Raw genomic sequence first — 56,846 nt, 5'->3', positions numbered from 1 at the left:
AGGCTGCCGAGTACCTGGTGCAGGAGCTGGCCGCCGAGCGCATCGAGTTCACCTTCAGCAAGTACGCCAAGCAGTTGCAGGAAGGGCTCAAGTTGCGCCTGCAGGGCGCGCGCATGTGGGACGACTACCAGCAGGCCCTGGGCCGGCTGGCCGAGCGTCCGGCGGCGCAGTGGGCGCTGGCGGCCAACTGGCTGCAGGGCCTGTGCACGGCCGGCGAGTTCGCCGAGCTGGCGGCCTATGTGCCCGAAGCCGTGGCCCTGTCGCTGTTGAGCGATGACCTGGCCAAGCGCATCACCGAGGTGGACCTGCGCTTCGCCGTCGACAACCTGATGGGCGAGCACCCGCGCATCCAGGAGCGTCGCCTGTCCTTGGCCGTGGATGATTTCTTTGCCCGCCTGCGCGCTCACCGCCAGCAGTTCCTGCCGGGCCTGCAGCGCTACCAGGCGCTGCGCCAGGGCATCATCGGCCGCGAGCGCGAGGCCTTGCGCCTCAGTGAGTTCAAGCCGCGGCCACTGAGCTCGTTTGTGCGTAACAAGCTGATCAACGACGTCTACCTGGGCGTGATCGGCGACAACCTGGCCAAGCAGATGGGCACCGTGGGCGAAAACAAGCGCACCGACCTGATGGGCTTGCTGATGCTGATTTCGCCGCCGGGCTACGGCAAAACCACCCTGATGGAATACGTGGCGCATCGTCTGGGCCTGATCTTCATGAAGATCAACGGCCCGGCCCTGGGCCATGAGGTGCGTTCCCTGGACCCGGCCCAGGCGCCGGACGCTACCTCGCGCCAGGAACTGGAGAAACTCAACCTGGCCCTGGAAATGGGCAACAACGTGATGCTCTATGTCGACGACATCCAGCACACCCACCCCGAGTTCCTGCAAAAATTCATTTCGCTGTGCGACGGCACCCGGCGTATCGAAGGCGTGTGGAAGGGGCGCACCAAGACCTACGACATGCGCGGCAAGAAGTTCTGCGTGGTGATGTCCGGCAACCCGTACACCGAGTCCGGCGACGTGTTCAAGATCCCCGACATGCTGGCCAACCGGGCCGATATCTATAACCTCGGCGACACCCTGGGCGGCATGCAGGAATCCTTCTCCCTGAGTTACATCGAGAACGGCCTGACCTCCAACCCGGTGTTGGCGCCGTTGGCCACCCGCGACATGGCCGACGTCTATCGCTTTGTCGCCAAGGCCGAAGGCAAGCCGTTCTCCAGCAACGAGCTGAGCTACAGCTACAGCGGCGCCGAGATCAACGAAATCACCACCACCCTGCAGCGCCTGATGCAGGTGCGTGACGTGGTGCTCAAGGTCAACCAGCAGTACATCGCCAGTGCCGCCCAGGCCGACCAGTACCGCACCGAGCCGCCGTTCAAGCTTCAGGGCAGCTACCGCAACATGAACAAAATGGCGGAAAAAATCTCGGCAGTGATGAACGATGCCGAGCTCCTGCAACTCTTGGCCGACCACTACCAGGGCGAGTCCCAGCTATTGACCACTGGCGCCGAGGAAAACCTGCTCAAGCTTGCCGAGTTGCGCGGCAATCAGACGCCGGAGCAGCTGGAGCGCTGGGCGCAGATCAAGCGCGACTTCCAACGCAACCGGTCCATGGGTGGCAGCGACAGCGACGTCGGCAGCCGCGTGGTGGCCCAGCTCAATGATTTGGTGGAAGGCGTGCGTGGCCTGGCCCGTCCGCCGGAACAACAGGGCATGCGCGAAGTGCTGGAAAACCTCTCCGAGCACCTGGAGAACAGCTTCCTGCCGCTGATCAAGGTCATGCACAAGAAGATCGACGTCGACCTGCACAGCCACCAGCGTGTCAGTGACATCGCCACTCGTCTCGACGAACTGAGCCGTATGCTCAGCCATGGCAATGTTCCCACCCTCAAGGACCCCCAACCTTAAGCGCCGGTTTACCGACCCATAGCCAAGGATCACGACATGGATTTTGCCAACCTGGACCAGCAGCTGCGCGACAGCCTGCTGGACCTCAAGCTGAGCAACGACGAGCGAGACGAACTGCGCCAACTGGGCAGCGAACTGAGTGCCGATCAGGTGCGTTACTTGCGTAATCGCTCCTTCGACCTGGTGCGCGAGCTGAGCCTGGCGGACAGCGCCAATGTGCTGCCGGCCCTGAAATGGCTGGAGCAGGTGATCAAGACCCTGGACGTCAGTGCGGCCCCGGTGCGGGACATGGCCAGCGCCCACTTCAGCCCCGGCGAAGACTGTCGGCGCAAGATCCGCGACCTGTGTCGTCAGGCCCGCCTTTCGGTGGACATCTGCGTGTTCACCATTTCCGACGATCAACTGAGCGACGAGATCCGCGCTTGCCACAAGCGCGGGGTGGCGGTACGGGTGATCAGCGACAGTGAAAAGCAGTTCGATATCGGCAGCGATATTGCAGCGCTGCGCGAGGCCGGCGTGCCGGTGCGGATCGACGACACGCCGTTCCATATGCACCACAAGTTCGCCGTGTTCGATGGCCGCACCTTGCTCAACGGCAGCTTCAACTGGACCCGCAGCGCCACCACCGGCAACGAGGAAAACCTGCTGGTGATCGACCACCCGCAACTGGTGGCCAGCTACCTCAAAGAGTTCAACGAACTCTGGAACCGCTACGTGCCCCGTTAAGCCTGGGAGGCGTAACGCGAGCGCCAGGCCAGGCCGCTGGTAAAGCGTTCCATCAGTTGCGCCTGCAGTTCAGTGGCCCGCTCGGGGGAGCGCTTGTGCAGTTCCTCCAGCGCCTGGTGCAGGCGTGACAGGAGTTTTTTCTCACTGAGCAAGGTGCTCAGGTTCAGGGCGTTGATGGCCTGGGCGAAACGCTGATGCTCGATGTGGTGCAGCAGCAGATCTTCTTCCAGTGAATGGCTGCCGGCGTCCTGGGCGTTGAGCCGGTCCTGCAGGGCTTGGGCCTGCTCCACCTCATCGAGGTGCAGGTAGCTTTCGGCGATGTTTTCCAGGTACAGGGTCTTGTCGTCTTCATCGACGTCCGGGGCGTTCTCCAGCAGTTCCAGGGCCTGTTCCAGCAAGGTCCGACCCTGGGCAGTCTGGCCCAGGTTGTGCAACAGCCTGGCGTGCTCGCACAGGTACAGCAGCTGCATTTCGCTCTCTTGTTGCTGGCGCAGGCTGTGCATTTCCTCAAGGCTGGTACGCACCAGCCAGCTGTCCCGGCGGTGGGCCGGCAGGCGGCTTTGCCCCTGCAACTGGGTATGCAGGGCCTGCAAGCGCAAGCCGCTCCAGAACTCGTGGTCATCGCGCAGGCCGTCGATCTGTTGCAGGGCCTTGGCCAGCAAGGCTTCGGTCCACTGCGGCTGCGCCGCGTGGTGCTCGTCACAGAGGTAGAGCATCATCCCCGGGCGCTGGGACGCTTCGCTTTCCCGGGCCAGCAACAAGGCCTCGGCTTCTGCGGTCCGGCCTTGTTCAACGTGATGCTTCAGCAGCCTCAGCAGCAGTCTGTTCTGCTCGCTCGCCGGGGCAACGTCCAGCAGGCGCAGCGCGGCATCGACTTGGTGTCGGGCCAGGGCTGAATCCATCAGCTCGCCGTAGGTCAAGTAGGAGTGGGCATCGCCGATTTGCGCCAGCAGGCTGAACGCCGAGTCCAACTGGCCGGCACTGAACAAGGCGGCCGCCGCCTGCTCTTGCTCTTCTACCGGCAGTTGCGCGGCCCGGGTGAGGATCAGCTCGAACTGCCCTTGGTCGGCGTAGGCATCGAAGAGCCTGCGCAGTGTGCTCAGGCGATGGCTCTCGTCAGAGGCCTGGAACGTCGACCAGGCCTGCTCGACGCTGGCCAGTGCGGCGTCCTGCAGCCCGGCCTGATATTGCAGGCGTGCCAGGATCAGCAGGTTGTCGATGCTCTGGCGCTCCTGGGCCGACGGGTGTTGCGGGTCGCCCAGTTCGCCCAGCAGCGCCACGGCCTGGTCCTGTTCGCCGCGAGCCTGGAGGATTCGCACTTGCAGCAGAGGCCAGGTGGGCAGGGACTCGCCGCAGCGGTCCAGCAGTTCCAGGCAGGCCTGGGTGTCGTCACTGTCGAGCAGCGACTCGATCAGGGTATTGAGGATGTACTCCTGGGCGTGGGGCGGCAGCCCGGCCCTGATTTCCAGGGCCTGGCGCTTGTGCCCGGCGAGGTAGAGTTCGGCCGCCACCAATTGCAGGGCCAGCTCCTGGGCATTGCCGGTCATGCGCTGTGCCAGTTGCAGCGCCAGCAGCGGCTCGGCCTTGCTCAGCATCATCGCCTGATTGATCTGGGCATTGAGGTCGTGAAGCGACACCGGGCTAGGGGCGTTGAGCTTGCGGCGGGTGTACAGAATCAGCGCGATAGCAATCAGCGCAATGACAATGAGGGTGACAACGATGGCCATGGAGGTCCTTTCCTGTGGGTCTGCGGGACTCGCGCGGTGTGCGCCAGCCTGCGTGCGGCGCGGTTATAAAACGGTGGGCGCAGGCTGGCAACCGTCTTTACCCAGGCAATGCGTTTCAACGGATGTCGCCCAGGGGCCGAGCGGGCGGTCAGCGGTCGGGCAGGGCACGGGGTTTCGGGTTAGACTTGCGACCTTTTCGCACAACCAAGAAGCCCACACATGGCCCAGCCGTCCACCACGTATAAATTTGAACTGAACCTGACTGACCTTGACCGTGGCGTTTACGAAAGCGTCAAGCAAACCATCGCCCGTCACCCTTCGGAAACCGAAGAGCGCATGACCGTGCGTTTGCTGGCCTATGCCTTTTGGTACAACGAACAGCTGTCGTTTGGTCGCGGCCTGTCGGACGTGGATGAGCCGGCCCTGTGGGAAAAGAGCCTGGACGATCGCGTGCTGCACTGGATCGAAGTCGGCCAGCCGGATGCCGATCGCCTGACCTGGTGCTCGCGCCGCACCGAACGCACCAGCCTGCTGGCCTACGGTAGCCTGCGTGTGTGGCAGACCCGTGTGCTGGACACGGTGAAGAACCTGAAAAACGTCAACGTCGCCGGCGTGCCCCAGGACGTGCTGGAAACCCTGGCCAAGGACATGCCCCGCGTCATCAAGTGGGACGTGATGATCAGCGAAGGCACGATCTTCGTCACCGACGACCGTGGCCAGCACGAAGTCCAGCTGGAATGGCTTATGGGCGAGCGCGGTTGATACTCGCCGCCAATTGCCCCGATTGATTCCCCGTTACTGAAGAGAAGCCCCACGAGCCCCATGCGTATCGAACCCCGTGAGTTGCCTGCCGTCCTGCCGTTTCTGGGTGATCTGCCACCGCTGTTGACCCGTCTGTATGCCGCCCGTGGCGTGCAGTCCGAGGCGGAGCTGGACAAGAGCCTGGCGCGGTTGATCCCTTATCAGCAGCTCAAGGGCATCGACGCCGCGGTGGACCTGCTGGTGACCGCCCTGGATCAGCGCCAGCGCATCCTCATTGTCGGTGACTTCGACGCCGACGGCGCCACCGCCAGCACCGTGGGCCTGTTGGGCTTGCGCTTGCTGGGGGCGGCCCATGTGGATTACCTGGTGCCCAACCGCTTCGAGTACGGCTACGGCCTGACCCCGGAAATTGTCGCCGTGGCCCTGCAACGCGAGCCGCAGTTGCTGGTCACCGTGGACAACGGCATTTCCAGCGTGGAAGGCGTGGCGGCTGCCAAGGCCGCAGGCCTGAAAGTGCTGGTCACCGACCACCACTTGCCGGGCCATGCGTTGCCGGCGGCGGACGCCATCGTCAACCCCAACCAGCCGGGCTGCGAATTCCCGAGCAAGGCGTTGGCCGGGGTCGGGGTGATCTTCTACGTGCTCATGGCCTTGCGTGCGCGCCTGCGCAGTCTGGGTCGCTATGACAGCCAGCCGCAGCCGAACATCGGCGAATTGCTGGACCTGGTGGCCCTGGGCAGCGTGGCCGACGTGGTGCCCTTGGATGCCAACAACCGCATCCTGGTGCATCAGGGCCTGGAGCGGATTCGCGCTGGGCGTGCGCGCCCCGGGTTGAAGGCGATTCTCGAAGTGGCCAAGCGCGACCCTTCGCGCATCACCTCCACTGACCTGGGGTTTATCCTCGGCCCGCGTTTGAATGCGGCCGGCCGCCTGGACGACATGAGCCTGGGCATCGAATGCCTGCTGACCAGCGACGTGGCGGCGGCGCGGCAAATGGCCGGCCAGCTGGACGAACTGAACCAGGACCGTAAATCCATCGAGCAAGGCATGCAGCGCGAGGCCTTGGCCCAGCTCAAGGACCTGCCCGTGGAGTCGATGCCGTTCGGCCTGTGCCTGTTCGACGCCGACTGGCACCAAGGGGTGATCGGGATTCTCGCCTCGCGCCTGAAAGAGCGTTACCACCGGCCGACCATCGCATTTGCCGATGCCGGCGACGGCATGCTCAAGGGCTCGGCGCGTTCGGTGCCGGGGTTCCATATCCGTGATGCCCTGGATGCAGTAGCGGCCAAGCACCCGGATTTGATCAGCAAGTTTGGCGGCCACGCCATGGCCGCCGGCCTGTCCTTGCCCGAACAGAACTTCCCGGCATTCGCCGAGGCCTTTGACGCCGAAGTCCGGCGCCAACTGCAAGAGGAAGACCTCACCGGGCGCCTGCTGTCGGACGGCACCCTGGCGGTGGAAGAGTTCCACCTGGAACTGGCCCGCGCCCTGCGCCACGCCGGTCCCTGGGGCCAGCATTTCCCTGAACCGATGTTCCACGGCGTGTTCCAGTTGGTGGAGCAGCGCATCGTCGGCGAGCGCCACTTGAAGGTGGTGCTGCGCAGCGAGTGCGGGTCCCTGAAACTCGACGGCATCGCCTTTGGCATCGACCGCGAAGTCTGGCCCAACCCGACCATTCGCTGGGTGGAACTGGCCTACAAACTCGACCTCAACGAATTCCGTGGCCAGGAAACCGTGCAACTGATGATTGCCCATATCGAACCGCGCTAACGTCCGTCGGGCATCCCCACCTGTCACTCTCGTGCCCATGCTCTGCGTGGGCATGCCGCGTCTGGCGCTCGGCGTCATTTGAGGGCGGTTATCACTCCGTCAGTCCAAGAGGCGAGCAAACTTGCCGCTGGAGGCTGACCTTTCGACTAGTCTCTAAACACTGTCTGATTGGCCTTGTGACCTTTTGTCATTCTTCTACCCGCGGGGGCGGGCGTTCTCTTCGCTGTCACTTGTCGACCCTTCAAACAGCACCCTGGAGCCTGACCATTGATCGAGAGGTGCCCCATGAGTCTGTTGCTTGAACCCTATACCCTGCGTCAACTGACCCTGCTCAACCGCATTGCCGTGTCGCCCATGTGCCAATACTCCAGCGTCGATGGCCTGGCCAACGACTGGCACCTGGTGCACTTGGGCAGCCGTGCGGTGGGCGGTGCCGGGTTGATTTTCACCGAAGCCACGGCGGTCACCGCCGACGGACGCATCACCGCCCAGGACCTGGGCCTGTGGAGCGACGAACACATCGAACCCTTGCAACGCATCACCCGTTTTATCAGCGCCCAGGGCGCGGTAGCGGGGATCCAGCTGGCCCACGCCGGGCGCAAGGCCAGCACCCATCGGCCCTGGATCGGCAAGCACGGCAGCGTCAAGCCCGAAGACGGCGGTTGGGTGCCGGTGGGGCCTTCACGGATTGCCTTCGACCCTCAGCACACCCCGCCTACGCCGTTGGATGAAGGGCAGATCGGCGAGATCATCCAGGCCTTTGTCGACGCGGCCAAACGGGCCCTGGTGGCCGGCTTCAAGGTGGTGGAGGTGCACGCCGCCCACGGTTACCTGTTGCACCAGTTCCTGTCGCCCATCAGCAACCAGCGCCAGGACCAGTACGGCGGTTCGTTTGAAAATCGCATCCGCCTGGTGCTGCAAGTGACCGCGGCGGTGCGTGAGGTCTGGCCCGAGGAGTTGCCGCTGTTTGTGCGGGTTTCGGCCACCGATTGGGTGGAAGACGGCTGGAACCCGGATGAAACCGTGGAACTGGCGTTGCGCCTGAAAGATTTGGGGGTGGACCTGATCGATGTGTCCTCCGGCGGCACGGCGGCCAACGCCGAGATTCCGACGGGGCCGGGGTATCAGACACGTTTTGCCGAGCGGGTGCGTAAGGAGGCGGGGATCGCCACCGGCACCGTGGGTCTGATCACTGAGCCGGCCCAGGCGGAGCACATTCTGCGCACCTGCCAGGCAGACATCATCCTTCTGGCCCGGGAGCTGCTGCGTGACCCTTACTGGCCGCTGCATGCCGACGACGACCTGGGCGGGCGCAAAGCCATCTGGCCGGCGCAGTACCAGCGCGCCACCCACCGCGACCAGCCGATTCATGAGTCGGATGTGCGCGATTAGGCCTGTTGGGCATAAAAAAACCGGTCCCAATGGACCGGTTTTTTTGTCGGCGGCTTCAGGGCGCCATCGCTGTCAGCGGATCACGGGTATTTGCGTTTGTCCGGTGCGGGCGGGAAGTACTGGTAGAGCCAGGTTTCGCTCAGGGTACGGTCCTGGGTGCGGATAAACAGGCGCATTTCCACCGGGTCCACGCTGTCGTTGGTCGGGTACCAGTCGAAGAGAATGCGGAAGCCCTTGATGGGGTCCAGAGGCAGCACATGGATGTCCTTGATCTGGCCGTTGGAGGCGCTGATCACGGGTTCGATCCCGGTGCCGGCCGGCAGCCGGTCGAGGCCGCCACCGTTGAAATCCACCGCGAAGCGCCGCGCCCAGACCGGCGGGTAGTGCTCCCCCGGGGCCCAGCCTTCGACAAAGCCGCCCATGCCCGAACGGGTGGCATTGACCCGTGCCAGGGGCGTGCTCACCGGTGGCAGGGCGCTCCAATAGAGCTTGTAGCCGTAGTTCAGCGAGTCGCCGGCGGCCACGGGCTTTTTCGGGGTCCAGAAGGCCACGATGTTGTCCATGGTTTCCCCGGTGGTGGGGATTTCCAGCAGGTCGATGGAGCCTTCGCCCCACGCGGTGGTGGGCTCGACCCACAGGCTTGGGCGTTTGCTGTACCAGTCCACGGTGTCCTGGTAGTTGGCGAACTCGTGGTCGGTCTGCACCAGGCCAAAGCCTTTCGGGTTGGTGTCGGCGAAGGCGTTGAATTGCAGGGTGGCCGGGTTGTTCAGCGGGCGGCAGATCCACTCGCCGTTGCCGCGCCACATGGCCAGGCGGTCGGAGTCGTGGATCTGCGGGTGGATGGTGTCGCACATGCGCCGTTCGTGGTTGCCGCAGCTGAACATGCTGGTCATCGGGGCAATGCCCAGTTGTTCGATGGCGGTGCGGGCGTTGACGTGGGCGTCGATGTCCATCACCACGCGCTCGGCCTGGCAGTCGATATCAAAGCGGTAGGCACCGGTGGCACTCGGCGAGTCGAGCAGGGCGTAGACCACGAAGCGGGTGCTGTTCTTGTCCGGGGTCTCGAACCAGAACTGGGTGAAGTCGGGGAACTCTTCACGCTTCTTGGCGTAGGTGTCGATCGCCAGGCCCCGTGCCGACAGGCCGTATTGGCCGGTGGCGTCCACGGCGCGGAAGTAGCTGGCGCCGAGGAAGGACACCACGTCGTGCTTGTCCAGCTCCGGGGCCTTGAACAGTTTGAAACCGGCAAAGCCCAGGTCGCCCTTGAGCTGGGCCGTGTCGACGCTGGTGTTCTGGTAGTTGAACAGCGGCGGCCGGAAGTGCACTTCCCGGGCCTGGCGGGTCTTGGGGTCGACGCTGTGCATGCGCACCGGCTGCTTGAAGCCCATGCCGACATGGAAGAACTGCACGTCCAACTGGCCGTTGAGTTCGTTCCACAGCGAGTGCTTGGCGTCGTACTGGATGGCGTTGAAATTCTGCGGCGTCATGGTCGCCAGGGTCGGCGGCAGTACCTGCTTGGTGTCGATATAACGGCTGCTGGCCAACTGCTTGGCCTGGGCCTTGAGGCCCTCGAAATCGAAGGTTTTCGCCAGGCCGTCAGCGGCGCCGGCCCAGGCGCGGGCTGCCAGCAGGCCGCTGGCCGAGAGACCGGTGTAGGCCGCGAGGGCCATGGAGGCTTTCAGTAGATTCCTGCGGTGCATGGGTGAACCTTATGGCTGGGATCCCGGAGCCCTTCCTGGCTGCGCACGGGGTCGCGAATTGAGGTTCGGTCATGCCTTCGGCCAAACGCAATGGACTGTTATCAGAGGGCAAAGAGGATAAACGGTTCGCCGACGGCAAAAAATCTCCAGGATGTGTCCATTGGTAAATAAATCCCCGCGCCGGTTCGCCAGCCTCAGAGGCAGTGGGTTCCGGGCGACGGGGTCAGCCCTTGCTTGGCGTAGTAGGCCAGGGTGTGCAGCACCTCGTCGTCGCCTTTGTCGGCGGCCAGTTGGTAGCAGGCCAGGGCCCGAGGCTGGTCTTTCGCGCCCCAGGTGCCGTCGGCGTAGGCGCTGCCGAGCACCGAATACACCTGCCCCGAATCGAAGCGCTTGGCGGCCTGTTGCAAGGTGCTTTCGGCCTTGCCCGGGTCTTTGCAGGGCTCGTCGGACACGTCGTCACCGCCGTGGCAGTAGAAACCCGACAGCAGCATCGCGGCATCGGCATTGACCTCGGCGTAGGTCGAAGTCAGTTGCTCGATCTGCGCCGGGGGCACGGCCGGAGACATGCCCGAATAGCCGAGTACCACTGCCCGTACTGCACCTTCGGCCGAGCCCTGGGCGGCGGCGTCGAGGTCGATGCGTTGGGCCAGCTCGAAGAAATAAGGGGTTAGCAGGTACTGTTCCCGCGCGCCAAAGCCTTCGTACAGCGAGCCCTTGCGTAGCTTGCGTTGCAGCGCGGTTTCGTTGGCCGGCGCGCGCTCATTGAGCATCGACTCCACCGACCACTGTTCGATACGGGCCAGGTTCCAGCAGCTGTTCTGCTTGAACACAAAGGCCTGTAGCACATCCCCCAATTGATCGTGGACCACCAGGGTCTGCTCATCGACCCAGAAGCTTTGCAGGCCGGCCCGGGCCTGTGCCTGGGGATCCAGCAGCGCCAGGGCACCCTCCGGCAGGGCCGACAGTTTTTGCCGCACGGTCACGCTGCGGCCGCGGTCATCGTAGGCCGGGCGCTGCTCGACCAAGGGTGAGGCGCTGAAGGCGGTCTGCAACTCGGGGTTTGTGGCGAAGGCCTGGACAAAGCTTTTCAGGTCTGAGGAGGGGCAAGCGGGCTCGGCGGCCTGGGCCCCGGCACTGAAGGCCAGGCTCAACAGGCTCAGGCGCAGGGCGTGGTGGAATCTGGACATAGGGCTATCCGTGGCGAAAGGGGGCAAAAGGGGTCATTGGCTGTCCGGGTCGCAATACAGCACCGAGCCGCTGGGGTTCTGTCGGTCGGCCATCAAGCGGGGCTGGTGGATGCCGTCACCGTCGAAGCCTGGGCCAAGGCGGGTGCGCACGCTGGCCACATCGTCCTTGAAGTACAGGGCATGCACCGAGAACGGCCCGCGGTAGGGAATCGCCACGGCAAGCACCGTCAGCCCGTGGAAGCGCTCGTCGACGCAGTAGCGTGCCACTTCGTCGACGTCGCAAGGCAGCAGTTGGCGTTCCACGAAGTAGTCGCCGCTGGGTTGTTGATCGACGGGGTTGAGGTACACCTGATCGACACGGCAGGTGGCCAGGTCAGCGAACTGCTGCTCCAGGCTCGTCGCCAGGCTAGGGCCGCACGTGCCCAGCGTGCCCAGCAGGGTCAGGTATTTCAGCGTTGCCGTTACGCGCGTGCCATTAGCCATGGGTCACCTCCTTGGGGCTGAACAACCGGTGCAACCGCTGCGCCAGCCCGATCGCCAGTAATGGCAGGATCCCGGTCAGGCTGCAGTACACCAGGCCGCGAATGGGGTTGTTGGGGAAAAACATCCAGGCACTGGCGAGCACCGGCAGCAGGACCAGGCCCAGCTTGAGCTTGAGGTTGGGCACCAGGGCGGCCACGCCGTTGACCAGGATAAACAGAATAAACAGGTAGTAACTGCCCAGCCCCAGGGCGATGCCGCGGGAGATCGAGCCGAACAGGTGGCGGTAGATCGGCACGCCGAACAGGTGCGCCAGGTAAAACAGCGCCACCGCCAGGCCGTGGGCCAGCAAGGCAGTCAGCACGCGGATCAGTGCGTCGTGGGGGCGGCCGGGGGCTGCACTGGCGGCGTGTTGGCCCGGTGATGTGTCACGGGTCATGGCGCGCTGGCTCGGTTGGACCTGTGGCTCAGTCGCTGGTGCATCCAGCGCGACAGGTAGATCGCCGCCAGGGGCAGCAGGGCGACCTCGGCGGTGTAGACCCAACCGCGAATCGGGTGTTGGGGGAACAGCACGTAAGCCGTCAGCAGCACCAATGGCAGGGTCAGAAACAGTTTGACCTTGAACACCGGGACGATGGCGATCACCAGGTTGACGGCGATAAACAGGCCGAACAGCGTGCGGATCAGCATGCCCATGCCGAATGCCTTGCGGATGGCGCCGAACCACTGCTCGTACAGCGGTACGCCATACAGATCGATCAGCAAGAAGGCCACCGCGGCCAGGCTGTGGGCGAGGATCGCGGTGGCCAGGCGGATCAGCTCGTCGTACTTGTGCGTCATGGCCGGGCGCTCCGCACGGAGCACTGCCCGTCACGGGCGGATAACAGGGGGGAGGGCATGGGCGCGTCCTTGCTGCCTGAGGTGTGTTCAGTGGCCCGGTTCCAGAGGTCGGGCAGGTTCAGGCGGCGGATAGTGCCGTAACCGCGAGGGCGAATCCAGAGCGGGGCGTGCAGGTTTTTCAGCACCGGGGCGGGTGAGCCAGGGGCGCCTGCGCCGGGGCACCTCAAGGGCGCCCCGGCGTCAGGTGCTTGCCGGGGCGCCGAACCTCAGCGGCGGATGGTCCAGGCATCGCCCGCCGGGGCGCTGCCGTGGTCATACGGCTTGGCCAGCCACATGTACAACAGCCCCAGGCCGATGACGATGGCGGTGCTCAGGACCATGGCGTAGTTGCTGTACCAGGCCGCGTCCGGGGTCCGTGGCCAGGCCATGTTGATAATCGCGCCGACGCCATACACCAGCGCTCCCAGGTTCACCGGCCAGCCCCACGCACCGAGGGTGAACTTGCCGCTGGGCTTCCAGCCTTTGGCGCGGGCGTAGAGCGCCGCGAGGACGATCATCTGAAACGCCAGGTAGATGCCGATGGCGGCAAAGCTGACGATGGTCGCCACCGCGTCCTGGAGGAAAAAGCCCAGGGCGATGATCAGGGCCGGCAACACGCCGGAGACGAACAGCGCCGCCACCGGCACCTGGGTGGTGGGGGAGAGGCGCTTGAGCAAGGCGCTGCCGATGACCATTTCGTCCCGGGCGTAGGAGTACAACAGGCGACTGGCGGCCGCTTGCAGGCTGATGACGCACGAGATGAAGGAAATCATCACCACGCCCATCACCAGTTTCGAGCCGAAGCTGCCAAAGGCGTTGTTGAGGATGGTGGTCACCGGGTCCTTGTCGGTGCCGTCGATCACCGCCTGCATGTCCGGTACGGCAAGGATCAGCGCCAGGCAGGCAAACATCGCCGCGATGCCACCGATGTAGATGGTCATGCGCATGGCCACCGGAATCTTCTGGCTGGGGTTGGGGGTTTCTTCGGCCACATCGCCGCAGGCCTCGAAACCGTAGTAGAGAAACATGCCCGCCAGGGACGCGGTGAGAAAGGCTGGCAGGTAGGAGCCGTCTACCCGGATATCGAAGGTGTTGAACAGCACGCCGATGGATTGATGGCGCTCGAAGATCAGCAAGTACACGCCAACGATCACCGCGCCCACCAGTTCGCAGAGGAAGCCGAACATGGCGATGCGTGCCAGGGTCTTGGTGCCGCTGAGGTTGACCAGGGTGGCGAACAGGGTCAGCACCAGGGCGATGACAATGTTGGTGTTGTTGTTCGGCTCAAAACCCAGCATCGCGGCCAGGTAGGGGCCGGCGCCCACCGCCACGGCGGCGATGGTCACGCACAGGGCAATGGAATAGATCCAGCCCACCATCCATGCCCAGCGCTTGCCCACCAGGCGTCGAGCCCAGGGATAGACACCGCCGGAAATCGGGAACTGCGAGACCACCTCGCCGAAGATCAGGCACACCAGCATCTGCCCGCAACCCACCAGCAGGTAGGCCCAGAACATGGGCGGGCCACCGGCGGCCAGGCACAGGCCGAACAGGGTGTAGACCCCGACCACCGGGGACAGGTAAGTGAAGCCCAGGGCGAAGTTTTCCCACAGGCTCATGCTGCGGTTGAAGTTCGAGCTGTAGCCCAGTTGGCGGAGCTGTTCGGCATCGCTGTCGGCGACGCCTGGGGTGAGATCGGGTGCTGCACTCATGGCGGAGTTCTCCGGGAAATCGGCAGATTTCGGATGGCCGACACCGTGGCTGGGCCTTGGCGGCCCAACCCGGATCGGTGGTTATTGTTGTGGTGTTGCCAGCGCCGGTGGACCGGCGAAGGGGTCAGTGCTTGAACATCACATGGCGCACGCTGGTGTAGTCCTCCAGCCCATACATGGACATGTCTTTGCCGTAGCCGGAAAGTTTCTGCCCGCCGTGGGGCATTTCGCTGACCAGCATGAAGTGTGTGTTGACCCAGGTGCAGCCGTATTGCAGGCGCGCGGCCAGGCGATGGGCGCGGCCGACATCGGCAGTCCACACCGAGGAGGCCAGGCCGTAGTCCGAATCGTTGGCCCAGCCCAGTACCTGGGCTTCATCGGTGAACGGGGTGACCGACACCACCGGGCCGAACACTTCGCGGCGCACGATCTCGTCGTCCTGCTGAGCATCGGCCAGCACCGTTGGCTCAAAGAAGAAGCCGTCGCCCGGCACCGCCTTGCCGCCGGTGACCAGGCGGATATGGGGCTGGGCGATGGCCCGTTCGACAAAACCGGCCACGCGGTCGCGGTGCTGGGCGGTGATCAGCGGGCCCAGCTCGGTGGCCGGGTCGTCCTGCAGGCCGTACTGGATGCTGCTGACCGCGGCGCCGAGTTTCTCGACGAAGCGTTCGTAGATGCCGGCTTGGGCATAGATGCGGCAGGCGGCGGTGCAGTCCTGCCCGGCGTTGTAGAAACCGAAGGTGCGGATGCCCTCCACGGCGGCGTCGATGTCGGCGTCGTCGAAAATGATCACCGGCGCCTTGCCCCCCAGTTCCATGTGCATGCGCTTCACGCTGTCGGCGGTGCTGGAAATGATGTGCGAGCCGGTGGCGATGGAGCCGGTCAGGGACACCATGCGCACCTTGGGATGGGTCACCAGCGGCGCGCCGACTGTCGGGCCACGGCCGAACACCAGGTTGAGCACGCCGGCAGGGAAGATCCCGGCGGCCAGTTCGGCCAGGCGCAGGGCGGTCAGCGGGGTTTGCTCCGAAGGCTTGAGCACCACGGTGTTGCCGGCGGCCAGGGCCGGGGCAATTTTCCAGGCGACCATCATCAATGGGTAGTTCCACGGCGCGATAGAGGCGATCACCCCCACCGGGTCGCGGCGGATCATCGAGGTGTGGCCCGGCAGGTATTCGCCCCCGGCCGAACCGCTCATGCAGCGGCTGGCGCCGGCGAAGAAGCGGAACACATCGGCAATCGCCGGGATTTCATCGTTGAGGGCGGCGCTCAGGGGCTTGCCGCAGTTGTCCGATTCCAGCTTGGCCAGCTCGGCGCCGTGGCTTTCGATGGCGTCGGCGAGTTTCAACAGCAGCAGGGCGCGGTCTTTCGGCGGGGTTTGGGACCAGCTGTCGAAAGCGCTGTCGGCGGCGCGTACAGCGGCGTCCACCTGGGCTTCGCTGGCTTCGTTGATTTCCACCAGGACCTGGCCCAGGGACGGGTTGAGCACTGCCTGGGCCGGGCCTTCGCCGGCAACCAGTTGGCCATTGATCAGCAACTTGGTTTGCATGGTCATCTCCTCTCTTGATGCGATCGGTAGGAGCCGGCGTCGAAGACGCATGGCCGGCCAGCCGGCTCCTGGAAGGTTGGGTTATTTGCCGCCGCTGCCGGCGACGCTTTCGCCGCCACGGGTCAGGTAATAGGCGCCGAGGATCGGCAGCATGGTCACCAGCATCACCAGCATGGCCACCACGTTGGTCACCGGTACGTCCCGCGGCCGGCTGAGCTGGTTGAGCAGCCACAGCGGCAGGGTGCGTTCATGGCCGGCGGTGAAGGTGGTGACGATGATTTCGTCGAACGACAAGGCGAACGCCAGCATGCCGCCGGCCAGCAGGGCCGAGCCGAGGTTGGGCAGGACGATGTAGCGGAAGGTCTGCCAGCCGTCGGCGCCCAGGTCCATGGACGCCTCGATCAGACTGTGGGAGGTGCGCCGCAGCCGGGCGATCACGTTGTTGTAGACGATCACCACGCAGAAGGTGGCGTGGCCGACGATGATGGTGAACATCCCAGGCTCGATGCCCAGGGTCTTGAAAGTCGCCAGCAGGGCGATGCCGGTGATGATCCCGGGCAGGGCAATGGGCAGGATCAGCATCAGCGAGATGCCCTGTTTGCCGAAGAACTCCCGGCGGTACAGCGCCGCCGAGGCCAGGGTGCCGAGGACCATGGCGATCAGGGTGGCGATGGCGGCGATCTGCGCCGACAGCTTGATGGCTTCCAGCACGTCGGGCCGGGAGAAGGCCACGCTGATCCACTTCAGGGTGAAACCCTGGGGCGGAAAGCTGAACGCCGCGTCTTCGGTGTTGAAGGCGTAGAGGAAGATGATGAGGATCGGGAAGTGCAGGAACACCAACCCGCCCCAGGCCGCGACCCGCAGGCCGAGGGAGGCTTTGTCGCCATGCTGTGTCGAGTTAGAGCGCATCGAAGGCCCCCAGGCGTTTGACGATGGACAGGTAAATGGCGATCAGCACGATGGGCACCAGGGTGAAGGCGGCGGCCATGGGCATGTTGCCGATCGCCCCTTGCTGGGCGTAGACCATGCTGCCGATGAAGTAGCCGGGCGGGCCCACCAGTTGCGGGACGATGAAGTCCCCCAGGGTCAGGGAGAAGGTGAAGATCGAGCCGGCGGCGATCCCCGGGATCGACAGCGGCAGGATCACTTGCATAAAGGTCTGGCGCGGCGTGGCCCCCAGGTCCGCCGAGGCCTGGAGCAGGGACGGCGGCAGGCGTTCCAGGGCCGCCTGGATCGGCAGGATCATGAACGGCAGCCAGATGTAGACGAACACCAGGAAGCGCCCCAGGTGCGAGGTCGACAAGGTGCTGCCACCCACCCCGGGAATGCCCAGGATCAGTTGCAGCAGCGGTTCCAGCCCCAGGTGCTGGACGAACCACTGGGCCACGCCGCCCTTGGCCAGCAGCAGGGTCCAGGCATAGGCCTTGACGATGTAGCTGGCCCACATTGGCATCATCACCGCGATGTAGAAAAACGCCTTGGTCTTGCCGCTGGTGTAGCGCGCCATGTAGTAGGCGATGGGGAAGGCCAGCACCGCGCTGGCGATGGACACCGCCACGGCCATGCCCAGGGTGCGCAGGATGATGTCGAAGTTGGCCGGTTGGAACAGCGCGGCGAAGTTGCCCAGGGTCAGGTCCGGGGTGACCGCCATGGTGAAGTCGTCGAAGGTGTAGAAGCCTTGCCACAGCAGGGCCAGCAAGGAGCCCAGGTAGATCGCGCCAAACCAGATCAGCGGCGGCACCAGCAACAGCGCCAGGTACAGGTTGGGGCGGCGGTACAGCAGGTTGGCGAAGCGCCGCAGCGTTGAGCTGTCGGCCTTGCCTTGAGTCAGGGGCAGGCTGTTCATGTCAGGCCCCGCTCGCCAGGGTGTCGCTCAGCGGCGTCATGGCTTCCCGGGCCCAGCGCACGTTCAGGCGCTCGCCGATCGGGTGCTGGGCGCCGTTGTCCTGCCACTGGTTATTGGCCTGGCTGAGGTTCAGGGTCTGGCCGTTGTCCAGCTTCAGCTCGTAGCGAGTGGCGCTGCCTTGGTACTGGATGTCGTGCAGCAAGCCGCTGACTTCCACCTCATTGCTGGCCAGCGGTCCGGTGGCGAAACGCACCTGTTCCGGGCGAATGGAGAACGGCTGCGGGCTGCCGCCCAGTTGCTGGGCCAGGTCGCCACGGATCACGTTGGAGGTGCCGACGAACTCGGCGACGAAGGTGGTGGCGGGCCTCATGTAGAGGTTGCGCGGGGTGTCCACCTGCTCGATGCGGCCCTTGTTGAACACCGCCACCCGGTCGGACATGGACAGGGCTTCGGTCTGGTCGTGGGTGACGAAGATAAAGGTGATGCCCAGTTGGCGCTGGAGCTTTTTCAGCTCGCCCTGCATTTGCTCGCGCAGCTTGAGGTCGAGGGCGCCCAGGGGTTCGTCCAGCAGCAACACACGTGGGCGGTTGACCAGGGCCCGGGCCAGGGCCACGCGCTGGCGCTGACCGCCGGAAAGCTGCACCGGCTTGCGCTCGCCGTAACCGGCCAGGGCCACCATGGCCAGGGCTTCTTCGGCCCGTTCCAGGCGTTCGGCCTTGGCCACGCCTTTGACTTTCAGGCCGTAGGCCACGTTGTCGCGCACGTTCATGTGGGGGAACAGGGCGTAGTCCTGAAACACCGTATTGACGTCGCGCTGGTAGGGCGGTAGCCCGGCGGCTTCGGCACCGTGGATGCGGATCGAGCCTTCGCTGGGCTGTTCGAAGCCGGCGATCAGGCGCAGGCAGGTGGTCTTGCCCGAGCCGGAAGGGCCGAGCATGGAAAAGAACTCGCCGTCCTGGATATCGATGGACACCCGGTCTACGGCCTTGACCTCGCCGAACTGGCGGGAAACGTGGGTGAACTGGACTGCAAGGGTCATGGTGCGGTGCTCCGAAAGGGCAGGGCCTATCGCAGGCGGTGCCTGAAACGCTGAAATGAATGATCGGTCCCGCGCTCTGCGTGGGCAGGCCTCAGCGGACGCCAGGCGCCGGCTGAGGTCGGTGGGGCATCACGAACCGCGTTCCCAGGTGCCGGTGGGAACGCGCGAAGGTGTACTAGCGGCCGCCCATGATCGCGATGTAGTCCTGGGTCCAGCGGCTGTAAGGGACGAACTTGCCGCCCTCGGCCTGCGGGGTTTTCCAGAAGGCGATCTTCTCGAACTGGTCGAAACCGTTGGTCTTGCACCCTTCGGCCCCCAGCAACTCGCTGCCGGTGCAGGCCGCCGGGACCGCGGGCAACGAACCGAACCAGGCCGCCACATCGCCCTGGACCTTGGGTTGCAGCGACCAGTCCATCCACTTGTAGGCGCAGTTCGGGTGCTTGGCCTCGGCGTGCAACATGGTGGTATCGGCCCAGCCGGTCACGCCTTCCTTGGGAATGGTCGAGGCCACGGGCTGCTTGTCGGCCTGCAGGCCGTTGACCATGTAGCCCCAGGTGCTGGAGGCGGCCACGCCTTCGTTCTTGAAGTCGCTCATCTGCACCGTTGCGTCGTGCCAGTAACGGTGGATCAGCGGCTGCTGGGCGCGCAACAGGTCGAGCACGGCCTTGTACTGCGCTTCGGTCAGTTCGTAGGGGTTCTTGATCCCCAGTTCAGGCTGTTTGGCCTTGAGGTACAGCGCCGCGTCGGCGATGTAGATCGGCCCGTCGTAGGCCTGGACCCGGCCCTTGTTGGGCTTGCCGTCCGGCAGGTTCTGCGCCTCGAAGACCACGCCCCAGCTGGTGGGCGCCTCTTTGAACACGTTGGTGTTGTACATCAGCACGTTGGGGCCCCACTGGTAGGGCGTGCCGTACACCTGTTTGTTGACCACGTACCAAGGCCCGTCCTTGAGCCGCGGGTCGATGCTTTTCCAGTTGGGGATCAGGTCGGTGTTGATCGGCTGCACGCGCTTGCCGACGATCAGCCGCAGCGACGCGTCGCCGGACGCGGTGACCAGGTCGTAGCCACCCTTGGCCATCAGGCTGACCATTTCGTCGGACGTGGCGGCGGTCTTGACGTTGACCTTGCACCCGGTTTCCTTCTCGAAGCCGGTGACCCAGTCGTAACTCTTGTCGCTCTCGCCGCGTTCGATGTAGCCGGGCCAGGCGACGATATCCAACTGGCCTTCACCCGCGCCCACGGCTTTCAACGGTTCGGCGGCCTGCAGGCTGGCGCTGGCCAGCAGGGCGGTGGTAAGAGCACTGAGCATTGCAGTCTTGTGCGCGGACATCGGGGTTCCCTCTACTTTAATTATGGTCGGGGCAGTTGGAGCAAAAGCGGTGTGGCTAGTTGTTATTGGGGCGAGCTGCACGTTGCAAGCGGCAAGCTTCAAGGCGGTACGGCCGTTCCTTGTAGCTTGCAGCTTAGCGCTCAAAACGCCGCGCCATGGCGCGCCATCACATGCCTCACCACGCTGTAATCCTGCAGTGAGTCGCTGGACAGGTCTTTGCCGTAGCCGGAGCGTTTCAGGCCGCCGTGGGGCATTTCACTGGCGAGCATGAAATGGCTGTTGATCCAGGTGCAGCCGTATTGCAGGCGCGCGGCCACTTGCATGGCCTTGTCCAGGTTCTGGGTCCAGACCGAGGAGGCCAGGCCGTATTCCGAGTCGTTGGCCCAGTCCACCGCCTGCTCCAATTCGTCGAAGCGGGTCACGGTGACCACGGGGCCAAAGACTTCGCGCTGGACGATTTCATCGTTCTGTCGGCAGCCGGCGAGCAGGGTCGGCTGGTAATAAAAGCCGGCGCCGGAATGCACGGCGGCGCCGGTGATGCGTTCGATATGGGGCTGGCCCAAGGCGCGTTCGACAAAGCTGGCCACGCGGTCGCGCTGGCGGGTGCTGATCAGCGGGCCGATCTCGTTGTCGCTGTCGCGCTTGCTGGCAAAGCGCAAGCTGCTGACCGCTGCGCCCAGTTCCGCCACCAGGCGATCGTGAATGCCCGCCTGGGCATAGACCCGGCAGGCGGCGGTGCAGTCCTGGCCGGCGTTGTAGTAACCGTAGCTGCGTACGCCGTCGATCACCGCTTCAAGGTCGGCGTCGTTGCAGACGATCACCGGGGCCTTGCCGCCCAGTTCCAGGTGGGTGCGCTTCAAGGTCTTGGCGGCGGCCTGGAGGATTTTCTGCCCAGTGACGATGTCCCCGGTCAGGGACACCATGCGCACTTTCGGGTGGCTGACCAAATGGCTGCCCACACCTTCGCCCCCGCCGCAGAGAATATTGATCACTCCGCGGGGCAGCAGTTGGGCGAGGGTCGGCGCCAGGGCCAGGATCGACAGGGGGGTGTGTTCCGAGGGTTTGAACACCAGGGTGTTGCCGGCGGCCAGGGCCGGGGCGATCTTCCACGCCGCCATCATGATCGGGTAGTTCCAGGGCGCGATGGAGGCGACCACGCCGATCGGGTCGCGGCGCACCATGCTGGTATAGCCCGGCAGGTATTCGCCGGCCAATTGCCCGGTCTGGCAGCGCACGGCGCCGGCGAAGAAGCGGAACACATCGACCGTGGCGTTCAAGTCGTCCTGACGGGCCAGGTGCAGGGGTTTGCCGCAGTTCAAGGATTCCAGGCGCGCCAGCTGGTCGGCCTGTTTTTCCACGGCGTCGGCGATGGCCAGGAGGATGTTCGAACGTTGTTGCGGCGTGGTCCGCGACCAGCCGGCAAAGGCCCGGTGGGCGGCGAGGATCGCGCTTTCCACTTGCTCGGTGCTGGCCTCGGCGATCTGCGTCAAGACTTCGCCAGTGGCCGGGTTGAGGATGGGTTCGACCGCGCCCTGGCCAGCGACCAGTTCACCATCGATCAACAGCGCAGTGAACAAAGGGGGGTGGGCGCCGGCCATTGTGCGGGTTCTCTTTGCGGATGGGGCCATGGGGGTTCCCTGGGCTGGGGACCGGGCCTGCTCTATCAGGAATGCACAGAGACTAGTAGCGCGGCCGGTGGTCGACAAATACTAAATACTGAATGGGGCGTTCGATTAAATAGATAGCTTGCGCCCACCGTGGGGCTGCTCCCGGGCCACGGTGAGGAATGGGTCCACCAGGGCGGGGCGCGCGGTGCCGCGACGCCAGGCCAGGCCAACATCCAGGGTCTGGCTCAGGTCCGCCAGGGGCCGTGCTTCAATGATGTCGCCTTCCAGGGACCAGGGGCGGTAGGTCATGTCCGGCTGGATCGATACCCCGAGGCCCGCCGCCACCAGGCTACGCACCGCTTCGGTGGACGCCGTGCGCAGGGTGATGCGTGGCTGCAGGCCGGTGCCGGTCCACATGCGCTGGGCGTTGCGGTCCATTTCATCGACGTTGAGCTGGATCAGCGGTTCGCGTGCCACATCCGCCAGGTTGATGCTGTCGTGTTCCAGCAGCGGGTGCTGGGCCGGCAGCCACAGGCGATGGGGCGAATGGGTCAGGACTTCGGTTTGCAGGGCGTGGCGGTCTTCCAGGTTGGACACAATCAGCACCCCGACGTCGATCTCGCCACTGACCAGCAAGTGCTCGATGTAGGGGCGCTCATCCTCCATCACGCGGATTTCCACATTGGGGTAGGCGCGTTGGAAGCGCGTCAGCAGGTCGGCCAGGTAATAACCGGCCACCAGGCTGGTCACACCGATGATCAACTGCCCGGCCACCTGGTCGGTGCTCTGCTGCAGGCTGCGCTTGGCGTTGTCCACGGTGGCCAGGATCAGGTGCGCCTGGCGCAGGAACTGGTGACCCTGGTGGGTCAGGGTCATGCCCTTGGCGTGGCGGTTGAACAGGGTCACGCCAATTTCCTGCTCCAGTTGCTGGATGGCCAGGGTCAGGGTGGATTGGGAAATGAACACCGCCTGGGCGGCGGCCGAGATCGAGCCGGTCTCGGCCACGGCGATGAAGTGACGGATCTGGCGCAGGGTCATCATGGGGGGCGGGTACCGGGCGTTTTTATCGATTTTTCGCAGTGTATATCTTTTTAATCGAGGGGCTGCCCGAGGGCTTTTCAGCCGCGCTGGGCCAAGCAACATTCAGAAGCACTCTGCCGCAAAGGAGCACGGCACTTCCCTTTAGGCTGGTGGCCTTATTTATCCGCGCGACACGATTTTCTGGAGGCTAGCGATGAACACCCGTGGATTGCTCGATCAATTGCTCAAATCCGGCCAGCAATTGCTGCAGGACAAGGCGGCAGGCAGCCAGCATAAGAAGCCGGCGCAAGGCGGGCTGGGCAGTCTGCTCGGTGGCCAAGGCTCCGGTGGCCTGGGCAGCCTGCTTTCCGGGGCGGGCGGCGGGGCCCTGGCCGCCGGGGCCATGGGCCTGTTGCTGGGTAACAAAAAGGCCCGCAGCTTTGGCGGCAAGGCCCTGACCTACGGCGGCCTCGCGGCCCTCGGGGTGCTGGCCTACAAAGCCTACGGCAACTGGCAGGCGCAGCAGGGCAAGGCACCGGCTCACGAGCCGCAAACCATCGACCGCCTGCCGCCGCAGCAGGCCGAGCAGCACAGCCAGGGCATCCTCAAGGCTCTGGTGGCGGCGGCCAAGGCCGACGGCCATGTGGACGAGCGTGAGCGCGCACTGATCGAAGGCGAGTTCACTCGCCTGGACAATGACCAGGAGCTGCAACGCTGGCTGCATGATGAACTCAACAAACCCCTGGACCCGGTGGAAGTGGCCCGGGCCGCCAGCACTCCGGAAATGGCTGCCGAGATGTACATCGCCAGCGTGATGCTGGTGGATGAAGAGAACTTCATGGAAAAGTCCTACCTGGACGAACTGGCCCGCCAGCTCAAGCTGGAGCCCGGGCTGAAGCTGGAACTGGAGCGTCAGGTGCGCCAAGCCTCGGTGTAACAGGCTGCGTGATACACACCACGCGTCGGGAGTCCCCCGGCGCCGTTTTTTTTTCGCGGCCGGTATGCCAGCGGTATTTGCCGAAACAGCGCTGGCAAATGGCTATTAATTTGGCGGAGAGTAGCCAGCCAGAGCGGATTGCCGCTTTGCGCCGACTGCGACCGGGTTGGCAAACCTGTCAGTAAACGATGGCTCGCCCTCGGCTATACTGCCCGCATTTTTGAATGGCCCCGAGGACTGACTGTGAAGAACTGGACGTTGCGCCAACGCATCTTGGCGAGCTTTGCGGTGATCATCGCGATCATGCTGTTAATGGTCGTGGTCTCGTACTCGCGGCTGCTGAAGATCGAAGTCAGTGAAGAGAAGGTTCGCACCGACTCAGTCCCCGGGGTGTATGCCAGCTCCATGATCCGCAGTGCCTGGGTCGACAGCTACGTGCTGACCCAGCAGATTGTCGGCCTGTCCGAGAATCATCCGATCAGCACCGAAGATCAGTTGCGCTTCAAAGAGTTCGAACAACGCCTGGTCAAGGAAATGGCCAGTTACCAGGCGACCGTTTTCGACAAGGATGATCAGGCGGCATTCGATGATTTCGAGCGTCGGCACCAAACCTACAACCAGATCCTGACCAAGGTCCTGGACCTGTACCAGCGCAAGGATTTCAGCCAGGCCCAGCAAGTCCTGCAACTGGAGCTGACCCCGGCCTGGATCGACGGGCGCAAGCACCTCAACGAGGTGATCGAGAACAATAGCGAGGCTGCCAACAAGGCCACCCTGGCGATTGGTGACGCGGTGACTGCGGCCAAGGTCAGCATGGGTGTGTCGCTGTTGCTGGCGGTGCTGGCGGCGGGCGTGTGCGGGCTGTTGCTGATGCGCGCCATCATGGCGCCGATGAACCGCATCGTGGAAATCCTCGACATCATGCGCACCGGCGACCTGAGCGGACGCTTGAACCTGGAGCGCAAGGACGAGTTCGGCGCGGTGGAAACCGGCTTCAACGACATGATGACCGAGCTCACGGCCCTGGTGTCCCAGGCCCAGCGCTCGTCGGTGCAGGTCACCACCTCGGTTACGGAAATTGCCGCGACCTCCAAGCAACAGCAGGCCACGGCCACTGAAACAGCGGCCACGACCACCGAAATCGGCGCCACCTCGCGAGAAATTGCCGCCACGTCCCGGGACCTTGTGCGCACCATGACCGAGGTCTCCACGGCTGCCGACCAAGCGTCGGTCCTCGCCGGTTCCGGCCAGCAGGGCCTGGCCCGGATGGAAGACACCATGCATTCGGTGATGGGCGCCGCCGACCTGGTGAACGCCAAACTGGCGATCCTCAACGAGAAGGCCGGCAACATCAACCAAGTGGTGGTGACCATCGTCAAGGTCGCCGACCAGACCAACCTGTTGTCCCTCAATGCCGCCATCGAGGCCGAGAAGGCCGGCGAGTACGGTCGCGGCTTTGCCGTGGTCGCCACCGAAGTACGACGCCTGGCGGACCAGACCGCCGTGGCCACCTACGACATCGAGCAGATGGTCCGTGAGATCCAGTCGGCGGTGTCGGCCGGGGTCATGGGCATGGACAAGTTCTCCGAAGAAGTGCGCCGGGGCATGGCAGAGGTGCAGCAAGTCGGTGAGCAACTGTCGCAGATCATTCATCAGGTCCAGGCGCTGGCGCCGCGGGTGTTGATGGTCAATGAAGGTATGCAGGCCCAGGCCACCGGTGCCGAGCAGATTAACCACGCCCTGGTGCAACTGGGCGATGCCAGCAGCCAGACCGTGGAGTCCCTGCGCCAGGCCAGCTTTGCCATCGACGAGCTGAGCCAGGTGGCCGTGGGGCTGCGTAGCGGCGTCTCGCGTTTCAAAGTCTGATGAGCGAGTTCGCGGTGAAACGCGGCCCGGGGGCGGAGCACAAGGCGGTGCTGTTCCTGGTCTTCCGTATTGGCGAGGAGCGTTATGCCCTGCGAGCCACCGAGGTGGTCGAAGTGCTGCCGCGGCTGCCCCTCAAGCCACTGGCCCAGGCGCCGGCCTGGGTCGCCGGGATCTTCGCCTACCGTGGCGTGGTGGTGCCGGTCATCGACCTCAGCGCCCTGAGCTTCGGCCAGCCGGCACGCTTGCGCACAAGCACCCGCCTGGTGCTGGTGCACTATCCGGCCGAGCCCCTGCAACCGGCGCGTTTGCTCGGGCTGATTCTCGAACAGGCCAATGACACCCTGCGCTGCGACCCGGCAGAGTTCCGGCCCAGTGGCCTGGACAACCGTGCCACGCCTTACCTGGGACCGGTGCGCGAGGACGCCCAGGGGTTGTTGCAGTGGGTACGGGTCGAGGCCTTGCTCGGCGCCGAGGTACGCAACCTGTTGTTCCCCACGCCGCCCCTGGACCCCGAGACGCTTGAGGTGTTGCCATGAGCGGCGATCAGCGTTTCTTTGATTTTCTCAAGCAGCGCATTGGCCTGGATGTCGCCTCCGTGGGGCCGGCGATCATCGAGCGCGCGGTGCGCCAGCGCAGCCAGGCCTTGCAGCTGCCCAGCGTCGATGAGTACTGGTTGCTGCTGCAAAACTCCCGGGATGAGCAACAAGCGCTGATCGAGGGCGTGATCGTTCCGGAAACCTGGTTTTTCCGTTATCCGGAGTCCTTTGCCACCCTGGTCAAGCTGGCCCAGGCGCGCCTGGCCGAGCTCAAGGGCATGCGCGCCCTGCGTATTCTCAGCCTGCCGTGTTCCACCGGCGAGGAACCTTACTCCATTGCCATGGCCCTGCTGGATGGCGGTTTTGCACCTCACCAATTCAAGGTCCAGGGGCTCGACGTCAGCCCACTTTCGGTGGAGCGTGCACGCCGTGGCTTGTATGGCCGGAACTCGTTTCGTGGCCAGGACAGCGATTTTCGTGAGCGGCATTTCAGTGCCGAGGGCGAGCGTTATCAACTCAGTGCCCGGGTTCGTGAACAGGTGCATTTGCAAGTGGGCAATGTCCTGGATCCGGGGTTGCTGGCCAGCGAACCTGCCTATGACTTTGTGTTCTGCCGCAACCTGTTGATCTATTTCGACCAGCCGACCCAGCGTCAGGTGTTCGAGGTGCTCAAGCGCCTGACCCACGTCGAGGGCGTGCTGTTTATCGGCCCCGCCGAAGGCAGCCTGTTGGGCCGCCTGGGCATGCGTTCGATCGGCATTGCCCAGTCGTTTGCCTTCAGCCGCCAGCCGGCCCCGCCCCCTGAACCGCTGCCCATCGCCCCGGCCCCCCGTGCGTCCGTCCCCTTGCCTCCAGTGCCGCGCAGCCTCGCCGCGGCACCCGTGCGCCAACGCCCCTTTGCCAGCACGAAGCTGCCGACCCGTGCGGGCCCGGCTGCCGCAGTGGGTGAAGCCCCGGCGCTGTTGGCAACGATTGCCGCCCTGGCCAATGGCGGCAAGAGCGCGGAGGCCAAAGCGGCCTGCGAGCAGTACCTGCGTCAGTACGAGCCGGTGGCCGAGGTCTTTTATTGGCAGGGTTTGCTCAGTGACGTCGCCGGCGATGCCCCGCAGGCCCAGGCCCTGTACCGCAAGGCGCTGTACCTGGACCCGCAGCACGCCGAAACCCTGGCCCACCTGGCGGCGTTGCTCGCCTCCCAGGGCGACGCCGCTGGAGCCCGGCGCCTGCAGGCGCGTGCCGCCCGCAGTGCTCGCGGTACCGAGAATGAGGGCAACCTATGACTCAGGCCTACACATCCAACCTGATCCATGCCGATGCCCAGGCCATCGATGACTGCTGGAACCGCATCGGTATTCACGGGGACAAGTCGTGCCCGTTGCTGCCCGAGCATATTCATTGCCGCAACTGTGGCGTGTATTCGGCTGCCGCCACCCGCCTGCTGGACCGCTATTCGTTGCTACAGGACGACCGCGACCGCTCCCAGGCGCCGCCTGTGGAGAGCGACGTCGCCACCCGTTCACTGCTGATGTTCCGGCTGGGCGAGGAATGGCTGGGGCTGCCCACCCGTTGTCTGGTGGAGGTGGCACCGCAGCAGGTGATTCACTCCTTGCCCCATCAGCGATCGCGGGCTTTGCTCGGGGTCGCCAATGTGCGCGGGGCCCTGGTGGCCTGCCTGTCCCTGGCGGAGCTGCTTGGGCTCGGGCCGGCGGAGAATGTGGCCGCTGGCGGGCGGGTGATGCCGCGCATGCTGATCATTGCCGCCCAGGGCGGCCCGGTGGTGGTGCCGGTGGATGAGGTGGACGGCATTCACGCCATTGAAGAGCGCAGCCTGCAGGCCGCGTCCCTCTCGGGTCAGCACGCCAGCGCCCGCTACACCCTGGGTGTGTTGCAGTGGAAGGGGCGCAGCCTGCGCCTGCTGGATCAAGAGCAGTTGCTCTCGGCCGTGACCCGGAGCCTGACATGACCCCCGAACAGATGCGCGATGCCTCATTGTTGGAACTCTTCAGCCTGGAGGCCGAGGCCCAGACCCAGGTGCTCAGCGCCGGGTTGCTGGCCCTGGAGCGTAACCCGACCCAGGCCGACCAGTTGGAAGCCTGCATGCGCGCCGCCCACTCCCTCAAGGGCGCGGCGCGGATTGTCGGGGTGGATGCCGGCGTCAGCGTGGCCCATGTGATGGAGGACTGCCTGGTCAGTGCCCAGGAAGGCCGCCTGTACCTGCTGCCCGAACACATCGATGCCTTGCTCCAGGGCACGGATTTGTTGATGCGCATTGCCACCCCCGGAAGCAACACCGGGGCGGGGGATATCAGCGTCTATGTGGCCTTGATGGAGGCTTTGCTGGCGCCGTCAGCCCCAGGAGCCCAGGTGCCGACGCTGACCAAGGTCGATGCGCCCTCAACACCGCCCAATGCCGCGGCGGCCCTGGCGCTGGACGCTGAACTGGCGCTACAGCTTCAACTTCCAGCCGAACTTCAACCCGAGCCTCAGGTCCCGTCAGCACCCGAGCCTTTGCCGGTGGAGGCGCCGCCGGAGCCCGTCCAGCCTGCAGTCTCACGCCAAGGCAAACGCCCGGCGGAAGGCGGCGAGCGGGTGTTGCGGGTGACCGCCGAACGTTTGAACAGCCTGCTGGACCTGTCCAGCAAGTCCCTGGTCGAGAGCCAGCGGCTCAAGCCTTACCTGGCCAACCTGCAGCGCCTCAAGCGTATGCAGAGTGGCAGCCTGCGGGCCCTGGAAAACCTCAATCTGCACCTCGATACCCAGACCCTGAGCCTGGAGGCCCAGGAAGCCTTGGCGCAAACCCGCCGGTTGCTGGCCGAGTCCCAGCAACTGCTGGCCGAGCAGACCGCTGAGCTGGATGAGTTCGGCTGGCAAAGCAGTCAGCGGGCCCAAGTGCTCTATGACACCGCCTTGGCGTGCCGCATGCGGCCCTTTGCCGATGTGCTGACGGGGCAAGTACGCATGGTCCGGGATTTGGGCCGTAGCCTGGGCAAGCAGGTGCGCCTGGAAATCGAAGGTGAAAAGACTCAGGTCGACCGTGACGTGCTGGAAAAGCTTGAAGCGCCGTTGACCCATCTGCTGCGCAACGCCGTCGACCATGGCATTGAGCTGCCTGAGCAGCGGCTGGCGGCCGGCAAGCCCGCCGAGGGGTTGATTCGCTTGCGTGCGTCCCACCAGGCCGGCCTGCTGGTGCTGGAACTGAGTGACGACGGCCATGGCGTGGACCTGCCACGCCTGCGCAAAAACGTCATCGAGCGCCAATTGTCCACGGCCGACACCGTTGCCCAGTTGAGTGAAGAGGAACTGCTGACGTTCCTGTTCCTGCCAGGTTTCAGCCTGCGGGACAAGGTCACCGAGGTGTCGGGCCGGGGGGTTGGCCTGGACGCCGTGCAACACAGCGTGCGCCAGCTGCGCGGTGCCGTGGGGCTGGAACAGAGCAGCGGTCAGGGCAGCCGCTTTCACCTGGAAGTGCCGCTGACCCTGTCGGTGGTGCGCAGCCTGGTGGTGACCGTGGGTGATGAAGCCTATGCGTTCCCGCTGGCCCATATCGAGCGCATGTGCGACTTGGGGCCGGACGACATTGTCCAAGTGGAAGGGCGCCAGCATTTCTGGCACGAAGGCCGGCACGTGGGCCTGGTGGCCGCCAGTCAATTGCTGCAACGGCCGGCCGCACAGAGCAATGAGCAAAGCCTCAAGGTGGTGGTGATCCGCGAGCGCGATGCGGTCTACGGGATTGCCGTCGAGGGCTTTGTCGGCGAGCGCACCCTAGTGGTGCTGCCCCTGGATGAGCGCCTGGGCAAAGTCCAGGACATTTCCGCCGGTGCCTTGCTCGATGACGGTTCGGTGGTGCTGATTGTCGACGTCGAAGACATGCTGCGTTCGGTGGACAAGCTGCTCAACACTGGCCGCCTGGAGCGTATCGCCCGGCACAAGCACACCCAGGCCGAGGTTGCGCGCAAACGTATCCTGGTGGTCGACGACTCGCTGACGGTGCGGGAGTTGCAGCGCAAGCTGCTGCTCAATCGCGGCTACGACGTGGCCGTGGCGGTGGATGGCATGGACGGCTGGAACGCCCTGCGTGCTGAAACTTTCGACTTGCTGATCACTGACATCGATATGCCTCGAATGGATGGTATTGAATTGGTCACACTCTTGCGTCGCGATAATCGTCTGCAGTCGTTGCCGGTGATGGTGGTGTCTTACAAGGATCGAGAAGAAGACCGTCGCCGTGGACTGGATGCCGGAGCCGACTACTATCTAGCCAAAGCCAGTTTCCATGATGACGCTCTGCTGGATGCGGTGGTGGAACTGATTGGAGGCGCGCGGGCATGAAGATAGCCATCGTCAACGATATGCCCATGGCGGTAGAGGCGCTACGGCGTGCCCTGGCGTTCGACCCGAGCCACGAAGTGGTGTGGGTGGCCAGCAATGGCGCCGAGGCGGTGCAGTGCTGCGCCCAGCTCACCCCTGACCTGATTCTCATGGACCTGATCATGCCGGTGATGGATGGCGTGGAAGCGACGCGGCGGATCATGGCCGAGTCGCCTTGCGCCATTGTCATCGTCACTGTGGATCGCCAGCAGAATGTGCACCGGGTGTTCGAGGCCATGGGCCACGGCGCCCTGGACGTGGTCGACACCCCGGCCCTGGGCGCCGGCAATGCTCAGGAAGCGGCAGCGCCGTTGTTGCGCAAGATCCTCAATATCGGTTGGCTGATCGGCCAGCGCGGCAGCCGCGTGCGTTCGGTGGCCATACCGCTGCGCACCCAGGCGCCGCGCCAGAGCCTGGTGGCCATCGGTTCGTCCGCCGGCGGCCCAGCGGCCCTGGAAGTGTTGCTCAAAGGGTTGCCCACGGATTTCTCCGCGGCCATTGTGCTGGTCCAGCACGTGGACCAGGTGTTCGCCGCCGGCATGGCCGAATGGCTCAGCAGTGCCTCGGGCCTGCAAGTGCGCCTGGCCCGTGAGGGCGAGCCGCCGCAACCCGGCACCGTGCTGCTGGCCGGCACCAACCATCACATCCGCCTGTTGAAGAACGGCACCCTGGCGTACACCGCCGAACCGGTCAACGAGATCTATCGGCCGTCGATCGATGTGTTTTTTGAAAGCGTCGCCAGTTACTGGAACGGCGATGCGGTCGGCGTGCTGCTGACCGGCATGGGTCGCGACGGCGCCCAGGGCCTGAAGCTGATGCGTGACCAGGGCTACCTGACCATTGCCCAGGACCAGAACAGCAGTGCGGTGTATGGCATGCCCAAGGCGGCAGCGGCCATCGACGCTGCGGTAGAAATTCGCCCATTGGATAAGATCGCTCCACGTTTGCTGGAGATCTTCGCCAAATGACTGATAAACGCTGCTGCCCTGGCCAGGCGGCAACTCAGGGGATCCCCCATGGATGATTTACAGCTCGACGAATTCAAGACCGATGAAGATGCCGTCATGGTGTTGCTGGTCGACGACCAGGCAATGATCGGTGAAGCCGTCCGGCGTGGGTTGGCGAGCGAAGAAAACATCGACTTTCATTTTTGCGCCGACCCCCACCAGGCTATCGCCCAGGCGATCCGCATCAAGCCCACGGTGATTCTCCAGGACCTGGTGATGCCAGGCTTGGATGGTTTGAGCCTGGTGCGCGAGTACCGCAACCACCCGGCGACCCAGAACATCCCGATCATTGTGCTTTCGACCAAGGAAGACCCGCTGATCAAAAGCGCGGCCTTCGCTGCCGGGGCCAACGATTACCTGGTCAAGCTGCCGGACAACATCGAGCTGGTGGCGCGGATTCGCTACCACTCGCGCTCCTACATGACCCTGTTGCAGCGCGACGCGGCCTATCGGGCGCTGCGGGTCAGCCAGCAGCAGTTGCTCGACACCAACCTGGTGCTGCAGCGGTTGATGAACTCCGATGGCCTGACCGGGCTGTCCAACCGGCGGCATTTCGATGAGTACCTGGAGCTGGAGTGGCGCCGTGGCGCGCGGGAGCAGACCCAGTTGTCGCTGCTGATGATCGACGTGGATTATTTCAAGTCCTACAACGACAGCTTTGGCCACCTGGAAGGGGACGAAGCCCTGCGCAAGGTGGCCACGGCCATTCGCGAGGCCAGCAGTCGTCCTTCGGACCTGCCGGCCCGTTATGGCGGTGAAGAGTTCGCCCTGGTGTTGCCCAACACCTCGCCTGGCGGTGCACGGCTGGTGGCCGAGAAGCTGCGCCAGACCGTGGCCGGACTGAAGATTCCCCATGTCGCCCCCGCCGAAGGCTCAAGCCTGACGGTCAGCATCGGCTTGTCGACCGTGGTTCCGCAGTCCGGCAGCCATTGCCGGGAGCTGATCCTGGCGGCGGACAAGGGGCTGTACCTGGCGAAAAACAACGGTCGCAATCAAGTGGGGATCGCGTAGCCGGCTTCAGGGGGTGGTCGTTGTACCCGCTACACCTGTGGCGGGCGCCTGATCCTGTGGCACCTCCATCAGGGTGTCTCTGAACAGGTAGTAGCTGTGGCTCGACGTGTACCGGCAGGTGAGCTTGACCGCTTCGACGCGGTAGGTGGAATGGGTGTTGAGGGTCTTGTCGATAAACCAGTTGTTCAGCAGGTTGCTCGGGGCGACGGGGTAGTCGCCAAAGCGGTAGTCGAGGTAGCTGTTTCTAGCCGTGACCAGGCGCACGCTGAACCTGGCTTGCAGCCACTGGGTTTGTTCGCCGACCTCATCCACCAGCACCCTGGCGCGGTAGTAGACCCACCACCACAACACGATCAGCCAGGGCACCACCAGGGCGCAGGCCAGCGCCGGTGAGACCATCAGCCAGACGCCCATCAGCGGCATAAAGGCCAGGGCGCTGAAAAGCGCGAAGAAAAAGGCCTGGGTTGCCCTCAGGTTTTGGCGCTCCCTGCGCTGGATGTCTTGGATTTCGACACGGCTGAGTGTACGTCCCATGGGCCTGCTGCTTCCTTGTCCTGTCAGGGGGCGGATTGTATAGCGCCGGCCGCTCTTGAGGGGGCTGGGGTTGCACGCCGCGAGCGCGGGTTTTCCGAGGCGGGCAGGGCGGGGTGAATGGGGGCGATAAAATTCAGGTGCGCCCGGATTCCAGGGGTTCTGCCACTGAAATTAGATGGCCGATTGGCCGCTAAAGCCGCTAAGCGGGCTGCCGTGATTCGGTGATTCCGTTATAATCGTCGGCTTTCGAAAGTTCGCCAACGAGTGCCGCCCCCCATGGAAATCAACCCGATCCTTAACACCATCAAGGACCTGTCCGAGCGCTCCGAAACTATTCGGGGGTATCTTTGACTACGATCAAAAGCATGAGCGTCTGACCGAGGTCAATCGCGAGCTTGAAGATCCGAGTGTCTGGAACAAACCCGAATACGCCCAGGAATTGGGCCGCGAGCGCTCGGCGCTGGCGCAGATCGTCGATACCCTGGACGAATTGAACGCTGGCCTGGCCGATTGCCGTGACCTGCTGGACATGGCCGTCGAAGAAAATGACGAAGGCGCAGTGGGCGATGTCGTCGCCGAGCTGGCCCGTCTCGAGGAAAGCCTCGCCAAGCTTGAATTCCGCCGCATGTTCAGCCACGAAATGGACCCGAACAACGCCTACCTGGACATCCAGGCCGGTTCCGGCGGCACCGAGGCCCAGGACTGGGCCAACATCCTGCTGCGCATGTACCTGCGCTGGGCAGACAAACGCGGTTTCGACGCGACCATCATGGAACTGTCGGCCGGTGAAGTCGCCGGGATCAAAGGTGCGACCGTGCACATCAAGGGCGAATACGCCTTTGGCTGGCTGCGCACCGAGATCGGCGTACACCGTCTGGTGCGCAAGAGCCCGTTCGACTCCGGCAACCGTCGCCACACCTCGTTCTCCGCAGTGTTCGTCTCGCCAGAGATCGACGACAAGGTGGAAATCGAAATCAACCCGGCCGACCTGCGGATCGATACCTATCGCTCCTCCGGTGCCGGTGGTCAGCACGTCAACACCACTGACTCGGCCGTACGTATTACCCACGTACCGACCAACACCGTGGTCAGCTGCCAGAACGAACGTTCCCAGCACGCCAACAAAGACACCGCCATGAAAATGCTGCGGGCCAAGTTGTACGAGCAGGAAATGCAGAAGCGCAACGCGGCTTCCCAGGCTCTTGAAGACACCAAGTCGGATATCGGCTGGGGTCATCAGATTCGCTCGTACGTGCTCGACGCGTCGCGGATCAAGGACCTGCGCACCAACATCGAACGCAGTGACTGCGACAAGGTGCTCGACGGCGACATCGACGAATACCTGGAAGCCAGCCTGAAATCAGGCCTGTAATACTGCAATACGGGATCGGCTGACACAGCGCGATCCCGTAGGAGCCGGCTTGCCGGCGATCCCCAGGCCGAAGGCGTGGGGGCAATGAACCTGTGATGGAATTTCAAAAGACATGAGCGACCAACAACTCGACCCGCAAGCCCTGCAACAGGAAGAAAACTCCCTGATCGCCCTGCGCAAGGAAAAGCTGGCTGCCGAGCGCGCCAAGGGCAATGCCTTCCCGAACGACTTCCGCCGCGAAAACTACTGCGAAGATCTGCAGAAGCAGTACGCCGACAAGACCAAGGAAGAGCTCGCAGAGGCGGCGATCCCGGTCAAGGTTGCCGGTCGCATCATGCTCAACCGTGGCTCGTTCATGGTGATCCAGGACATGACCGGTCGCATCCAGGTCTACGTCAACCGCAAGACCCTGTCGGAAGATACCCTGGCCGCGGTGAAAACCTGGGACATGGGCGACATCATTGCCGCCGAAGGCACCCTGGCCCGTTCCGGCAAGGGTGACCTGTACGTTGAAATGACCCAGGTGCGCCTGCTGACCAAATCCCTGCGCCCGCTGCCGGACAAGCACCACGGCCTGACCGACACCGAACAGCGCTACCGCCAGCGTTACGTTGACCTGATCGTCAACGAAGACGTGCGCCAGACCTTCCGCGTGCGTTCGCAAGTCATCGCCCACATCCGCAGCTTCCTGATGAAGCGTGACTTCCTGGAAGTGGAAACGCCGATGCTGCAAACCATCCCCGGCGGTGCTGCGGCCAAGCCGTTCGAGACGCACCACAACGCCCTGGACATGGAAATGTTCCTGCGTATCGCCCCGGAGCTGTATCTGAAGCGGCTGGTTGTGGGTGGCTTTGAAAAAGTCTTCGAGATCAACCGCAACTTCCGTAACGAAGGCGTTTCGACGCGTCACAACCCAGAATTCACCATGTTGGAGTTCTACCAGGCCTACGCCGACTACGAAGACAACATGGACCTGACCGAAGAACTGTTCCGCGAGCTGGCACAGCTGGTTCTGGGCAGCACCGACGTGCCGTACGGCGACAAGGTGTTTCACTTCGGCGAGCCGTTCGTGCGCCTGTCGGTGTTCGACTCGATCCTCAAGTACAACCCTGAACTGACCGCCGATGACCTGAACGACATCGACAAGGCCCGTGCCATTGCCAAGAAAGCCGGGGCCAAGGTCCTGGGCTTCGAAGGCCTGGGCAAGCTGCAAGTGATGATTTTCGAAGAGCTGGTCGAGCACAAGCTGGAGCAGCCGCACTTCATCACCCAGTACCCGTTCGAAGTGTCGCCGCTGGCCCGTCGCAACGACGACAACCCGAACGTCACCGACCGCTTCGAGCTGTTCATCGGCGGCCGTGAAATCGCCAACGCCTACTCCGAGTTGAACGACGCGGAAGACCAGGCCGAGCGCTTCATGGCCCAGGTGGCCGACAAGGACGCCGGCGACGACGAAGCCATGCACTACGACGCCGACTTCGTCCGTGCCCTGGAATACGGCATGCCGCCAACCGCGGGTGAAGGCATCGGTATCGACCGTCTGGTCATGCTGTTGACCAACTCTCCGTCGATTCGCGACGTGATCCTGTTCCCGCACATGCGGCCGCAAGCGTAAATGCCTTGAATAAGAAGCCGCCTTTCCCAGGCGGCTTTTTATTGTCTGGGTGGAACTGACGTACCGCTTTTTGATTCTGTGATTTTTAAGAGGAATACCTGTCGTGAACCGCGCAATTGCTCAAGAAGGTGCCGCTGGCATCGCCACTGCGGTCGCTGAAAGCGTTCAGTATCAAGGTCGCAAGGCAAGCCGTCAGGGCAGCGAGCAGCGTCGGCAGGAGATTCTCGATGCCGCCATGCGCATTGTCGTGCGTGACGGCGTGCGTGCCGTGCGTCATCGCGCGGTGGCCGCCGAGGCCGGTGTGCCCTTGTCGGCCACCACTTATTACTTCAAGGACATCGATGACCTGCTCACCGATACCTTCGCCCAGTACGTCGAGCGTAGCGCTGCCTTCATGGCCAAGTTCTGGGCCAATAACGAGGGGCTGCTGCGGGAGATGGTCGCCTATGGCGATGGCAGCCCGCAGTCCCGTTCGCAGTTGGCCGACGACATCGCCCGCCTGACCGCCGATTACGTGCAGCGGCAATTGCAGAACCGCCGTGAGCACCTGATGGCCGAGCAGGCGTTCCGCCAGGAGGCCTTGCTCAACCCGCGCCTGGCGTTGTTGGTGCGCTCGCACCAGCAAATCCTGCTGCAGGGCACTTGCCAGTTTTTCCAGGTATTGGGTTCGCGAGAGCCGCAACAGGATGCCAAAGTGTTGACGGCTATAATCGGACGGATGGAATATCAGGGCCTGCTTAATGGTCCCGAGCCTCTGGCCGATGAAGACCTGCTCGGCATCCTCACCCGCTACATGCATCTGGTACTGGCTTCGGTCTGATGGGCGCTTGCCGCGCCGCACTCCCGAGGCCTTGCAGGGCATAGCGGCAACCGCGGTTCTTGTGCTCATTGGGAGTGTTGAATGAAAGCCTGGCGCGTGCTGATCGCCTTGTCGTTTCTCTTGCTCAGCGGCTGTCTGGTGGCGTTCAAGGCGCCGTTGCCGGCCGATGAAGCGGCCCCGGCAGCCCTGCTGGGCAAGTGGACCAGCAAAAATGCCTGGGGCGAGCCCTTGAGCATGGAGTTGAACCGGATTGCCGGTAATCGCTACATGGCCGTCAGCCACGGCAAGGGCAAAAGCCAGCGCGAGGTCTATGAATTCACCGTGTCCCGGCACGGCAACCGCTGGTACCTGTCGGCGGCGTTGCCAGCCAGGCTTGGCGGGCACTACACCATTGCCGGGTTCGAACTCACCGACCAGCGTGAACTGGTGCTCTATGGCCTGGACCTGGAACAGATCAACCAGGCCCTCGGTCAAAAGGCCCTGACGGGCCAGCCCTTTTCCACGGCGCAAGGCGATGGCGTGCTGATCGACAGTGCGTTGCCCCAAGTCTTCGCCTACCTGGATGACCCCGCCAACTCCGACGTATTCGTCGAGGCGGCGCGCTTTCAGCGGGCAAGCAAGTAAAACGCGGCACAGACGTTATCAATAGGAGCTTCCGGTGGACGATTACCAGCAGACGATACGCACCTTGTCCGATCGCATTGTGCTGGCGCAAACACCGATTCGCGTACTGGATGCGGTGAAGTGGGACGAGAACATCCGCCAGGGATTTCTCAAGGCCAAAGGCAAGGAAATGCCCGCGGTGGACCGCGCCTACTACACAGGCCGGCCGCTGTCCTTCGACTCCAGCGCGGTCAAGCTGGAGTTCCAGAACATTGAACGGGACATCACCCGGCAACTGGGCCAGTTCAACCCGGTGGGCCAGATCATGCGCCGCATGTGCAAGGAATACCGCATGGTGGTGCGCATGCTCGAGGCCCGGGGCACCGAGGATTTCGGGCTGATTTCCCAGGAGCTGTACGGCGCCGCGTCCGATGCCTTTCACGCAGGCGACCCGACCCTGGCCGACCTCGGCCTGATGCTCTCCGACTACCTGAACAACATCGATGGCCGGGGTGATCTCAAGGACGAACCCAAGGTGCTCACTGCCAAAGACGCAGTTAGCCTGCTGCAAAGCCGCCTGAACAAGGTGTTTGGCGAGGCCGAGGAAACCATTCGGGTGTTCGAGTCCGACGGCATTGTGGCCGACGCCGCGGCCGGCGCCGACTACATCAAGATCCGTAGCGACGCGATGTTCAACAACCGCGACGTGCGCGCCCTGGAAGTGCATGAGGGCCTGGTGCACGTGGGCACCACCCTCAATGGCTTGAACCAGCCGATCTGCACCTTCCTTTCCAAGGGTCCACCCTCGTCCACGGTGACCCAGGAAGGCCTGGCGATCCTGATGGAGATCATCACCTTCGCTTCCTACCCGAGTCGCTTGCGCAAGCTCACCAACCGCACCCGCGCCATTCACATGGTGGAAGAGGGGGCGGACTTCCTGCAGATATTCGAGTTCTTCCGCGAGCAGGGCTTCGAGATGGCCGAAAGCTACGGCAACGCCAGTCGGGTGTTCCGCGGCTCGGTGCCTACTGGCTTGCCGTTTACCAAAGACTTGTCCTATCTCAAGGGCTTCATCATGGTTTACAACTACATTCAGCTCGCCGTGCGCAAGGGCAAGCTCGAGCAAGTGCCTTTGCTGTTCTGCGGCAAGACCACCCTCGAAGACATGCGCACCTTGCGGCAATTGGTGGATGAAGGCCTGGTGGTGCCGCCCAAGTATTTGCCGGACCAGTTCCGCGACATGAATGCCTTGTCGGCCTGGATGTGTTTCTCCAACTTCCTCAACCATTTGAGCCTGGACCGCATCGAAGCGGACTACTCGAACATTCTCTGACTTCTGCAGGGTTTCCCGCACTTTGTGAGGCTTCCAACGGATGAGAATCCTCAGCGTCGTTCTTTTGCTTCTGAGCCTGAGCGGTTGCAGCTCGCTGCTGTTTTACCCCGAGCGCAACCTGCCGTTCACCCCACAGCGAGCCGGGCTGGAATACCGCGACATCACCCTGACCGCTGCCGATGGGGTCAAGCTCCACGCTTGGTGGCTGCCGACCAAGGTCGGGGTGCCGGTCAAGGGTACGGTGCTGCACTTGCATGGCAATGGCGGCAACTTGGCCTGGCACTTGGGTGGCAGTTGGTGGTTGCCGGAGCAGGGCTATCAGGTGCTGTTGTTGGACTACCGCGGTTATGGCTTGTCAGAAGGGCAGGCCAGCCTGCCGGCGATCTATCAGGACCTGGATGCCGCGTACAAATGGCTCGATGCGGCCCCTGAAGTCCAGGGCAAGCCCCTGGTCTTGCTGGGGCAGAGCTTGGGCGGTGCCCTGGCCATTCATTATCTGGTGGAGCATCCCGAGCGTCAGGCCCAGCTCAAGGCGCTGGTGCTCGACGGGGTTCCCGCCAGCTATCGCGATGTGGGGCGTTTTGCCCTGAGCACGTCCTGGCTGACCTGGCCGTTCCAGGTGCCGCTGTCGTGGCTGGTGCCCGACGGCGACAGCGCCATCCGTTTTATGCCGCGCCTGACCGGGGTGCCGAAACTGCTCTACCACAGCCTCGATGACCCGATCGTGCCCCTTGCCAACGGCATCCGCCTGTATCAAGCCGCGCCCCCGCCAAGGGTGCTGCAGTTGACCCGGGGCGGTCATGTGCAAACCTTCGCCGATCCGACCTGGCGCACTGTGATGCTGCGCTACCTGGACGATCCGCAACACTTCAACGGGTTGCGCCGCCTGGGGGAAATCCCCAATTACCCGGCCCCCGCGAATTCAGCAGTTGAACCTCCAGAGAGTCCGCAATGAGTGAAGAACGCAACGCCATTCCCCTGATCATCACCGGTATCTGCACCATCCTCGGCACCGTGGGCTGCCTGTGGTACTACGGTTACCTGCACTTCGCCAAGCCCACGGATGCGCTGCTGCTCAATGATTTCACCATGCTCAAGACCGTGCCGGGGGAGGATTACAAGGTGTCCCTGCAGCCGGCCGCCGAAGTGGCGCAGTGCATCGATGGTGTGCTGGTGCTGTTCGATACCGAGCAGAAGGGGCTGACCGGGGTGTTGGTCAATAACAAGAAGCAGGCCGTACGCTGCATCGGCCAGGAAACGCCGCAACAGGTTCAATAACAGGCGCTCAGTAAAACGCCGCTGTCCCTTGGGGGGCAGCGGCGTTTTAGTGTGCCTGCCTGAGAAGAGGCAGGGCTTGAGGGTGACGCCGTCGGTCTATCAGTTGCTGCTGACAGACGAACGTGGCGCGACCGGCTGGTTGTCGTTGGAAATGGTCACTTCCACACGACGGTTCATCGCCCGGCCAGACACACTGGCGTTATCGGCCACCGGGTATTCCTTGCCGTAGCCCTGGGCAACGATACGTGCCGGGTCAACGCCCATCTTGATCAGCGCGACTTGCACCGAGGTGGCACGGCGCTCGGACAGCGACTGGTTGTAGCTGTCGGAACCGGTGCTGTCGGTGTAGCCCTCGACGATCACTTTACGGTCCGGGTTTTCCTGAAGGAACTGCGCCAGCTTGTTGATGTTAACCAGGCCGCTGGATTTCAGGTCGGACTTGTTGGTGGCGAACAGCACGTCACCGAAGGTCACCAGGGTGCCGCGATCGGTCTGCTTGGCGTTGAGGCTGTCCTGCAGTTGCTTGATCTGCGCGTCACGGGCATCCAGACGGGCCTGGGCGCGCTGGGCCGAAGCGTCTTTGAGGTTGGCTTCAGCGGTGCGCAGGGCAATGGTCTGCTTGGCCACTTCAACCCGCTGGTTGGTCAGGTAGGCCAGTTGGTCGACTTTGCTCTGGTCTTCCTTGTTCAGGTAGGCCTTGTCGGCCTTGTCCAGGTAGTCGGCAGCGTCCTTGGTTTCCAGCGCAGCCACTTTGCTGGCTTGCGGGTCGGCTTGCAGGCCCGAGTAGTTGGTCCGGGCTTGCTCCAGATTGACGTTAGGCTGGGAGGAGCAGGCGGCCAGGCCGACGCTGAGGGCCAGGAGGGCTGGGATCATCACTTGTTTACGCATAATGGTTCGTCCTTTCTATCGGTTGCAGCTTCAGGCTGCGAAGTCGTTCAAGCGGCAGGCGCGGCGGTTTACTGCACGCTGCGCTGGCTTTCCTGACGCAGTTCCTGAACCCCTTGCTGAGAGTCCTTCACGGCCTGCTCGGCTTTGGCGGCCTGGGCCTTGCGCTCGGCAACACGGGCATCCCACTCGGCCTGCTCGGCCAGGCGCTTGGCTTCGTCATACTTTTTGTCGTGCATGGCGATTTCGGCTTGCTTGAGTTTGTCCTGGGCCGACTTCATTTCCACCGCGGCAAATTCGGTACCGCCAGCGCTCACGGCGCTGTTGACTGCTGACTGGGTCACGGCGTACTGCTCGGTCGGCGGGTTGCCGGCGCAACCGGCCAGAACCAGGCTGCTGCCCAGCGCCAGGGCGGCCAGTTTGAGACCGCGCAGAGGGGTAGACGAGGATGTGGCAGTGCTGATCTTCATGGTCTTCAACTCCATTGGGTAACTCCTGGAAAACATCAAAATCCATCCCGGTTCTGGCGCCGTAACGCTGAGTGACGGCGGACGCTGTTGGCGACAATTGAAACGGCCGTTCCAGTGATGGTTATTGGCTGTGACCGGCGGCTTTTTTGAATAGTTCAGAAAAGATGGCGATTGGCCCGAAGACAATGCTGACCGAGCGGTCAGCGCTAAAACGTCTGAACTTTTGCCGCGGCCAGGGGTATTCCCGGCCCGGTCAAGGGCCAGGAATAAAGGGCTTCAGCGATGGCTGGGCGGGGGAGAATCAGTGTTTCTGGTCGTCGTTCTGGGCCGACAGGTCCTGCAGGTGGCGCCGGGACAGGGCGAGAAAACGCGGTGTAGCGCCGACGTCCTCGTACAGTGGGTTGTCCTCTTCATCGGTGGCCACCACGTGCTGCCCCTGAATGTAGGGGAAGCTGGCTTCCAGTTCTTCCAGGGCGGCGCCGATCAGCTCCCCGAGCAGTTCTTCCGGGTGCCGCTTGGGGTACATCTCGGCCAGGGCCGCCAGGCGCGCGGCAGCCTCGACGTCCAGATGAATCGCGTAGCCGGTCTTGGTCAGGCGACCCTTGGCGTTTTCTTCCCAGTGTTGTGCGAGTTCACGGATTTTCATGGCGACCTCAATCAGCGAGCTGCTCGTGGCAGTCTGTGGTAAGTGACCGGCCGGCGCCGGTGCTGGGCCGTTGTGCGGCCTAGTCTTGAGACTAGTCGGATCGCATAAGGTTTGGTGGCGCTTTGTTGCAGGCTTGCTAAGAGCGTGGCGCTGGCGGCACTCTTGAGGCTTTCGTGCCGCCCCGAGTCTGCTGGAGACCCCTCGATGACCGATATTGATGCGCGCTTGCGCGAAGATGTTCACCTGCTGGGTGAGTTATTGGGCAACACCATTCGTGACCAGTACGGGGAGGGGTTTCTCGACAAGATCGAGCAGATTCGCAAGGGCGCCAAGGCTGACCGTCGCGGGTCCGCCGGGGCCGAATTGAGCGCCAGCCTGGATCAGCTGAGCGAAGACGAATTGCTGCCCGTGGCCCGGGCCTTCAACCAGTTCCTCAACCTGGCGAACATCGCCGAGCAGTATCAGTTGATTCATCGGCGCGACGAGTCGCAACCGGCCCCCTTCGAAGCCCGCGCCTTGCCGGAACTGCTGGCGCGCCTGTTGGCCGCCGGCCACAGCGCCGACGCCTTGGCCCGGCAATTGGGGCGCCTGGAGATCGAACTGGTGCTGACGGCCCACCCCACGGAAGTGGCGCGCCGCACCCTGATCCAGAAATACGACGCCATTGCCGCGCAATTGGCCGCCCAGGACCATCGCGACCTGACCAGCGCCGAGCGTGGGCAAATCCAACAGCGCCTGCAGCGCTTGATCGCTGAGGCCTGGCACACCGAAGAAATCCGCCGCACCCGGCCCACCCCGGTGGACGAGGCAAAGTGGGGCTTTGCGGTGATCGAGCATTCCCTGTGGCAGGCCATTCCGAATTACCTGCGCAAGGCCGACCAGGCCCTGCATGCCGCCACTGGCCTGCACTTGCCCCTGGAGGCGGCGCCGATCCGCTTTGCCTCGTGGATGGGCGGCGACCGCGACGGTAACCCCAATGTCACTGCCTCGGTCACCCGGGAAGTGTTGCTGCTGGCGCGTTGGATGGCGGCGGACCTGTACCTGCGCGATGTCGACCATCTGGCCGCGGACCTGTCCATGCAACAAGCCAGTGCCGCCTTGCTGGCCCAGGCGGGGGACAGCGCCGAGCCGTATCGCGCGGTGCTCAAGCAATTGCGCGAACGCCTGCGGGCCACCCGGAACTGGGCCCAGGCGTCCCTGAGTGGCAGCGTGTCGGCGGGCGCCGATGTGCTGCAGAACAACCGCGATCTGCTGGACCCGCTGGAGCTGTGCTACCACTCGCTGCATGAATGCGGCATGGGGGTGATCGCCGATGGCCCGTTACTCGACTGCCTACGGCGGGCGGTGACCTTCGGCCTGTTCCTGGTGCGCCTGGATGTACGCCAGGACTCCAGCCGGCATAGCGCCGCCATGACCGAGATCACCGATTACCTGGGGCTGGGCCGATACGAGGACTGGAGCGAAGAGGAGCGCATCACCTTCTTGATGCGTGAGCTGGGCAACCGTCGTCCGCTGCTGCCGGGCTACTTCAAGCCCTCGGCAGACACCGCCGAAGTCCTTGCCACCTGCCGCGAAATCGCCGCCGCACCGGCAGCGTCCCTGGGCTCCTATGTGATTTCCATGGCCGGGGCGGCTTCCGACGTGCTGGCGGTGCAACTGCTGCTCAAGGAATCCGGCGTGTTGCGGCCGATGCGCGTGGTGCCGCTGTTCGAAACCCTGGCCGACCTGGATAACGCCGGCCCGGTGATCGAGAAGCTGCTGCACCTGCCGGGCTACCGTTCGCGCTTGCAGGGGCCGCAGGAAGTGATGATCGGTTACTCCGACTCGGCCAAGGATGCCGGCACTACCGCGGCAGCCTGGGCACAGTACCGGGCCCAGGAACAACTGGTGAATATCTGCCGCGAGCAGCAGGTGGAACTGCTGTTGTTCCACGGCCGTGGCGGCACTGTGGGCCGTGGCGGCGGCCCGGCCCACGCGGCGATTCTGTCGCAGCCACCGGGTTCGGTGGCCGGTCGGTTCCGCACCACCGAACAGGGGGAGATGATTCGTTTCAAGTTCGGGCTGCCGGACATCGCCGAGCAGAACCTCAACCTGTACCTGGCTGCCGTGCTTGAGGCGACCGTCTTGCCGCCGCCTCCGCCGGAACCGGCCTGGCGCCACCTGATGGACGAGTTGGCAAGCGACGGGGTCAAGGCGTACCGCGCGGTGGTGCGCGATAACCCGCAGTTTGTCGAGTACTTCCGCCAGTCCACCCCGGAGCAGGAACTGGGACGCCTGCCGTTGGGCAGCCGCCCGGCCAAGCGCCGCGCGGGCGGCATTGAAAGCTTGCGGGCGATTCCGTGGATTTTCGGCTGGACCCAGACGCGCCTGATGCTGCCGGCCTGGCTGGGCTGGGAGGCGGCCCTGAGCAAGGCGCTGGAGCGGGGCGAGGGTGAGTTGTTGGGGCAGATGCGTGAGCAGTGGCCGTTTTTCCGCACCCGCATCGACATGCTGGAGATGGTGCTGGCCAAGGCCGACGCAGAAATTGCCAGATCTTATGACGAGCGTTTGGTGGAGGCGGAACTGCTGCCTTTGGGGGCGCATTTACGCGACCTATTGTCGCAGGCCTGTGCGGTGGTCCTGGGCCTGACTGGCCAGTCGCAACTACTGGCACATAGCCCAGACACCCTGGAGTTCATTCGCCTGCGTAACACCTACCTGGACCCTCTGCATCTATTGCAGGCCGAACTGCTGGCGCGCTCGCGACAGCAGGATGCGGCGCAGGACAGCCCGGTAGAACAAGCGCTGCTGGTGTCTGTGGCGGGCATCGCCGCCGGTTTGCGCAATACCGGCTAAGCCGGCCACGCGCTTGGGTCGGCCCTGGCACGGCTGTGGTCAGGATGATCTGAAGGTGTCCTTCAGAGCGTTCTGGCGACACTTTGTTGCTGGGGTGCGACTTGGTACAGCCCGTCGAAGGGCTGCCACAGCAGCCGGTTTCTCCGACTTTCGGCTGCTTGTGTGGTCCCTGTCGGCTGTGTATCTTGATCAGCCTTTGGCCGTTTGGGCGGCCACTATCCTATTGACGAGATTGGCCCCACGAGGCGAATCCGAGCGTTTCTAAATAAAAAATTGAGGAGCACATCGATGCGCGTAATTCTGCTGGGAGCTCCCGGGGCCGGTAAAGGTACTCAGGCAAAGTTCATCACCGAGAAATTCGGCATTCCGCAAATCTCCACTGGCGACATGTTGCGTGCTGCGGTCAAGGCCGGCACCGAGCTGGGCCTGATCGCCAAGAGCGTGATGGACAGCGGTGGCCTGGTATCCGATGACCTGATCATCAACCTGGTCAAGGAACGTATCAGCCAGGCCGATTGCGCCAACGGTTTCCTGTTCGACGGCTTCCCACGCACCATTCCCCAGGCTGAAGCCCTGGTCAAAGCCGGTGTCGAGCTGGACAACGTAGTGGAAATCGCCGTCGATGACGAAGAGATCGTCCAGCGTATCGCTGGCCGTCGTGTGCACGAGGCTTCCGGTCGCGTTTACCACACCGTCTACAACCCGCCGAAAGTCGAGGGTAAAGACGACGTCACGGGTGAAGAGCTGATCCAGCGTAAAGACGACACCGAAGAAACCGTGCGTCATCGTCTGTCGGTCTATCACTCCCAGACCAAGCCGCTGGTGGCCTTCTACCAGAACCTGGCCGCTAGCCAGGGCAAGCCGAAGTACAGCCATATCGCGGGTGTCGGTTCGGTTGAAGCGATCACCGGCAAGGTGCTCGAAGCCCTGAGCTGAGTTGCCTGATCGGTTTCATCGTCAACGCCCGCTTGCGGGCCGTTGCTGTTTATAATGCGTCACTTTTTTCACTGACCCCCATGGATACATCGATGAGCACCTTGCTGGCCCTGGACACCGCGACTGAAGCTTGCTCCGTTGCCTTGCTGCACGACGGCAAGGTCACGAGCCATTACGAGGTGATCCCGCGCCTGCACGCGCAGAAGCTGTTGCCGATGATTCAGACGCTGCTGGCCGAGGCGGGGACCACCCTGCAAGCGGTGGATGCGATTGCCTTCGGTCGCGGCCCTGGCGCCTTTACCGGGGTGCGCATCGCCATTGGCGTGGTGCAGGGGCTGGCCTTTGCCCTGGAGCGTCCGGTGTTGCCGGTGTCCAACCTGGCGGTACTGGCGCAGCGGGCCCTGCGTGAACACGGTGCAACCCAGGTCGCGGCGGCCATCGATGCGCGCATGGATGAAGTCTATTGGGGCTGCTACCAGGAAACCGCCGGCGAGATGCGCCTGGTAGGCGCCGAAGCGGTCTTGCCGCCGGAAGCCGCCCATTTGCCCGAGGCAGCCACTGGCGACTGGTTCGGTGCCGGCACTGGCTGGGGTTACGGCGAGCGCATCGCCGTTACATTGGCCGGCCAAGACGCAGCCATGCTGCCCCACGCCGAAGATCTGCTGACCCTGGCGCGCTTTGCCTGGGAACGTGGTGAAGCCATCGTCGCCGACGACGCCCAACCCGTGTATCTGCGGGATAAAGTGGCCACGCCCAAGGCGCGTTGATCCCCGTCTACAGGGTCAGTCGTCCGTTTTTCATGCCAGATTCAGGGGGTTTTTAAACCTTTTTGCTTTTCTGTGTTCTAGTTATCACTCGGGCATTTGCTAAGTCGGACGTGTGCCGCTAAATTGCCATCATTGATACCGGGCATGTATTTATGCGCATCGACGGCATTTCCTCCCAGTCCTATCCCATTAAGCGCAAGCCTCGCAAAGGCAACGTGCTGCTGGACGATAACCAGGACGACGTGGATGCCATCGAGGTTCAGCCCGAGCCTGCCCCACAGAGCCGTTCCCAGGGATCGGCCTCACGCACCAGCAATCTCCCCGCCCGCCAGCAAGACATGATTTTCCAGCGCGCCATGAAAAGAAGCGTGGCCAATGCCCTGGCCAGCTACCTGACCACGGCCGGCTTTGTCGATTGGGATCTGGAAGTCGTGGGTCTCGACCTGCATATCTGATGCTGCCTTATTTTCTCGGTTGCCCGTCCTGGAGCGAAAACGCTTGGCGCGAGTACCTCTACCCGGAAAACGCGCGGCCGGCGGATTTTCTCAGCCTCTATTCCCAAGTGTTCAATGCCGTTGAAGGCAACACCACCTTCTATGCCCGCCCCGCCGAAACCACGGTGCAGCGCTGGGCGGAAATCATGCCCGAGCACTTTCGCTTCACCGCCAAGTTCCCGGGGGATATCAGCCACGGCGGCGACCTGCGCGAGCAACTGACGGCCGCCCAGACCTTTGTCCAGTTGCTCAGCCCGTTAGGCGCGCGCGTCTCTCCCCTGTGGCTGCAGTTGCCGGCGAGTTTTGCGCCCCAGCGCCTGGCGGAGCTGGCCGGCTTTATCGACGGCCTGGAGCGGCCGCTGGCGGTGGAGGTGCGGCACCCGGAGTTCTTTGCCAAGGGCGACGCCGAGCGCAGCCTCAACCGTTTGCTGCTGGACCGCGGGGTGGAACGCATTTGCCTGGATCCACGGGCGCTGTTCAGTTGCACCTCAACCGCCCCGGCGGTGCTTCATGCTCAATCGAAAAAGCCCAAGGTACCGCCGCGTCCGGCCGCCTTTACCTTGTTTCCCCAGGTGCGGTTTATCGGCCATCCCGAGCTTGAAGCCAACGATCCGTTCCTGACGCCCTGGATTGAAAAAGTGGCCAGCTGGATTGAAGAAGGGCGCACGCCTTATGTGTTTCTGCACACGTCGGACAACCGCCTGGCGGCCGAATTGGCGCGACGTTTCCATGCTCGCTTGATGGAACGTTTGCCTGGCTTGCCCGCCCTGCCTGAGTTATACAGAGAGCCCGTCGCGGAGCAGCTCGGCCTGCTCTGAGACGGGGTTATTCCCTTCTCCAGGAGCGAGCCTATGGACGCGCAAACCCTCCGAGCCCACGCCTTCAAAGCCTTGCATGAGCGTGACGGTGCCTTTGTCATTCCCAACCCCTGGGACGCCGGCTCGGCGAAGATGCTCGCCAGCCTGGGTTTCGAGGCACTGGCCACCACCAGCGCGGGTTACGCCTTCTCCTTGGGGCGACCGGATGCCGAAGGGGCGCTGTCCCTGGACGACACCTTGAGCAACGTGCGGGCTATTGTCGGAGCCAGTGAGCTGCCGGTGGCGGTGGACTTGGAAAACGGCTTTGCCGACAGCCCCGGCGCCTGCGCCCAGGCCTTGCTGGCAGCGGCGGCTTGTGGGGCAGTGGGCGGCTCCATCGAAGACGCCAGCGGCCGCGCCGAAGAGCCCATCTACGATTTCAATCTGGCGGTCGAGCGAATCGAGGCTTGTGTGGCGGCGGTGCGCGGTTTGCCATTCCCCTTCACCCTGACCGCCCGGGCGGAAAACCTGCTGCATGGCCGCGATGACCTGCCCGACACCTTGCGCCGTTTGCAGGCGTTTGCCGAAGCCGGGGCCGACGTGCTGTATGCCCCCGGCTTGCGCAGTCGTGAGGATGTTTTGCTGGTGGTGCGGGCGCTGGCGCCCAAGCCGGTGAATATCCTGATGTCCGGTGGGCTCAACCTGACCCTCGCCGAGCTGAGTGAGATGGGGGTCAAGCGCATCAGCGTTGGTTCGACCCTGGCCCGGGCCGCCTACGGTGCGTTCTATGCCGCGGCGCAAGACATGCGCGAGCATGGCCGCTTCGATTTCGCTGATCGGGCCATGCCGTTCGGGCAGATCAATCAGTTGTTCAAGGGCTGATCAGCCGGGAGTCTGTGTGCGTTTCTTGAAAGTGCTGATGCTGTTTGCCGGCGTGCTCGGCTTGTCGCTGCTGGCCGTTTGGCGTGGCTGGTTGCCGTTGCCGGCGGCATGGAACCCTTGGGCGCCCCTGGATGTGCGGGCCGAGCCCAATCTGCTGACCCGTTTCAAACTGGCGCGACTGCGGAACGACCCGGTGTTGTGCGATCAGGTGCTGAGCCAGTCAGGCTTGCGAACCACCCGCCAGCAAGACAGCCGCCCGGATGTTGCTTGCCCCTTGAGCAATACCCTGCGGGTGCAGGGTGGCCAGGTCGGCTTGAGCAGCAGCTTTCTTGCCAGTTGCCCGCTGGCGGTGGCCTTTGCCCTGTTCGAGCGCCATGGCCTGCAACCTGCGGCGCAGCAGGTGTTTGGCCAAGCGGTGACGCGAGTCGATCACTTGGGGAGTTTTGCCTGTCGCAACATGTACAACCGCGAGGGCGGGGCGCGCAGTCAGCATGCCAGTGCCAACGCCTTGGACATCGCCGGGTTTCGCCTGGCGGATGGGCGCAGCATCAGCGTGCTCAGGGATTGGCCCAAGGACAGTGAACAGGGGCGGTTTCTGCGTTTGGCCCGGGACGGAGCCTGCGAGGCGTTCAATGTGGTGTTGAGCCCGGATTACAACGCAGCCCATCGGAATCACTTTCACCTGGACGTGGGCCCTTGGTGGGTGTGTCGCTGAGGCGTTGTTGAGGCTTAGGCGGCGATGCGCAGGTTTTGCAGGACTAGCGGGCGGGCCCAGCGGATGTCGAAGTCGAATTGCTTCTGCTGCTCGATGAGTTCTTCAGGCGGGAACGGCGTGGCCGGTTTGTCCAACAGGTCCAGTTCGAACTCGGCGATCGGCAGGTGCAGCGGGCGCGGATGTGGCGCCGGGCCCGGCTCTGGCAGCGGCTGACCGGCGTTGAGCACGATCGGGCGAACCCAGCCGCTCTCGAAGTTCTGTTGGGCCTGCTGAGCGAGGATTTCGTCTTCGGGGAAGGGCGGGAACGGCTTGTCCAGCAGTTCGGTCTCGAATTCGGCGATCGGCAGGAACAGCGGCTCTGGCGGACGAATCTCGGTGTCTTTTACGTCGCAATGGCGCTGGGTCACGATTTGCGCCAGCAGGTCGCTGCCGCCACTGGGTTCGACCGGGCCGTCCACGGCCACCAATGCTGTCGGCTCAACCCCCGCACCCTCACCCCGTTGCTCGGCCAGGGCCTGGGCAAAGAAGTCCTGCCACAGGTGGCTGACGCCGCTCAGTGCCTGGGAGTTGCGCAGGCCATAGTCGCCGTGGGGCGAGATATAACCTATGGAGGTGGATCGAATGTCTGACATTGCTCTCGGTCGACGCTCAGCTCTGGCAAAATGCCCGATAGTTTTGTTATCGGCCGTTTTTGCCGATCATTAATTTTTTGAGTGTGTTTTCTGATGAGTGAGCAACCTGCGGCCTGCCGCATCAAAGTCCAGGCCTTGAGCGATGAATTCCAGGGCCCGGCCGAGCAGTGGGCCGAGCGTTTAAGCCTGCCGTTGCAGATTGATGACGCCGAGTTCGCCTTGCAGTTGGGTGAACAAGGCTTGCAGTTGCAGCAGTTGGGGCCGGACGCGCCGGGGCCGGTGCGGGTGGATTTTGTCGAGGGTGGCGCGGCTCACCGGCGGCTGTACGGCGGCGGCAGCGGGCAGATGATCGCCAAGGCGGTGGGCGTGGCCCAGGGCGTGCGCCCGCGGGTGCTGGATGCCACGGCCGGCTTGGGCAAGGATGCGTTCGTACTGGCGAGCCTGGGTTGCGAGATGAGCCTGATCGAACGCCAGCCGCTGATCGGCGCCTTGCTGGAGGATGGCCTGGCACGGGCTGCGACGGACTTCGATGTCGCGCCCATCGTCGCCCGCATGCACCTGCTCAAAGGCAACTCCATCGAGGTGATGCGCAACTGGGAAGGCGAGCCGCCCCAAGTCATCTACCTGGACCCGATGTTTCCCCATCGTGAGAAAACCGCCCTGGTGAAGAAGGAAATGCGCCTGTTCCGGCCGCTGGTGGGCGATGACCTGGATGCACCGGCTTTGCTGGCGGCGGCCCTGGCCCTGGCCAGTCACAGGGTGGTGGTCAAGCGTCCGCGCAAGGCGCCGTGCATTGAAGGGCCGAAGCCGAGCCATGGTCTGGAGGGCAAGTCCAGTCGCTACGACATCTATCCGAAGAAGGCTCTCAAGGCCTGAACGGCAGGCCCTGAGCGCGGGCCAAACCGTTGCAGCAACACGTTTGCGCGGGCAGCGCTTGGCTGCCCCTAGGGGCGGTAGGCCCGCATAAACAACCTCACCACTTCCTGCACATGGGCCTCCGCAGCCTCGCCGCGCAAGGCCTCGCCGCAGCCATACAGCAAACGAAAATTCGCCCCGCCCTTGAGCATGCAGAAGAAGTGCTCGGCGGCGTTGCGCGGTTTGTCGATGCTCAGGGTGCCGGTCTGGTTGACCTTGCCCAGCAGGCGTTCCATGCCGGTGAGCACGCGCTCGGGGCCGGCTTCGAGAAATATCTGCGAAAGCTTAGGGTCCTGGCTGCCCAGGGTCATGATCAGGCGATGCAGGTTCACCGACTCGTCACTGTTGATCAGCAGGTGAAAGCCCCGGGCAACGTTCAATAGAACCTTTTCGACGGACATGCCCTCCGGCAGTTCGAAGATCAAGGTCGGCAGTTGCTCCTCGCACTTGGCGACCACGGCGGCGGAGAACAGGGTCTCTTTGTCGGTGAAATGGCTGTACACCGTGAGTTTGGAAACCCCGGCGGCGGTGGCGACAGCATCCATGCTGGTATTGGCGTAACCCTTGCTCAGGAACAGGTCTTTGGCGGCCTCGAGGATGGCCTGGCGCTTGGCCAGATCCTTGGGCGACCTGGGCCAACATTTGCAGAATTATTGTCGGACATTTTTCGCTTTTAATACTGGACTGGTGAGTTTGCTATTAATAACATACTGGCCAGTATAATTATTCCAAGCTCCATTAGCGAAAGGTCTCTCGCCATGTTCCGCTATGCCTTGCCCCTCGCTTTGCCAGTCAGCCTGGCTTTTTTTCTGTCTGCTTGTGGGCATGAGGAGCCGACTCAAAGCGTTGTGCGTCCGGCCATGGTGGTCCAGCCAGAGCCTTCGTCGCAGGCTGCGGACAGTTATCCGGGCGAGGTGCGGGCACGCTACGAGCCGGAGCTGGGCTTTCGCATCGGCGGCAAAGTCAGTCGACGACTGGTAGAAGAGGGTGATCGGGTCAAGGCCAATCAACCTCTGGCCGAACTCGATCCCCAGGATGTGCGCCTGCAACTGCAAGCCACCCGGGCCCAGGTCTCGGCCGCCGAGGCCAACCTCAACCTGGTGCGTGCCGAACGAGACCGCTACAAGACCCTGCTGGATCGGCAGATGGTCAGCCATTCGCAATACGACAATGCCGAGAACCTCTATCGCGCGGGCGCGCCCGTTTGCAGCAGATCAAGGCCGAGTTTGACGTCGCCAGCAATCAGGCGGGCTATTCCGTGCTGCGGGCGCCCCAGGACGGTGTCGTGGCCAAGCGCGCGGTGGAAGTGGGGCAAGTGGTGGCGGCGGGGCAAACCGTCTTCACCCTCGCGGCGGACGGCGAGCGTGAAGTCTCCATCAGCTTCCCGGAACAGAGTTTCGGCCGGATCAAGGTCGGGCAGCCGGTGGCCATCGAACTCTGGACCCAACCCGGCAAGCGTTTTGCCGGGCATATTCGTGAGCTGTCTCCGGCGGCGGATCCGAAATCCCGGACCTTCGCTGCACGGATCGCTTTCAACGCCGGCAAGCAGCCGGCCGAACTCGGGCAGAGTGCCCGGGTGTTTATCCAGAGTGCCGAGGCGGTGGCCTTGACCGTGCCCTTGGCGGCGGTGACCGCCGAGAACGGCGCTACCTATGTCTGGCGCGTGGATGCCCACAACACCCTGCGCAAGACCCCTGTGCGGGTCGGTGCCTTTGGCGAGAAAAGCGTTCCGGTGCTCGAGGGCCTGAGTGCCAGCGATTGGGTGGTGGCGGCCGGCGTGCATGTGCTGCATGAGGGGCAGTCCGTGCGTCCGGTGGACCGCGACAACCGTGTGGTCAACCTGGCGGCCAAGGAGTAATCCCCGATGGATTTCAACCTTTCCGCCTGGGCGTTGCGCAATCGCCAGATCGTCCTGTTCATGATGCTGTTGCTGGCCATCGTCGGGGCGCTTTCCTACACCAAGCTGGGGCAGAGCGAAGACCCGCCCTTCACTTTCAAGGCCATGATCATCCGCACCAACTGGCCCGGAGCAACGGCCGAGGAAGTGTCGCGCCAGGTCACTGAGCGCATTGAAAAGAAGCTGATGGAAACCGGTGAGTACGACCGCATCGTCTCGTTCTCCCGGCCCGGCGAGTCGATGGTGACCTTCGTCGCCCGGGACTCCATGCACTCCAATGAAATCCCCGACCTCTGGTACCAGGTGCGCAAGAAGATCAGCGACATCCGCCAGACCCTGCCGCCCGGTGTTCAAGGGCCGTTTTTCAATGACGAGTTCGGCACCACCTTCGGCAATATCTACGCACTGACGGGGGAGGGCTTCGATTACGCGGTGCTCAAGGATTACGCCGACCGGGTGCAACTGCAGCTGCAGCGGGTCAAGGATGTGGGCAAGGTCGAGCTGGAGGGGCAGCAGGACGAGAAGATTTGGATCGAACTGTCGAACCTCAAACTGGCCACCCTCGGTTTGCCCATGGCAGCGGTGCAACAGGCGCTGGAGCAGCAGAATGCGGTGTCCACTGCCGGTTTCTTTGAAACCGCCAGCGAGCGTCTGCAATTGCGCGTCTCCGGCAACTTCCAGACGGTGGAGCAAATCCGCGCCTTCCCGATCCGCATTGGTGATCGCACCCTGCGCATCGATGATGTGGCCGATGTGCGTCGCGGCTTCAATGACCCACCGGCGCCGCGCATGCGCTTTATGGGGCAAGACGCTATCGGCCTCGCGGTGGCGATGAAGGAGGGCGGCGACATCCTGGTGCTGGGCAAGGCCCTGGAAAGCGAGTTTGCGCGGATCCAGAACAACCTGCCGGCAGGCATGCAGTTGCACAAGGTTTCCGATCAGCCGGCAGCGGTGAAAACCGGGGTTGGCGAGTTCGTCAAAGTCTTGGCCGAAGCCTTGATCATTGTGCTGCTAGTGAGCTTTTTCTCCCTGGGTATGCGCACCGGCATGGTGGTGGCGCTGGCCATTCCCTTGGTCTTGGCCATGACCTTCGCCGCCATGTATTACTTTGGCATCGGCCTGCACAAGATTTCCCTGGGCGCCCTGGTCCTGGCCCTGGGCTTGCTGGTGGACGACGCGATCATTGCGGTGGAAATGATGGCGATCAAAATGGAGCAAGGCTTCGACCGCTTCAAGGCCGCTAGCTTTGCCTGGACCAGCACCGCCTTCCCTATGCTCACCGGCACCTTGATTACTGCGGCGGGGTTCCTGCCGATTGCCACGGCGCAGTCTGGCACCGGCGAGTACACCCGTTCGATCTTCCAGGTGGTGACCATCGCCCTGGTGGCGTCCTGGATCGCCGCGGTGGTCTTCGTTCCGTACCTGGGGGACAAGCTGCTGCCGGACCTGGCGAAGCGGCATGCCGCCAAGCACGGCACGGGCGATGGCCAGAACGACCCTCACGGCACCCCGTTCTACCAGCGGGTGCGGCGCGTGGTGGGGTGGTGCGTGGAACGGCGCAAGACGGTGATTACCCTGACCGTGGTGTTGTTCGTGGGCTCGGTGGTGCTGTTTCGCTTTGTGCCTCAGCAATTCTTCCCGGCCTCCGGGCGCCTGGAGCTGATGGTCGACCTGAAGCTGGCTGAAGGCGCGTCCCTGAGCAACACCGCCGATGAGGTCAAGCGCCTGGAAGCCTTGCTCAAGGGCCATGCCGGCATTGATAACTATGTGGCGTATGTGGGTACGGGCTCGCCGCGTTTCTACCTGCCACTGGACCAGCAACTGCCGGCCACCAGCTTCGCCCAGTTCGTGGTCCTGGCGAACAGCATCGAAGAGCGGGAAAGCCTGCGTACCTGGCTGATTGAAACCCTCAACGAGCAGTTCCCGGCCCTGCGTTCACGGGTCACGCGGCTGGAGAACGGTCCGCCGGTGGGCTACCCGGTGCAGTTCCGGGTGACCGGCGAGCACATCGATGAGGTTCGCGCCCTGGCTCGCAAGGTGGCGGCCAAGGTGCGGGAGAACCCCTACGTGGTTAACGTGCACCTGGACTGGGAAGAACCGAGCAAGGTGATTTATCTCAACATCGATCAGGACCGCGCTCGGGCCTTGGGCGTGAGCACCGCCAACTTGTCGAAATTCCTCCAAAGCTCGCTCACCGGCTCCAGTGTCAGCCAGTATCGCGAAGGTAACGAGTTGATCGAAATTCTCCTGCGTGGCACGCCCCAGGAGCGCACGGCATTGTCGTCGCTGCCCAGTCTGGCGGTGCCCACCGACAATGGCCGCAGCGTGTCGCTGGCGCAGATCGCGACGCTTGAGTACGGCTTCGAAGAGGGCGTGATCTGGCACCGTAACCGCTTGCCCAACGTGACGGTGCGGGCCGATATCTACGGCAAGGAACAACCAGCGACCCTGGTGCAGCAGATTTTGCCGTCCCTGGAGTCGGTGCGTGCCGAGTTGCCGGACGGTTACTTGCTGGACGTGGGCGGCACCGTCGAGGATTCCAGCCGCGGGCAAAACTCGGTCAAGGCCGGCGTGCCGCTGTTTATCGTGGTGGTGTTGAGCTTGCTGATGCTGCAGCTGCGCAGTTTCTCGCGCACCCTGATGGTGTTCCTCACAGCGCCCCTGGGCTTGATCGGCGTGACCCTGTTCCTCTTGGTGTTCCGCCAGCCCTTCGGGTTTGTAGCGATGCTGGGGACCATTGCCCTGTCGGGGATGATCATGCGCAACTCGGTGATCCTGGTGGATCAGATCGAACAGGACATTGCGGCGGGCATGCGCCCGTGGGACGCGATCATCGAAGCCACGGTGCGGCGCTTCCGGCCCATCGTGCTGACGGCCCTGGCGGCGGTCTTGGCGATGATCCCACTGTCACGCAGTGTGTTCTTCGGCCCGATGGCAGTGGCGATCATGGGCGGGCTGATTGTGGCGACGGCCCTGACCCTGCTGTTCCTGCCGGCCCTCTACGCCGCCTGGTTCCGCGTGAAAAAGACATAACCCCATCGGTAGGAGCCGGCTTGCCGGCGAGAGGTCTTCAAGACAGGTGTTGCCCTTGAGGACGCTATCGCTGGCAAGCCAGCTACGGGGTGTGTGAGGAGGGGCGGGTTTACAGGGTGCCGAAGACTTTCTTGGCCAGGCTGGTGGCCGCGGCTGCCGGGTTTTTGCGGATGGTTTCTTCCTGCTTGCCGATCATCTCAAACAGGCCATTGAGCGCCTGCTCGGTGACGTAGTTTTCGATGTTGGCGCTCTTGGCGTCCAGTACGCCCAGGGTCGCGGCCTGGCCGGCAAAGGAGTTGTACTGCTTGGCCAGACCGACCTGGTCGGTGGCTTGCTTGACGATCGGCAGGAACTTGGCGCGGATCTGCTCGCGGCTGCTCTTGTCCAGGTACTGGGTGGCGGAGTCCTTGCCACCGCTGAGAATGCCTTTGGCGTCAGACACAGTCATTTTCTTCACTGCATCCACCAGCAGCGCCTGGGCTTGTGGCACGGCCGCTTCGGCGGCCTTGTTCATGCTGGCTTCCAGTTGATCGACCTGGTCGCCCATGCCGAACTGCTTCATTTTTTTCGCCACTTTGCCCAGGTTGCCCGGCAGCTCGATGCGCACGTCCGGGTTGCCGCTGAAGCCGCCCGGGGTGCCCAGTTGCTTGACGGCGATTTGCGCGCCTTGGGTCAGGGCGTCCTTGAGACCGCCGGAGGCGTCGCCCTGGGACAGGTCACTGAGGGACAAGGCCAGGGCGCTGGCGGAAATCAGCAAACCGGCGCACAGGCTGGTGAAACGCAGGGAGGAACGGAGCATGACGGCTTCCTTGTGCAAAAAAGGGGGGAGATTAACGGACTGCGTCGACGCGGATTTTCAACGGCTGCAGGTCGCTGCCGTCGAGTTGCACCGCGTGGTTTTCGGTGGTGATAAACATCAGTTGGCCGTCCACTTCGATCCGCGCGCTGACCGAATAGCGATGGCCGGGCTTGACCTGGGCCGGGTCGTAGTTGAGGTGGAAGGGCAGCGGAACCTGGCCTTTTACCGGGCCTTTC

At 63.6% G+C, this 56,846-nt stretch carries 50 protein-coding genes and 2 pseudogenes (2 of these 52 cut by a window edge); 30 read left to right on the top strand and 22 right to left on the bottom strand.

The genetic code is table 11. The annotated features are described in order from the left end of the window. Window positions 1–1,907, top strand: the 3' portion of a protein-coding gene (locus tag M1B35_RS05545; protein ID WP_268261429.1) for a DNA repair ATPase. 3,241 nt of this gene lie to the left of the window's left edge; the window shows 1,907 of its 5,148 coding nt (coding positions 3,242–5,148); the start codon falls outside the window, past its left edge; it ends in the stop codon at window positions 1,905–1,907. A 36-nt stretch (window positions 1,908–1,943) separates the two neighbouring features. Next, the gene (locus M1B35_RS05540; protein WP_123336825.1) at window positions 1,944–2,633 is read left to right on the top strand and encodes a phospholipase D-like domain-containing protein; all 690 of its coding nucleotides are present in this window, start codon (window positions 1,944–1,946) and stop codon (window positions 2,631–2,633) included. Here the strand turns inward: M1B35_RS05540 and M1B35_RS05535 are convergent. Beyond that, entirely contained in the window at window positions 2,630–4,360 is a 1,731-nt protein-coding gene (locus M1B35_RS05535; RefSeq protein WP_268261428.1) for a tetratricopeptide repeat protein, read from the bottom strand. The two genes, M1B35_RS05540 and M1B35_RS05535, sit on opposite strands and share 4 nt — an antisense overlap. A gap of 219 nt (window positions 4,361–4,579) precedes the next feature. On the opposite strand from M1B35_RS05535, the gene M1B35_RS05530 reads away from it, so the two are divergent. The 3 genes from M1B35_RS05530 (at window position 4,580) to M1B35_RS05520 (ending at window position 8,284) form a co-directional block, all read left to right on the top strand. After that, complete coding sequence (locus M1B35_RS05530) at window positions 4,580–5,122, top strand: YaeQ family protein (RefSeq protein ID WP_123336821.1); 543 nt, start codon at window positions 4,580–4,582, stop codon at window positions 5,120–5,122. A gap of 60 nt (window positions 5,123–5,182) precedes the next feature. Then, window positions 5,183–6,892, top strand: a complete 1,710-nt coding sequence (gene recJ, locus M1B35_RS05525) for a single-stranded-DNA-specific exonuclease RecJ (RefSeq protein ID WP_268261427.1) — start codon at window positions 5,183–5,185, stop codon at window positions 6,890–6,892. Window positions 6,893–7,177: 285 nt separating this feature from the next. Continuing rightward, window positions 7,178–8,284 (top strand): NADH:flavin oxidoreductase/NADH oxidase, encoded by a 1,107-nt coding sequence (locus tag M1B35_RS05520; RefSeq protein ID WP_123336818.1) that lies wholly within the window; start codon window positions 7,178–7,180, stop codon window positions 8,282–8,284. 80 nt (window positions 8,285–8,364) lie between these two features. On the opposite strand, the gene M1B35_RS05515 is transcribed toward M1B35_RS05520, so the two are convergent. From M1B35_RS05515 to M1B35_RS05455, 13 genes are all read right to left on the bottom strand, one after another. After that, on the bottom strand, window positions 8,365–9,984 hold the full coding sequence (locus tag M1B35_RS05515; RefSeq protein WP_268261426.1) for a glucan biosynthesis protein D: 1,620 nt from the start codon (window positions 9,982–9,984) through the stop codon (window positions 8,365–8,367). 194 nt (window positions 9,985–10,178) lie between these two features. Next, window positions 10,179–11,171 carry an SEL1-like repeat protein gene (locus tag M1B35_RS05510; protein ID WP_268261425.1) on the bottom strand — a complete coding sequence of 331 codons (993 nt, stop codon included), beginning with the start codon at window positions 11,169–11,171 and terminating at the stop codon, window positions 10,179–10,181. A gap of 33 nt (window positions 11,172–11,204) precedes the next feature. Beyond that, window positions 11,205–11,654 (bottom strand): hypothetical protein, encoded by a 450-nt coding sequence (locus M1B35_RS05505; RefSeq protein ID WP_268261424.1) that lies wholly within the window; start codon window positions 11,652–11,654, stop codon window positions 11,205–11,207. Next, window positions 11,647–12,090 (bottom strand): hypothetical protein, encoded by a 444-nt coding sequence (locus M1B35_RS05500; RefSeq protein WP_268261423.1) that lies wholly within the window; start codon window positions 12,088–12,090, stop codon window positions 11,647–11,649. The genes M1B35_RS05505 and M1B35_RS05500 overlap by 8 nt, the downstream gene beginning before the upstream one ends. Further along, on the bottom strand, window positions 12,087–12,491 hold the full coding sequence (locus M1B35_RS05495; RefSeq protein ID WP_268261422.1) for a hypothetical protein: 405 nt from the start codon (window positions 12,489–12,491) through the stop codon (window positions 12,087–12,089). The genes M1B35_RS05500 and M1B35_RS05495 overlap by 4 nt, the downstream gene beginning before the upstream one ends. 266 nt (window positions 12,492–12,757) lie before the next feature. Then, complete coding sequence (locus M1B35_RS05490; RefSeq protein WP_268261421.1) at window positions 12,758–14,242, bottom strand: APC family permease; 1,485 nt, start codon at window positions 14,240–14,242, stop codon at window positions 12,758–12,760. Between the two features lie 124 nt (window positions 14,243–14,366). Further along, window positions 14,367–15,791 (bottom strand): gamma-aminobutyraldehyde dehydrogenase, encoded by a 1,425-nt coding sequence (locus M1B35_RS05485; RefSeq protein ID WP_123337509.1) that lies wholly within the window; start codon window positions 15,789–15,791, stop codon window positions 14,367–14,369. 81 nt (window positions 15,792–15,872) lie between these two features. After that, the gene (locus M1B35_RS05480; protein ID WP_123336802.1) at window positions 15,873–16,700 is read right to left on the bottom strand and encodes an ABC transporter permease; all 828 of its coding nucleotides are present in this window, start codon (window positions 16,698–16,700) and stop codon (window positions 15,873–15,875) included. Next, window positions 16,690–17,637 carry an ABC transporter permease gene (locus tag M1B35_RS05475; protein ID WP_123336800.1) on the bottom strand — a complete coding sequence of 316 codons (948 nt, stop codon included), beginning with the start codon at window positions 17,635–17,637 and terminating at the stop codon, window positions 16,690–16,692. Before M1B35_RS05475 ends, M1B35_RS05480 begins: the two co-directional genes overlap by 11 nt. A 1-nt stretch (window position 17,638) precedes the next feature. Beyond that, the gene (locus tag M1B35_RS05470; RefSeq protein WP_268261420.1) at window positions 17,639–18,676 is read right to left on the bottom strand and encodes an ABC transporter ATP-binding protein; all 1,038 of its coding nucleotides are present in this window, start codon (window positions 18,674–18,676) and stop codon (window positions 17,639–17,641) included. Between the two features lie 175 nt (window positions 18,677–18,851). Beyond that, a complete protein-coding gene (gene ydcS / locus M1B35_RS05465; protein WP_268261419.1) occupies window positions 18,852–20,003 on the bottom strand; it encodes a putative ABC transporter substrate-binding protein YdcS in 1,152 nt (383 codons plus the stop codon). Between the two features lie 140 nt (window positions 20,004–20,143). Beyond that, a complete protein-coding gene (locus tag M1B35_RS05460; RefSeq protein WP_123336795.1) occupies window positions 20,144–21,601 on the bottom strand; it encodes a gamma-aminobutyraldehyde dehydrogenase in 1,458 nt (485 codons plus the stop codon). Window positions 21,602–21,736: 135 nt separating this feature from the next. Next, the gene (locus M1B35_RS05455; RefSeq protein ID WP_268261418.1) at window positions 21,737–22,651 is read right to left on the bottom strand and encodes a LysR family transcriptional regulator; all 915 of its coding nucleotides are present in this window, start codon (window positions 22,649–22,651) and stop codon (window positions 21,737–21,739) included. A 193-nt stretch (window positions 22,652–22,844) separates the two neighbouring features. Here M1B35_RS05455 and M1B35_RS05450 point away from each other — a divergent pair, with 193 nt between their 5' ends. The 8 genes from M1B35_RS05450 to M1B35_RS05415 all read left to right on the top strand — a co-directional run bounded on the left by M1B35_RS05450 (window position 22,845) and on the right by M1B35_RS05415 (window position 32,352). Then, window positions 22,845–23,567, top strand: coding sequence for a tellurite resistance TerB family protein (locus tag M1B35_RS05450; RefSeq protein WP_268261417.1), 723 nt, complete (start codon window positions 22,845–22,847; stop codon window positions 23,565–23,567). Window positions 23,568–23,810: 243 nt separating this feature from the next. Further along, window positions 23,811–25,433, top strand: coding sequence for a methyl-accepting chemotaxis protein (locus M1B35_RS05445; protein WP_268261416.1), 1,623 nt, complete (start codon window positions 23,811–23,813; stop codon window positions 25,431–25,433). Next, the gene (locus tag M1B35_RS05440; RefSeq protein ID WP_123336787.1) at window positions 25,433–25,969 is read left to right on the top strand and encodes a chemotaxis protein CheW; all 537 of its coding nucleotides are present in this window, start codon (window positions 25,433–25,435) and stop codon (window positions 25,967–25,969) included. Before M1B35_RS05445 ends, M1B35_RS05440 begins: the two co-directional genes overlap by 1 nt. Then, entirely contained in the window at window positions 25,966–27,246 is a 1,281-nt protein-coding gene (locus M1B35_RS05435; RefSeq protein WP_268261415.1) for a CheR family methyltransferase, read from the top strand. Before M1B35_RS05440 ends, M1B35_RS05435 begins: the two co-directional genes overlap by 4 nt. Next, window positions 27,243–27,929, top strand: a complete 687-nt coding sequence (locus tag M1B35_RS05430; protein ID WP_123336784.1) for a chemotaxis protein CheW — start codon at window positions 27,243–27,245, stop codon at window positions 27,927–27,929. The genes M1B35_RS05435 and M1B35_RS05430 overlap by 4 nt, the downstream gene beginning before the upstream one ends. Continuing rightward, complete coding sequence (locus M1B35_RS05425; protein WP_268261414.1) at window positions 27,926–30,295, top strand: hybrid sensor histidine kinase/response regulator; 2,370 nt, start codon at window positions 27,926–27,928, stop codon at window positions 30,293–30,295. Before M1B35_RS05430 ends, M1B35_RS05425 begins: the two co-directional genes overlap by 4 nt. After that, a complete protein-coding gene (cheB, locus tag M1B35_RS05420) occupies window positions 30,292–31,302 on the top strand; it encodes a chemotaxis response regulator protein-glutamate methylesterase (protein ID WP_268261413.1) in 1,011 nt (336 codons plus the stop codon). The genes M1B35_RS05425 and cheB overlap by 4 nt, the downstream gene beginning before the upstream one ends. A gap of 48 nt (window positions 31,303–31,350) precedes the next feature. Continuing rightward, window positions 31,351–32,352: a response regulator gene (locus M1B35_RS05415; protein WP_123336778.1), complete on the top strand. Its 1,002-nt coding sequence runs from the start codon at window positions 31,351–31,353 to the stop codon at window positions 32,350–32,352. A 6-nt stretch (window positions 32,353–32,358) separates the two neighbouring features. On the opposite strand, the gene M1B35_RS05410 is transcribed toward M1B35_RS05415, so the two are convergent. After that, window positions 32,359–32,886, bottom strand: coding sequence for a hypothetical protein (locus M1B35_RS05410; protein WP_268261412.1), 528 nt, complete (start codon window positions 32,884–32,886; stop codon window positions 32,359–32,361). Between the two features lie 276 nt (window positions 32,887–33,162). On the opposite strand from M1B35_RS05410, the gene prfB reads away from it, so the two are divergent. The 7 genes from prfB (at window position 33,163) to M1B35_RS05375 (ending at window position 39,907) form a co-directional block, all read left to right on the top strand. Next, window positions 33,163–34,258 (top strand): peptide chain release factor 2 gene (gene prfB, locus M1B35_RS05405; RefSeq protein ID WP_099093329.1). Its coding sequence is split into 2 segments (ribosomal slippage): window positions 33,163–33,234 and window positions 33,236–34,258, totalling 1,095 coding nucleotides; the frame shifts between segments, so codons are not numbered across the junction. A gap of 112 nt (window positions 34,259–34,370) precedes the next feature. Next, a complete protein-coding gene (gene lysS / locus M1B35_RS05400) occupies window positions 34,371–35,873 on the top strand; it encodes a lysine--tRNA ligase (protein ID WP_123336774.1) in 1,503 nt (500 codons plus the stop codon). 103 nt (window positions 35,874–35,976) lie between these two features. After that, entirely contained in the window at window positions 35,977–36,693 is a 717-nt protein-coding gene (locus M1B35_RS05395) for a TetR/AcrR family transcriptional regulator (RefSeq protein WP_123336772.1), read from the top strand. Window positions 36,694–36,774: 81 nt separating this feature from the next. Continuing rightward, on the top strand, window positions 36,775–37,317 hold the full coding sequence (locus tag M1B35_RS05390; RefSeq protein ID WP_123336770.1) for a hypothetical protein: 543 nt from the start codon (window positions 36,775–36,777) through the stop codon (window positions 37,315–37,317). A gap of 34 nt (window positions 37,318–37,351) precedes the next feature. Then, window positions 37,352–38,629 carry a flavohemoglobin expression-modulating QEGLA motif protein gene (locus tag M1B35_RS05385; RefSeq protein WP_123336768.1) on the top strand — a complete coding sequence of 426 codons (1,278 nt, stop codon included), beginning with the start codon at window positions 37,352–37,354 and terminating at the stop codon, window positions 38,627–38,629. A gap of 40 nt (window positions 38,630–38,669) precedes the next feature. Then, window positions 38,670–39,584: an alpha/beta hydrolase gene (locus M1B35_RS05380; protein WP_268261411.1), complete on the top strand. Its 915-nt coding sequence runs from the start codon at window positions 38,670–38,672 to the stop codon at window positions 39,582–39,584. Beyond that, window positions 39,581–39,907 (top strand): PA3694 family proteiin, encoded by a 327-nt coding sequence (locus M1B35_RS05375; protein ID WP_123336764.1) that lies wholly within the window; start codon window positions 39,581–39,583, stop codon window positions 39,905–39,907. The genes M1B35_RS05380 and M1B35_RS05375 overlap by 4 nt, the downstream gene beginning before the upstream one ends. A 99-nt stretch (window positions 39,908–40,006) precedes the next feature. Here the strand turns inward: M1B35_RS05375 and lptF are convergent, their stop codons facing one another. From lptF to M1B35_RS05360, 3 genes are all read right to left on the bottom strand, one after another. Beyond that, entirely contained in the window at window positions 40,007–40,795 is a 789-nt protein-coding gene (gene lptF, locus M1B35_RS05370; RefSeq protein ID WP_123336762.1) for a lipotoxin F family OmpA-related lipoprotein LptF, read from the bottom strand. Between the two features lie 68 nt (window positions 40,796–40,863). Next, entirely contained in the window at window positions 40,864–41,277 is a 414-nt protein-coding gene (locus M1B35_RS05365; RefSeq protein WP_123336760.1) for a DUF4398 domain-containing protein, read from the bottom strand. Between the two features lie 286 nt (window positions 41,278–41,563). Beyond that, on the bottom strand, window positions 41,564–41,908 hold the full coding sequence (locus tag M1B35_RS05360; protein ID WP_123336758.1) for a pilin assembly protein: 345 nt from the start codon (window positions 41,906–41,908) through the stop codon (window positions 41,564–41,566). A 204-nt stretch (window positions 41,909–42,112) separates the two neighbouring features. Here M1B35_RS05360 and ppc point away from each other — a divergent pair, with 204 nt between their 5' ends. From ppc to M1B35_RS05325, 7 genes are all read left to right on the top strand, one after another. Continuing rightward, window positions 42,113–44,743 carry a phosphoenolpyruvate carboxylase gene (gene ppc / locus M1B35_RS05355; protein WP_268261410.1) on the top strand — a complete coding sequence of 877 codons (2,631 nt, stop codon included), beginning with the start codon at window positions 42,113–42,115 and terminating at the stop codon, window positions 44,741–44,743. A 288-nt stretch (window positions 44,744–45,031) separates the two neighbouring features. Continuing rightward, on the top strand, window positions 45,032–45,679 hold the full coding sequence (adk, locus tag M1B35_RS05350) for an adenylate kinase (protein ID WP_123336754.1): 648 nt from the start codon (window positions 45,032–45,034) through the stop codon (window positions 45,677–45,679). Window positions 45,680–45,771: 92 nt separating this feature from the next. Further along, window positions 45,772–46,446: a tRNA (adenosine(37)-N6)-threonylcarbamoyltransferase complex dimerization subunit type 1 TsaB gene (tsaB, locus tag M1B35_RS05345; protein WP_123336752.1), complete on the top strand. Its 675-nt coding sequence runs from the start codon at window positions 45,772–45,774 to the stop codon at window positions 46,444–46,446. A 152-nt stretch (window positions 46,447–46,598) separates the two neighbouring features. After that, window positions 46,599–46,901, top strand: coding sequence for a hypothetical protein (locus tag M1B35_RS05340; RefSeq protein WP_123336750.1), 303 nt, complete (start codon window positions 46,599–46,601; stop codon window positions 46,899–46,901). Then, window positions 46,898–47,758 (top strand): DUF72 domain-containing protein, encoded by an 861-nt coding sequence (locus tag M1B35_RS05335; RefSeq protein WP_268261445.1) that lies wholly within the window; start codon window positions 46,898–46,900, stop codon window positions 47,756–47,758. The genes M1B35_RS05340 and M1B35_RS05335 overlap by 4 nt, the downstream gene beginning before the upstream one ends. Before the next feature lie 33 nt (window positions 47,759–47,791). Beyond that, entirely contained in the window at window positions 47,792–48,619 is an 828-nt protein-coding gene (locus tag M1B35_RS05330; RefSeq protein ID WP_123336748.1) for an isocitrate lyase/PEP mutase family protein, read from the top strand. A gap of 16 nt (window positions 48,620–48,635) precedes the next feature. Next, window positions 48,636–49,334, top strand: a complete 699-nt coding sequence (locus tag M1B35_RS05325) for an extensin-like domain-containing protein (protein ID WP_268261409.1) — start codon at window positions 48,636–48,638, stop codon at window positions 49,332–49,334. A 14-nt stretch (window positions 49,335–49,348) separates the two neighbouring features. Here the strand turns inward: M1B35_RS05325 and M1B35_RS05320 are convergent, their stop codons facing one another. After that, window positions 49,349–49,966: an energy transducer TonB gene (locus M1B35_RS05320; RefSeq protein ID WP_123336744.1), complete on the bottom strand. Its 618-nt coding sequence runs from the start codon at window positions 49,964–49,966 to the stop codon at window positions 49,349–49,351. Window positions 49,967–50,059: 93 nt separating this feature from the next. On the opposite strand from M1B35_RS05320, the gene M1B35_RS05315 reads away from it, so the two are divergent. Then, window positions 50,060–50,842 (top strand): class I SAM-dependent methyltransferase, encoded by a 783-nt coding sequence (locus M1B35_RS05315; RefSeq protein WP_123336743.1) that lies wholly within the window; start codon window positions 50,060–50,062, stop codon window positions 50,840–50,842. Between the two features lie 68 nt (window positions 50,843–50,910). Here M1B35_RS05315 and M1B35_RS05310 read toward each other — a convergent pair. Continuing rightward, a pseudogene (locus M1B35_RS05310) lies at window positions 50,911–51,545 on the bottom strand (TetR/AcrR family transcriptional regulator). Window positions 51,546–51,639: 94 nt separating this feature from the next. On the opposite strand from M1B35_RS05310, the pseudogene M1B35_RS05305 reads away from it, so the two are divergent. Together M1B35_RS05305 and M1B35_RS05300 are read left to right on the top strand one after the other, a co-directional pair. Then, a pseudogene (locus tag M1B35_RS05305) lies at window positions 51,640–52,739 on the top strand (efflux RND transporter periplasmic adaptor subunit). Between the two features lie 6 nt (window positions 52,740–52,745). Then, window positions 52,746–55,811 (top strand): efflux RND transporter permease subunit, encoded by a 3,066-nt coding sequence (locus tag M1B35_RS05300; protein ID WP_268261408.1) that lies wholly within the window; start codon window positions 52,746–52,748, stop codon window positions 55,809–55,811. 109 nt (window positions 55,812–55,920) lie between these two features. Here M1B35_RS05300 and M1B35_RS05295 read toward each other — a convergent pair whose 3' ends face one another. Then, a complete protein-coding gene (locus tag M1B35_RS05295) occupies window positions 55,921–56,610 on the bottom strand; it encodes a DUF4197 domain-containing protein (protein WP_123336736.1) in 690 nt (229 codons plus the stop codon). Between the two features lie 31 nt (window positions 56,611–56,641). Beyond that, window positions 56,642–56,846 carry the 3' portion of a YbaY family lipoprotein gene (locus tag M1B35_RS05290; protein WP_123336734.1) on the bottom strand. Its footprint extends 188 nt past the window's final position, so only the last 205 of its 393 coding nucleotides appear in the window; the start codon falls outside the window, past its right edge; the stop codon is at window positions 56,642–56,644.

Source organism: Pseudomonas morbosilactucae (assembly GCF_023241665.1).
Classification (GTDB): domain Bacteria; phylum Pseudomonadota; class Gammaproteobacteria; order Pseudomonadales; family Pseudomonadaceae; genus Aquipseudomonas; species Aquipseudomonas morbosilactucae.
This window is presented reverse-complemented; position numbering and strand designations above follow the sequence as displayed.

Bases quoted from the DNA above. Each gene is read 5' to 3' on its own strand.
- M1B35_RS05540 (WP_123336825.1), top strand. From the start codon at position 1,944: ATGGATTTTGCCAACCTGGACCAGCAGCTGCGCGACAGCCTGCTGGAC.
- M1B35_RS05535 (WP_268261428.1), bottom strand. From the start codon at position 4,360: ATGGCCATCGTTGTCACCCTCATTGTCATTGCGCTGATTGCTATCGCG.
- M1B35_RS05530 (WP_123336821.1), top strand. From the start codon at position 4,580: ATGGCCCAGCCGTCCACCACGTATAAATTTGAACTGAACCTGACTGAC.
- recJ (WP_268261427.1), top strand. From the start codon at position 5,183: ATGCGTATCGAACCCCGTGAGTTGCCTGCCGTCCTGCCGTTTCTGGGT.
- M1B35_RS05520 (WP_123336818.1), top strand. From the start codon at position 7,178: ATGAGTCTGTTGCTTGAACCCTATACCCTGCGTCAACTGACCCTGCTC.
- M1B35_RS05515 (WP_268261426.1), bottom strand. From the start codon at position 9,984: ATGCACCGCAGGAATCTACTGAAAGCCTCCATGGCCCTCGCGGCCTAC.
- M1B35_RS05510 (WP_268261425.1), bottom strand. From the start codon at position 11,171: ATGTCCAGATTCCACCACGCCCTGCGCCTGAGCCTGTTGAGCCTGGCC.
- M1B35_RS05505 (WP_268261424.1), bottom strand. From the start codon at position 11,654: ATGGCTAATGGCACGCGCGTAACGGCAACGCTGAAATACCTGACCCTG.
- M1B35_RS05500 (WP_268261423.1), bottom strand. From the start codon at position 12,090: ATGACCCGTGACACATCACCGGGCCAACACGCCGCCAGTGCAGCCCCC.
- M1B35_RS05495 (WP_268261422.1), bottom strand. From the start codon at position 12,491: ATGACGCACAAGTACGACGAGCTGATCCGCCTGGCCACCGCGATCCTC.
- M1B35_RS05490 (WP_268261421.1), bottom strand. From the start codon at position 14,242: ATGAGTGCAGCACCCGATCTCACCCCAGGCGTCGCCGACAGCGATGCC.
- M1B35_RS05485 (WP_123337509.1), bottom strand. From the start codon at position 15,791: ATGCAAACCAAGTTGCTGATCAATGGCCAACTGGTTGCCGGCGAAGGC.
- M1B35_RS05480 (WP_123336802.1), bottom strand. From the start codon at position 16,700: ATGCGCTCTAACTCGACACAGCATGGCGACAAAGCCTCCCTCGGCCTG.
- M1B35_RS05475 (WP_123336800.1), bottom strand. From the start codon at position 17,637: ATGAACAGCCTGCCCCTGACTCAAGGCAAGGCCGACAGCTCAACGCTG.
- M1B35_RS05470 (WP_268261420.1), bottom strand. From the start codon at position 18,676: ATGACCCTTGCAGTCCAGTTCACCCACGTTTCCCGCCAGTTCGGCGAG.
- ydcS (WP_268261419.1), bottom strand. From the start codon at position 20,003: ATGTCCGCGCACAAGACTGCAATGCTCAGTGCTCTTACCACCGCCCTG.
- M1B35_RS05460 (WP_123336795.1), bottom strand. From the start codon at position 21,601: ATGGCCGGCGCCCACCCCCCTTTGTTCACTGCGCTGTTGATCGATGGT.
- M1B35_RS05455 (WP_268261418.1), bottom strand. From the start codon at position 22,651: ATGATGACCCTGCGCCAGATCCGTCACTTCATCGCCGTGGCCGAGACC.
- M1B35_RS05450 (WP_268261417.1), top strand. From the start codon at position 22,845: ATGAACACCCGTGGATTGCTCGATCAATTGCTCAAATCCGGCCAGCAA.
- M1B35_RS05440 (WP_123336787.1), top strand. From the start codon at position 25,433: ATGAGCGAGTTCGCGGTGAAACGCGGCCCGGGGGCGGAGCACAAGGCG.
- M1B35_RS05435 (WP_268261415.1), top strand. From the start codon at position 25,966: ATGAGCGGCGATCAGCGTTTCTTTGATTTTCTCAAGCAGCGCATTGGC.
- M1B35_RS05430 (WP_123336784.1), top strand. From the start codon at position 27,243: ATGACTCAGGCCTACACATCCAACCTGATCCATGCCGATGCCCAGGCC.
- M1B35_RS05425 (WP_268261414.1), top strand. From the start codon at position 27,926: ATGACCCCCGAACAGATGCGCGATGCCTCATTGTTGGAACTCTTCAGC.
- cheB (WP_268261413.1), top strand. From the start codon at position 30,292: ATGAAGATAGCCATCGTCAACGATATGCCCATGGCGGTAGAGGCGCTA.
- M1B35_RS05415 (WP_123336778.1), top strand. From the start codon at position 31,351: ATGGATGATTTACAGCTCGACGAATTCAAGACCGATGAAGATGCCGTC.
- M1B35_RS05410 (WP_268261412.1), bottom strand. From the start codon at position 32,886: ATGGGACGTACACTCAGCCGTGTCGAAATCCAAGACATCCAGCGCAGG.
- lysS (WP_123336774.1), top strand. From the start codon at position 34,371: ATGAGCGACCAACAACTCGACCCGCAAGCCCTGCAACAGGAAGAAAAC.
- M1B35_RS05390 (WP_123336770.1), top strand. From the start codon at position 36,775: ATGAAAGCCTGGCGCGTGCTGATCGCCTTGTCGTTTCTCTTGCTCAGC.
- M1B35_RS05380 (WP_268261411.1), top strand. From the start codon at position 38,670: ATGAGAATCCTCAGCGTCGTTCTTTTGCTTCTGAGCCTGAGCGGTTGC.
- M1B35_RS05375 (WP_123336764.1), top strand. From the start codon at position 39,581: ATGAGTGAAGAACGCAACGCCATTCCCCTGATCATCACCGGTATCTGC.
- lptF (WP_123336762.1), bottom strand. From the start codon at position 40,795: ATGCGTAAACAAGTGATGATCCCAGCCCTCCTGGCCCTCAGCGTCGGC.
- M1B35_RS05365 (WP_123336760.1), bottom strand. From the start codon at position 41,277: ATGGAGTTGAAGACCATGAAGATCAGCACTGCCACATCCTCGTCTACC.
- M1B35_RS05360 (WP_123336758.1), bottom strand. From the start codon at position 41,908: ATGAAAATCCGTGAACTCGCACAACACTGGGAAGAAAACGCCAAGGGT.
- ppc (WP_268261410.1), top strand. From the start codon at position 42,113: ATGACCGATATTGATGCGCGCTTGCGCGAAGATGTTCACCTGCTGGGT.
- adk (WP_123336754.1), top strand. From the start codon at position 45,032: ATGCGCGTAATTCTGCTGGGAGCTCCCGGGGCCGGTAAAGGTACTCAG.
- tsaB (WP_123336752.1), top strand. From the start codon at position 45,772: ATGAGCACCTTGCTGGCCCTGGACACCGCGACTGAAGCTTGCTCCGTT.
- M1B35_RS05340 (WP_123336750.1), top strand. From the start codon at position 46,599: ATGCGCATCGACGGCATTTCCTCCCAGTCCTATCCCATTAAGCGCAAG.
- M1B35_RS05330 (WP_123336748.1), top strand. From the start codon at position 47,792: ATGGACGCGCAAACCCTCCGAGCCCACGCCTTCAAAGCCTTGCATGAG.
- M1B35_RS05320 (WP_123336744.1), bottom strand. From the start codon at position 49,966: ATGTCAGACATTCGATCCACCTCCATAGGTTATATCTCGCCCCACGGC.
- M1B35_RS05315 (WP_123336743.1), top strand. From the start codon at position 50,060: ATGAGTGAGCAACCTGCGGCCTGCCGCATCAAAGTCCAGGCCTTGAGC.
- M1B35_RS05300 (WP_268261408.1), top strand. From the start codon at position 52,746: ATGGATTTCAACCTTTCCGCCTGGGCGTTGCGCAATCGCCAGATCGTC.
- M1B35_RS05295 (WP_123336736.1), bottom strand. From the start codon at position 56,610: ATGCTCCGTTCCTCCCTGCGTTTCACCAGCCTGTGCGCCGGTTTGCTG.